Here is a 56,950-nt window from a genome sequence, read left to right on the forward strand (position 1 = left end):
GTCATGCTCCTCGGTGATCGGAGCCTCCTCCGGTCGCCGGGGGGCACGACCTGGCGCACCCCGAGCGTGTCGGCCGTCAGACGTGGCCTTGGTCGGTGATCCGCCACGGATCGTCGGGGGACGACCGTACGAGGAGGTATCCCCAGTCGTTCGCGCCTTCAGGCATGGACCCGTCGCTCCCGAACGCCCGCCAGTCGAGTGTGAAGGTGACGTCCACCCAGGCGACCTGGTCCCCGGGGTCGTGGCCCGAGTCTGCCGGAGACTCCAGGGAGTGGTCCTGGATCTCGATGCTGTCCAACGGGGCGACGTCGCCGCACCACGACGGCTCACCACCGTCGGCCGTCTCGGTCGCCCACAGCGCGGCTGCGGTGTCGCAGTCCCTAGCGTCGAGCGCGTCGAGGAACGCGGCGACGACCTGCTCGGGTGTGGCGTCGTCGGGCGGCACGGCGACGTCGGCGGTCTGGCGGCCGGCGAACGCGTAGGTCGCGGCGGCGACGAGGACGAGCGCGATGACGCCGGAAAGGACCACCGCAGTTCGGCGGATGCGAGGCACGACGCATTCTTGCGCAGTCCCGTCGCTCCCGGATGTGGATCACGGCGGGTGGAGGGGAGGCGGCGGTCGGGGTAGTCGTGAGAACTTGGCAGCGCCGGCCCTGGGGATCGGGTCCGACCGATCGACAGGGGAGTGCATGAGCGAGATCCGTGACATCGACGCGGTGGTCTTCGACGTCCTCGGGACGCTGGTCGACGAACCCAGCGGCCTCCGTACGGGGATCAGCGAGGCGGTGCCCGAGGCGGACGCGGCGGCCGTCGAGGAGCTGCTCGGTGTCTGGCAGGACCACGTGGAGCACGCGCAGCAGCGCATCACGGACGGCCTCCGCCCGTACGCGAGCACCGCGATCGTCGACGGTGAGGCAGCTCGACGTGTGGCCGACCGTGCCGGGCTCACCGACCCTTCGGCCATCGCGCGATTGGCGACAGCGAGTCAGCGCCTGCCCGCGTGGCCCGACTCCGTCGCCGGCCTCGACCGACTCTCCCGGCACCTCCCCGTGATCGGACTCTCCAACGCGAGCCGTACCGCGCTCCTGCGGCTCAACGCTCACGCGGGACTCCGGTGGCACCAGGCGCTGTCCGCCGAGGCGGTCGACGCGTACAAACCCGCCCGAGAGGTCTACCAGCTCGCCATCGACACCGCCGGATGTCCGCCGGAGCGCATCCTCATGGTGGCCGCGCACGCCTGGGATCTCAGGGGAGCGCAGGCGACCGGCATGCGTACGGCGTACGTCCGCCGCCCGGTCGGCGACCCGCCGTCCAGCGCGGATGTCTTCGACGGGCAGTTCGACGGGCTCGACGGTCTCATCGCCGCGCTCACGACGAGCGAGTGACACGGATTCACGCCGTCCAACCCGCCCCGTACCCTGGGAGGGCTATGACGAAGACGACTGTGCCGAAGACGTACGAAGTGCGCACCTACGGCTGCCAGATGAACGTGCACGACTCCGAGCGCCTGTCGGGCCTGCTCGAGGACGCCGGCTATGTCGCCGCACCGGCCAAGACCGAGAAGCCCGCCGACGTGGTCGTGTTCAACACGTGCGCCGTCCGCGAGAACGCCGACAACCGCCTGTACGGCACGCTCGGCCACATCGCCAGCATCAAGCGCGAGAATCCCGGCATGCAGATCGCCGTCGGCGGCTGCCTCGCCCAGAAGGACCGCGACACGATCACCAAGCGCGCCCCGTACGTCGACGTCGTCTTCGGCACCCACAACATCGGCTCCCTGCCAGCCCTGCTCGACCGCGCGCGGGTGCAGGAGGAGAGCCAGGTCGAGATCCTCGAGTCGCTCGAGGTGTTCCCGTCGACCCTCCCGACCAAGCGCGAGTCGGCGTTCGCCGCCTGGGTCTCCATCAGCGTCGGCTGCAACAACACCTGCACGTTCTGCATCGTCCCGAGCCTGCGCGGCAAGGAGAAGGACCGCCGCCCCGGCGAGATCCTCGCCGAGATCGAGGCGCTGGTCGCCGAGGGCGTCGTCGAGGTCACGCTGCTCGGCCAGAACGTCAACTCGTACGGCGTCGAGTTCGGCGACAAGTACGCGTTCGGCAAGCTCCTAAGGGCGTGCGGGGAGATCGAGGGGCTGGAGCGGGTCCGGTTCACCTCGCCGCACCCGGCCGCGTTCTCCGACGACGTCATCGCCGCCATGGCCGAGACGCCGAACGTGATGCCCCAGCTGCACATGCCGCTGCAGTCCGGGTCCGATCGCGTGCTGAAGGCGATGCGCCGGTCGTACCGCAAGGACCGCTACCTCGGCATCATCGACCGCGTCCGCGTCGCGATGCCTGACGCCGCGATCACGACCGACATCATCATCGGCTTCCCCGGCGAGACCGAGGAGGACTTCCTCGAGACGATGGACGTCGTACGCCAGGCGCGCTTCACGTCGGCGTACACCTTCCAGTACTCACCCCGCCCCGGCACGCCTGCGGCCACGTACGACGAGCAGCTGCCGAAGGCGGTCGTCCAGGACCGGTACGACCGCCTGGTCGCGCTCGTCAACCAGATCGCGTGGGACGAGAACCAGGCCCTCGTCGGCTCCACGGTCGAGCTCCTCGTCGCCGACGGCCGCGGTGGCAAGAAGGACGAGGCCACGCACCGCCTCACCGGACGTGCGCGCGACAACCGCCTCGTGCACTTCGCGCGCCCTGAGGGCATCGACGTCCGCCCCGGCGACATGGTCACGACCGTGGTCACCACGGCCGCGCCGCACCACCTGATGGCCGACGGCCAGCCGCTCGCGGTCCGGCGTACGCGCGCGGGCGACGCGTGGGAGGTACGCAACGCCGCGCCCGCGCCGGTCGGGGTGGGGCTCGGCATGCCGAGCGTCGGAGCGCCGGCGCCGCTCCCGGTCACCGACGGGCCCGCCTGCGCCTGCTGAGGGGGTGCTACGTGGGGCTGATCATCCCGTGCTGGGCTGCCCAGACGACGGCCTCGGTGCGGCCACGGACGCCGAGTGCCTGGTAGATCGCCGCGCAGTGATGCATCGTCGTCTTCTCGGCGATGAACAGCCGCGCCGAGATCTCCTTGTTGGAGAGCCCGGTCGCGAGGAGCAGCAGCACCTCCATCTGCCGCTCGGTGAGAGGGTCGGCTGAGTGGAGTCGGTGCTGAGGAGCCTTCCGCTCCCGTCCGGGTGCAGCGAGCGCGGAGAGCGCGATCTGGACTGCGTTCTCGAGCATGAGGTGCGAGCCGGCTGCCGTGGCGGCACCTGCCTCGGGGCCAAGCTCGGCGCGGCAGCGTTCCATCGTCGAGGCGTGCCGTTCAGCGCGCTCCCGCGAGGAGTTCGCGATGACGACGCTGCGGAACGGCTCGACGGCCGCGTCGAGCATGAGCGCAAGCTCTGGTTCCCCGGCGGCCGCAGCAACTTCAGAGGCGGCGACCAACGCGTACCCGACGAGCGTGGGCGTGCCTGAGCCACGAACCAGCGTGAGCGCCTCGATCAGGGACTCCCGGGCGGAGTCGAGCTCCCCGGCATCGAGCGCCTCGAGTGCGATGATCGGCGGCAGTGCCAGCTCGTACCAGGGCAGCTCGATCTCCCGTGCGAGCACGAGGTCCTCCGCGGTCGAGCGCAGGCCCACCCCGAGCTCTGGGTGGCTCAGCGCCATCGGGCGCAGGATCGCTCCGCCCGCGACGAGGGCCGCACCGTAGCCCGTACGTTTCGCGCGGGCGTACGCGCTAGTGGCCAGAGCGATCGCCTGCTCGTCATCGCCGGCGAGCCGGTTGCCGGCAGCGGCGAGGAGCTCGAAGCGCGCGATCCAGTGGTCGTTGCCCGTCCGCATCGCCAGCGGGAGCCCCTCCGACACGGCCCGCATGACGCCGGGGAAGTCGCCGGTGAGCGGGCTGGTCAGCGCTCGCGAGCTGTGCGCCTCCAGGACCGCGTTGTCGTCGGTCACCGCACGGCCGGAGTCCTCCGCCTCGTCGAGGAGTGCCTTGATGCGGGGGGCGACCGTCGGATCGCCGGCGTGGAAGAGCATGAGGGCATGGAGCGCCGTCAGCCGTGACCGGGCGCCGGTACGGAGATCGGCGGCCTCGCGCAGCACGTCGCCCAGCAGTCGTTGGTGAGAGTGGTGGTAGCCCGCGTGCGCCCACCGCAATGCCGCCGCAAGGGTGATGTCGACAGCATCGGCGACCGCGCCGAGCGCGAGTGCCGTGCGGGCACCCTGGACGAGAGTCTCGGTGGCCGCGCCGATCTCCTTGAGGGTTGCGGCCTCGTCGAGCGTGGTCGCTTCGACGACCTTGTCCCGTGCCCAACGACCGAGCCACGCGACGTAGGCCGCGACGGCTTCGTCGTGCTCGTCATGGGCGCGCAGCTCGGCGAGGGCGAAGGCGCGGATCGAGGACGGAAGGGCGTACCGGGCGGGAGCGGTGCCGCGGACCAGGTCGGCGAGGTGGTAGTCGACCAGTGCGGACAGCTCGTCGATCGCTGTCTCGCCGTCGGAGTCCGCGAGAGCCTCGACGTCCTCGATGGTCACGGTCGTCGGAGCCACGGAGATGCGTCGCAACAGCCGCTGCTGCGACGAGGTCAGGCGGTCGTAGGTCCACGCGATCGCGCTGTGCAGGCCGCGATGGCGTTCGGCGACGTCGACCCGGCGGCTCGCGAGGACGTCCAGCGGGCGGTCCTGGAAGAGGCGCAGCAGCTCGGCGGCGGGAAGCGCAGCACTGCGTGCCGCTGCCAGCTCGATCGCGAGCGGCAGACCCTCGAGGGCATCGCACAACGTCGCGACCGACTCGGGATCGTCCAGCGTGAACCTGCTGTCGATCGCGGCGGCACGCGCGGCGTACAGGTCCACGCAGGCGTCGGCGGGCAGCGGTCGCACGACCAGCACCTTCTCGGCATCCAACCGGGTCGAGGTCTGGCTGGTGGCGAGCACCGACAGCGCGGGGACGTGGTCGAGCAGGCGAGCGATGTCGGCCGTGGCAGGCAGCACGTGCTCCAGGTTGTCGAGCACTAGGAGCCCGCCCGTGTCGCCGATGCGCGCCACGATCGCCTCGGTGAGGTCCGTCCGGGGAAGCCCCACCACATCGAGGGCGACTGCTATCTCGAGGAGCACGCGCTCCGGCGCGACGACCTCGGCCAGGTGGACGACGGCGACGGTCCCGCCGGGATCCTCGGCGAGGGTGTCGGCGACTCGGTACGCGAGATGCGTCTTGCCGACCCCCGCGCGCCCGGTCAGCGTGACCAGCCGCGTGCCCGCACGCACGAGGGCGACGACGGCGTCGACGTCATCGTCGCGGCCGAAGCTGGTCGCCGCCTGCGGGTTGCGCGCCCGGTGCGCCTTCACACCCGAATCCAACCATCGCCGTCTGTCCGGCATAGGTGATTTGCCCGATGCACCTCCGTCGTGCGCAGACCTAGCGTGGCCGCAGGCAGCAGTCTGTCGAGGGAAACTGAGGTCGGGCCATGTCACGTCGACGCTTCTGCGGCTTGGCCGCAATCGGCCTTCTCGCGCCACTTCTGACGATCCCCCTGGCGACCACCCAGCCCGCGACCGCGGCGCCGCTTCCGCCCGGCGTGCAGGTGCCTGCGGACACGAACCCGGCGATCGCGGGGACCCAGGTCAAGGCGAGCATCCCCACGCAGCCCACCTTCCAGCTCACCGCCGGGAACAACAACTGGCGCGTCTCCAACTCCTCGCTCGGCACGGTGGCCTACGGCTACGGCCACGAGGAGCTCGCCGCGACGTCGACCCTGCAGACGACGGCACGCATGCCCGACTACTACGCCTCGTGGGCGTACGGAGAATCGACGCCGTCGCGCGTGCTCCTCGATTCGGCCGTCGTGGCGGCTGACCCGGCGCGTGGCCGCTCCGCGTCGTGGACGGTCTCCCGCTACTCGGACGGCTCGGTCGACGTGAAGAGCATCGGGCAGAGCCCACCGCTTCGCTTCACGCTGGGCCCCCGCAACGGAGTGACCTTCGTCGGCGGCGTGGTCACGACGGACGGCGGCGGGAACGCGCCGACGATCGCCCTGGTCACCGGCGCCGGCACAATCGTCAGGTTCCTGGGCCGGGCAGGGTCGTTGCAGGCGATCGCGGGCGCCCTCAACATCGGCAAGGCTGCGGTCGCCGCCGTGCCCCGCAGCTACAGCAACCCGGCGCGCAGCCCGATCTCCGTACGGGTTGCAGGCGCCGCGCCCGAGTATCACGTGAACGACCACTACGACGCCTTGAGGCCGAACACCCAGCTGATGGTGCTCGCCGCCGACGGCGACCTGGTTCCTTTCACCGTCGGAAGCACGGAGTCGACAAACGGATTCACAGGTGTAAGGCAGTTCCCCGCGCTGTCGACGTTGTCGGCGCAGACCCCGACGTTGAAAGTTTCCGGGCCGCCGCCGGCGAGCACGGCCCTGCTCGACTTCGACTGGAGCTGCGTCACGACCACCGACAGTGTGGACGCATCGGACAACCCCATGGGAACGTACGCCAGCGCTGCCGTGTCGCTCGGCTGCAAGCCCGGCATCCCCCGGACGGGTGTCGACCTGCTCTCGTTGGGACGGATCTCGGTCGCGGTCGCCGACCGCTCCGTGACGCCGGGCATCGTCAGGGTCTACACGGCCGGCGACTACGACGACGACGCCGACGGCAACGGGGTCTGGAACACCACGGCCGAGGTCCGCGCCGAGACTGGCTGCACGGCGGACGCGGGCTCAATCACCCCGGGCAGCTTCGACCTTCGCACCGTCTCGGGCGTGACGCACCTGGCGTGCGTCTTCAAGGAAGGCGTCAACTCGTCCGGCCTGAAGGTGGCGAACTACAGCTTCCCGACGAGCGGATCGGCGCAGCAGGGGAGCGGACCCAACTGGCCTGCACGGGCCTCGGGGATCACCACCGAGCAGCTGAACAACACCCTCGTCAACGTCGAGCCGGACACCAGCGACCCGGGCCCCGGTGTCCCCGTCCCCGACTCGGGGATGAAGCGGACGTACTACTACCCGGTGAACTACCAGGTGCCGTTCTCGCCGACGATCCAGCTGCAGTTCCCGTGCGCTGAGCTGCTCAGCCAGAAGCTCGGCGAAGGACAGGCGGTCGACGACTGCGACATCTCCACGGGCTACACCCCGGGCGCGAAGGACGGCGCCGGGAGGACTCAGATCGAGCCGCCGACGAACTGGATGAGCTACACGATCGCCGGATACGCGATGACGGGCGTGCGCAGGCAGCTGGTCGTGATGACCGCTCCGGCGACCGTGGCCCCGGCGGACCGGACGAAGCGCGCGACCGGCACACCGCCTGCCATCCCCGAGGACTACACGGTCGACAATCTCAGCACCTTCGCCCCCGTGTCGATCTACTACGCCGACGACCTCACTCGCCTCAGCACCGGCCAGGACGTCGACGTCGACACCTTCAGGCGCTACACGGCCGACACCAGTCAGCCGGTCTTCCTGTCCCAGGTTCCGCAGCCGTCGTCGTACGAGGTCGAGCTGACCGTCGACACCGAGAACTGGGAGCACAAGACCGATCCGACCGGCTTCCCGGTCGCGGTGCTGCAGGCACCGCCGCACGTCGGCGGCCTCGGTCAGGACACGCTCTTCACTCCGGCGATGCAGCTGAGGTACGAACAGGAGGAGGAGAAGTCGACGAGCGCCGCCTTCAGCCAGGGCTGGCACCAGAGCGTCTCGGTGGCTGCCGGCTCGAGCTTCACCGCGGTGAAGGTCAAGGGCTCCATCGAGCAGGAGACCCACGGCGAGTACGAGGCCGAGCGGGAGCTGGGCAAGTCGGTGGGCGTCAGCAAGTCGGTCGGCTTCGGCGGCGCCTTCGACGACACCACCGTCGTCCTGCGCGCGTTCGACGTCTACCGCTTCCCCGGCAGGGTCACCAAGGATCCGACCGGCCTCGCGCTCGGCGCGTCGGTGCCGTATGACGTGCTCCGTACGGATGCTGCAGGCAACGGCCTCGTGAAGCAGGTGAACAAGAAGCTCGGCGACCTCGCCGAGGAGCACCCGCAGATCTACGGCGAGCGAGGCATCTTCCGCAACTCCATCGATCGGATGCTCAACGGCTACGCGATCGGCGACCCGAGCACCTACTTCCAAGGCGGCACCGCGAGTCCCGCGAGCATCCTGCAGCGGAACGGGGGGCCGTGCAAGGGAGGCTATGAAGGCATCGGCCAACCTGACACCTACTTCAAGGCGCTCAACGTGGTCCGGCGGGAAAATCCGTTCCTCTCCGACCCGCCCGCGGCGCCGTCCGGGCCGAGCGTCCTGGTGAGCGAGCCGCTGTCCGTCGAGACGGGCGACGACCTCGCCACGACGATCGACCTCGGCAAGTCGATCGGCTCGAGCTCGTCACTGAGCACCTCGAGCTCGTTCGGGTTCGGCATCACCGTCGGCGCGAGCTTCGAGTTCGAGGCCGGCCTCGACATCGAGGTGGAGGCCAAGGCAGGCTTCGACCTCGGCTGGAGCACCGGCCGAGGCACGTCGACCAGCATGACTCAGGAGACCAGCTTCCAGGTCATCAACACCAACATCCCGTTCAAGGCGTCCGAGGTCGGCAGCTGGATCAGCAACGAGGGTTACAACTACCAGATGTTCGCCTGCAAGGCGCCGCTCGGCTCGTCGCCTGTCGGCAACGACGTCTGGCTGATGGGCTACCTCACCGACAGCTACTCCCCGACCGCGACCGGGGGGATCGCGGACCTGTCCGATGTGACGGCGGTGTCCCCGAGGAGCGGTGCTCCGGTCGCCTCGATCCCCGGTGGCGACACGTCGGGGTGGGAGAGCGGGGAGAGCCAGGGCACGGCCAGGATCTGCGACAACGCCGACCCGGATCAGATCCAGCTGAAGTGGTCGCAGGACGAAGGCACCGTGAAGCAGTACGCGGTTCAGGTCGAGGACATCACCTCCGGCCCGTACAACGGACGGAAACGGACCTACACGATGCCCGCCGGCTTCAGCTGGGCGACCCCGCAGGCATCCATCGCCGAAGCGAGCCGACCCTCGTGCGTGGCGATCCCTGCCTCCGAGCTGATCCATGGCCACAACTACCAGTGGAACGTCACCGTCGACGGGTTCGTCCTCAACAAGGTCAACCTGACCAACGCCGCCACCGGCAATCCCGAGTGGGCGAAGTTCAATGCCCGTGCCACGCCTGCGAACGCCCAGCTGACCTTGCGCACGCCGCGAGTCAACTCGGATGGTTCGCTACAGGTCGACATCATCGACCCCGAGGGTTTCGGCACCCTCCGGCACGACGTCACGGTCTTCGACGCAACCGGCGCGAAGCTGCTCGACACCGTGCTGGGCGGAGGGGCCTCGGTGCGCACCGCGCGGCTCGGAGTGGGGGAGTACGTCGTGCGCGTCCGGGCCCACAACGGCAGCCGCGACAGCCAGGGACGCCTGATCTACAGCCCGGAGGTCACGGCTCGGGTCCGCGTGCCGGGGTTCCAGATCACGGTGCCTCCGACGATGCTCCGACCGTCCAAGGCGGGTGCGCCTTTCACGGCCAGGCCAGGAATCGTCACTCCGCTCCCGTCCTCGACGAGCTACCAGTGGTTCCGTGACGGCAAGCCGATCGCGGGCGCCACGAGGTCGGCCTATCGACCAGTCGTCGCCGACTTCGGCCGCGCGCTCAGTGTGGGGGTGATCTACCGCCGCAGCGGCTACGTCACGAAGACGCTCATCACCAAGGGCGTGAAGGTCCCGCTGGGTTCGTTCACGATCGCGAAGAAGCCGCGGATTGCCGGTGCCGCGAAGGTCGGCAAGAAGCTGAAGGTGAAGCCAGCGGTGATCGTGCCACGGCCGTCGCGGGTCACCTACCAGTGGCTGCGCAACGGGAAGGCGATCAAGCGAGCCACAGCCGCGACGTACCAGGTGGCGAAGGCCGACCGGCGGAAGAAGATCAGCGTGCAGGTGACGTACCGCCGCTCGGGCTACCTGTCGAAGACCGTCACCACCAGGCCGGTCAAGGTGCGGAGGTGAGAGTACTCAGGGCCTGGGGTCTCCGGCGGGCGGTTCGCCGTCGAGCTTGTCGATGCCGTCCTTCGCAGCGTCGACACCCTTCTGGATGTGCGTGTCGTACTTGCCGCCGGTCTTGTCGCTGGCGATGTCGGCAGCCTTGTCGATGCCTCCGGCGATCTTGTCGCCGTGCTCGCGGGCAAGATCCTGCACCTTGTCCTTGTGCCCCTTGAACTTGTCGAACAGTCCCATGGTTCCCCCGTGCGTCGTCTGACGTGACGTGGCCAAACTATGCGGTCACGCGGACACGTGCGAGGTCAGCGTCATGATCGCGGGCACAGCGCCGCGCAGGTAGGCCTCGATGACGGCCTCCTCCTGCGGTACGGCGGGCTGCGGGAGGTCGCGCAGCGAGAACCAGCGCTGGTCGGCCGACTTCTCCGGCTCGACGATCCGCGGCTCCCCGTCCCAATCGCGCGCGATCCAGAAGAAGTCCACGCGCTGCTCGACCGCCGGCCCGCCCTCGACCCAGCGGTGGAGGGTCGTCAGGGGCTCGAGGGAGGCCGGGTCGATCGTCACCCCGACCTCCTCGGACGCCTCGCGGGCGGCGGCCGTACGCGCCGACTCGTCCGCGTCGACGTGTCCGGCGACGAGTGCCCAGTGACCGTCCCTGTAGCCCGTGTTCTGGCGCAGGTGCATCAGCACCTCTTCCTCACCGAGCGCGCCGCGGAGGAGCAGGACGTACGAGGCGGGGACGAGAGTGTGGCTCATGGCGAGCACTCTAGGACGGCGGGTTCGCCGCGCTAGTGCGCCGGGGTCAGGAGCCGGTACGCCCGGAACACCTCGTTCTCGATCGGCAGCACCTCGATGTCGGCGAAACCCGCCTCCTGCGCATATGCCCGCAGGACCTCGGGTCGCATCACCGTCCCCGTGGCACGGGTCGGCTGGTGCGACATGCCGTCGGGAAGGCACACCAGCACTGAGTAGCCGTACATCAGCTGCTCCACCGGGTCGCCCGACCCGGTGAACGTCTCCGGAACGCGCTCGTCGACCACGACGACCCACCCGTCGGGCTCGGCCATCGACCGCATCGTCGCGAGCACCGAGACCGGGTCGGGCATGTCGTGGACGCACTCGAAGGCCGTCACCAGGCCGTACCCGTGGGCGTCGTCCACCGTCGCGGCATCGACGCACCGGAACGTCGTACGGTCCGCGACGCCGTGGTCGGCGGCGTTCACGTGCGCCGCCGCGACCGAGTCGGGATCGAGGTCGAAGCCGTCGACGGTGCTGGCGGGGTAGCCGGACGCGATGCCGATCGACGACCACCCGTCGCCGCAGCCCACGTCCGCGACGCGTGTCCCCTCGGTCAGGCGTTCGTGCAGGGCAGGGACGGCGGGGAGCCACACCTCGGGGAGCGACGTCAGGAACAGGGCACGGTTGGCGTCGGCCTGGCCGCGCCGCATCCGAGGACCGTACGAGGCCCAGCCGACGCCACCGCCCGTGCGGTACGCGGTCTCCAGCGCGTCCAGCTGGGCCCCGGCCGCGGCCAGGACCTGCGTGAGCGGGGTGAGGTACGACTCGAGCGAGCGGTCGCAGAGCACGGCGCGCTGGGCGTCGTTCACGCCGTACTGGCGGCTTTCACCGCTGTCGGCCGGTCGGGCGACGTCGACGAGGCCCGCGACGGCCTGCTGCTCGAGCCACTCGCGGGCGTACCGTGCGTCGATCTCCGCGTGCCGCGACAGCTCCTCAGCGGTGAGCGGACCGTGCTCGGCCAGGGCGTCGTACAGGCCGAGCCGGTCGCCGAGCGCGATCGTGAGGCAGTCCATCGCGCCGAGGACGGACGAAAAGATCCGTTCCGCGAAGGCGTCGGTGCTGGTGTTCGTGAGGTCCTCCATGGCTCAGGGTCCGCCGCGGGAGGGTCGCGGTCAACGCACTTTGCTCAGGGCGCCGGGGGAGTAGTGGGGGGCTCGCCCGGCCCCGTGCCCTTGTCGAGCTTGTGGATCTGCTGCTTCGCGGCGGCGTGGGCCTTGTCGATCTTGTCGTCGTACTTGCCCTTGCTCAGCTCTTTCGCCTTGTCGCGGACCTTCTCGAGCGCGTCGTCGATCTTGTCGCCGTTCTCGGTGACGAGAACGCTCGCGCGCTCCTTCAGCTCGTGGGCCATGTCCTCGGTCGAGTCCTTGACCTTGTCAAAGACCTCGTCGAACTTCTTCGGGTCGAACGCGGCCATGCGACGCTCCTTCTGACCTCTTGGGTCGTTGTCCGCTGTGCTGGGTGTTCTCGAATCTACGTCAGAATGGACGCCGTGAACCAACCTGTCGTCGCCGTCGTCGGCCCCACCGCTGCCGGCAAGTCGGACCTGGCGGTGGCCCTCGCGCAACGGATCGGCGGGGAGATCGTCAACGTCGACGCCTACCAGATCTATCGCGGCATGGACGTGGGTACGGCGAAGCTGCCCGAGGACGAGCGCGGGGGAGTGCCGCATCACCTGCTGGATGTCCTCGACGTGTCCGACTCGGCGACGGTCGCGGAGTTCCAGGGGTGGGCCCGCGCGGCGATCGACGACATCCGCGGGCGCGACGCCGTACCCGTGCTGGTCGGCGGATCAGCACTGTACGTGCGGGCGGTCGTCGACGCGTTCGAGTTCCCCGGGACCGATCCCGAGGTCCGGTCGCGGCTCGAGGAGGAGCTGCGGACCCTGGGCCCGGAGGCGTTGCACCGGCGTCTCGCCGAGCAGGACCCGCAGGCGGCTGCGTCGATCCTGGTGTCGAACGGCCGCCGGATCGTGCGGGCGCTCGAGGTCGTCGAGATCACCGGCCGCCCGTTCGCGGCGTCGCTGCCGGCGCACACGGCGTTCTACGACGACGTACGGATGATCGGCGTCGACGTCCCGCGCGACGTGCTCGACGACCGGATCACGCGCAGGGTCGACCGCATGTGGGAGGCCGGGCTGGTGGACGAGGTGCGCGCACTCGGCAGCGGGCTCGCCACGAGCCGGACCGCGAGCCGTGCTCTCGGATACTCCCAGGTGCTCGCGTTCCTCGCCGGCACGATGTCGGAGGACGAGGCGAAGGACGCGACCGTGCGCGGCACGCGGAAGTTCGCGCGCCGACAGGACTCGTGGTTCCGGAAGGACCCGCGGATCGTGTGGTTGCCGTACGACGCGCCGGACCTGGTCGAGCAGGCCGTGGAGGTCTCGCTCACTCGAGGTTGCGGCGCAGGCGGGTGAGCGCGACGGCGTACCCGAGCCGGATCCCCGGTGCAGCCACGCGCCACAGCAGACCGGCTATCGGTCCGCCCGGGACGCGGACCCGCTCCTCCCAGCCGAAGACCGTACGCCCGCCGTCTGCCGGCGTGCACGTGAAGACGCCGGTGCCTGACACGACGCTGCCGGTGTGCGCGACCTCGCAGAGATGAGGTGGTTCGGATCGCACGACGTGCATGACGTCGTCGAATCCGATCGGCCCGATACCCGTCCGCGCGATCATCTCGTCGCCCACGACGCGTACGGAGGTTGCCGGGATCCACTCCCGCTGGCGCTCCCAGTCGGTGACGTAGTCCCACACGACGGCCGGCGGCGCACCGATCACGACCTCGCCGGTGACGACCCCGAGCTCGGGCGTCGCGACTGCTGGGCGGGAGGTCATCGCGGTCAGCGCTCCAACATCAGCGGAGCGTCTCGTCGGAGCGCCACCCGGCGTAGCCGAGCACGATCAGGCGCATCTGCCGGCGCGCCTCGGTCTCGATCTGCTCCAGCACCTCGGGCCGGTCGGGCGACTCGATGATCTGCTCGGCGGTGGAGACCATGATGTTGACGAACAGCCGTGACGCCGTCAGGACGTCCTCGCTGCGCCATGTCTCGAGGTGCGGGAAGGTCCGCAGGTCGACGGCGAGCTCGCTGACGTACAGGCGGAGCTCGTCGCGGATCCGGCGGCGGACGGCGGGCACACCACCGAATCGCTCGCGCGCGACGAACGCGAAGTGCGACCTGTGCGACCGCACCTGGATCGCGATGATCGCGGCGGATGCGGCGATCACGTCCTTGTACGTCCGGGGGTCCTGGCGAGCCTCGCGCAGCATGCCCCGCAGCGTGTCGAACGACTGGTCGACCAGCGCGAGCCCGAGCTCCTCCATGCTGGCGAAGTGGCGGTAGAACGCGGTCGGGACCACCCCGGCGCGGCGCGTCACCTGCCGGAGGCTGATGCCGGCGAACCCGTGCTCGTCGGTGAGCTCGAGCGCCGCATCCAGCAGAGCCTGGCGGGTGCGCTCCTTCTGCTCGTGGCGCGACAGGCCGTCGTCCGTTGCCGTGGGGTCGGCGGTCTCCGCCGTGTCGCGCTCGTGCACTCGCGCACCATACCGCTGGTGGCTCACGTCAGGACGACCTGACGGGCCGCGTGGAGAACGATCCGGTCGACCGTGTCGTCGTTCACGCCGACGTCGTCTGCCAGGAGGAGGAGGCGGAGGCCGACCGCCAGCGCGAGCACGAACGTGCTGACGTCGTCGATCGAGAGATCCGTCCTGAGCCGGCCGGCTCGCTTGAACCACCCGAGGACGATCCGCAGGTCGGTTCGTACGTCTCCGTACTCGCGGCCGAGAGTGGTCTGGTTCCACACGTCCTCGGCCGGTCCGAGCGCCGACGCGTGTCGCACCAGCCATGCCACGAGTGCGGCGCGGTCGGTCTCCTTCAATGGCACGATCGCGCGCACGAACGCGAGGAGCGCCTCCTCCGCGGGCGCGTCCGGTTCGATCGCTGAGACGTCGAGACGCCAGTCGTCGACCAGCGCGCGCGCCAGAGTCTCGTGGAGCTCGGCCTGGGTCGGGAAGTGGTGGCGCAGGGTGCCCACGGCGACCTCGGCCCGCGCGGCGACCGCGCGGACGGTGACAGCCTTCCAACCGCGCTCGTACGCGAGCTGGCGCGCCGCCTGAAGGATCGCGGGGCGGACTCCAGACATCGGTGCCTCCCGGGGCGGATTCTGGGAGACGGGTTCGTTCCCAGATCGTGGTACGGCGTACGCGTACAACGTACGGTTTTCCGGGACAAGGTCCCGAGCCTTCTCCACAGGGCCCGCTGGCCGCCCGCGTAGACTTGTGGAGTGACGAGCTTCGCGTGGCTGAAGGGCCACGGCACCGAGAACGACTTCGTGCTCCTCCCAGATCCGGACGGGACGGTGCACGGCGCGCTCGCCCCCGCCTTCGTGGCCGCGCTGTGCGACCGGCGCCGCGGGATCGGCGCCGACGGGGTGCTGCGGGTCGTGCGTTCGACGCATGACGGCCCCGCCGAGTGGTTCATGGACTACCGCAATGCTGACGGCTCGATCGCCGAGATGTGCGGCAACGGCGTACGCGTCTTCGCCCGCTACCTCGCCGATGAGGGGCTCGTGGACACGTCGAGCCCGGTCCCCGTGGCCACTCGTGACGGGATCAAGGTCGTGACGTACGTGCCTGCCTCGTCGGACGAGCCAGTCGAGACCATCGCGATAGACATGGGCGTCCCGGCACTGCTGGGGGAGTCCAAGGTCGTCGTCGAGGGCCGGTCGTACGCCGCTCGCCACGTCGACGTCGGCAACCCGCACGCGGTGGCGTTCGTGGACGACCTGGCCGATGCAGGCACGCTGCTGGTCGAGCCCCAGTACGACGCCGAGGTCTATCCGGCCGGTGTCAACATCGAGTTCGTCGAGCGCCGCGGGCCTCGGCACGTCGCTATGCGCGTCCACGAGCGCGGTGCGGGGGAGACACGCTCCTGCGGGACCGGATCCGTCGCGGTCGCCCTGGCGGCTGCGGAAGCCGACGGCGTCGACCCCTCCGAAGGCGACGTCACCTATCGCGTCGACGTGCTCGGCGGCACGCTCCACATCACCCGGCGCGCCGACGGCCACGCCGTCCTGGCAGGTCCTGCCGAGATAATTGCTCGCGGTGACATGACATGGCTGGGATGATCGACGGCACCGCCGACGTTGCAAGGATCAGATGACTGCGCACAACGAACCCACGTACGAGACCGACCCGTCCACCCTGGTCGACGAGGTCGACCCCTTCGCGCCGGTCGCCCCGCCGGTCGACGAGGTCGACTCCGCCCCGCCGGTCGACGAGGTCGACTCCGCCCCGCCGGTCGAGGCGCGAAGCGATCGAGACCTGACCGATCGAGACCTGACCGACCAGGACCGCGACGGCGACCAGCTGGACCTCGCCGAGCGCAACTCGCTCCGCCGTGTCGCGGGGCTGTCGACCGAGCTCGAGGACATCAGCGAGGTCGAGTACCGCCAGCTGCGCCTCGAGCGCGTCGTGCTCGTCGGCGTCTGGACCGAAGGGTCCGCGACCGACGCGGAGAACTCGCTCGCCGAGCTGAAGGCACTGGCCGAGACTGCCGGTTCCGAGGTGCTCGACGGCCTGATCCAGCGCCGGCAGCGCCCCGACCCCGCGACGTACATCGGCCGCGGCAAGGTCGAGGAGCTCGCCGAGATCGTCCAGGCGACCGGCGCCGACACCGTCATCTGCGACGGTGAGCTCGCTCCGAGCCAGCTCCGCAACCTGGAGGACCGCACCAAGGTCAAGGTCGTCGACCGTACGGCGCTGATCCTCGACATCTTCGCCCAGCACGCGAAGTCCCGCGAGGGTCGCGCCCAGGTCGAGCTGGCGCAGCTTCAGTACATGAAGCAGCGCCTGCGCGGATGGGGCGGCAACCTGTCGCGCCAGGCCGGCGGCCGGGTCGGTGGCGACGGCGGTGGCATCGGCTCGCGTGGTCCTGGTGAGACCAAGATCGAGACCGACCGGCGCCGGATCAACGACCGGATCGCCAAGCTGCGTCGTGAGCTCAAGGACATGCGGCGGACCCGCGAGACCAAGCGGGCGAACCGTCAGCGCAACCGGGTGCCCGCCGTCGTCATCGCCGGCTACACCAACGCAGGCAAGTCCAGCCTCCTCAACCGGCTCACGCGGGCCGGGGTCCTGGTCGAGGACGCGTTGTTCGCGACGCTGGATCCGACCACCCGGCGCACGGAGACCTCCGACGGCCGCGAATACACGCTGTCGGACACGGTCGGGTTCGTCCGTCACCTCCCGCACCAGCTGATCGAGGCGTTCCGCTCGACGCTGGAGGAGGTCGCCGACGCCGACCTGGTGCTCCACGTCGTCGACGGCTCGCACCCCGATCCTGAGGGGCAGATCAACGCGGTCCGCGAGGTCTTCGCGGACATCGACGCGCTGGGCGTTCCCGAGATCATCGTCGTCAACAAGGCCGACGCTGCTGATCCGCTGGTGCTGTCGCGGCTGCTCGCACGTGAGCCGCACGCCGTCGTCGTGTCCGCACGGACCGGCGAGGGGATCGACGAGCTGCTCGGTGCCGTCGAGGCCGACCTGCCCATGCCGGCGGTCAAGATCGACGTCGTCCTCCCGTACTCGCGGGGTGATCTGCTCAACCAGATCCACCTCCACGGCGAGATCGACACGCTCGAGCACACGCCGGACGGCACGCACGTGATCGCCCGCGTGCACGACGGCCTCGCCGGCGCCCTCGCGCAGTACGCCTGACGCCCGCCCCGCTGGTCGAGGCGCCCCTGCCCCGCTGGTCGAGGCGCGAAGCGATCGAGACCCAGGTCTCGATCCTCCGCTGGCGCTCCGGCCTCGACAAGCGACGTCTGGCGCTCGCGACGGCTGGCGCTCCCGACGTCTGGCGCTCAGGGCATACAAAAGACCGTGCGCCGGGCGCCGCGTCCCCTCCAGGAACGGCACCCGGCGCACGGCCGGCTTCGCAGGGAGCTGCCCCGACTCAGTCGCTCGGGATGCCCGACTCCGGCGGGGTGTTCGCCGAATCCGTGAACTCCTCGATCTCGGCGTCGCCGACGTCGGTCTTGAGGACCGGCGTCTTGTCAGCGGTGGTGCCGTCGGCCTGGAGCTGGACGACCTTCATGCCGCCGATGCCGGCGTGACGGTCCTCCGAGTAGCGGAACGGCACGTAGTTCGGGCCGGTGAAGTCTCCGCCGTCCTGCTCGAACGTGTCGACGATCGACTCGCGCGACATGTCCTCGCCGGACTTCATCATCGCCTCGACGATCGTGTAGGCCTCGGCCATGCCGTACACCTTGTAGTTGGTCAGCGGCGAGCCGTCTCCGTACTCGTCCCAGACCTTCTGCCACAGCTGGATCCACGGGTCGTCGGCTTCGGTCGACTGCGGCATGTACGCGGTGGTGTACAGGCCGGTGAGCGGGCTGCTGCCCTTGACCGCACCCTCGGAGAACTTCTCCAGCAGCGAGCCGACGAGCCCGGCGTCGGACCCGACGTTGGAGACCAGCCACTCGGGCTTGTAGTTCAGCTTCAGTGACACGAGCTGCGACAGCGCCGTGTAGGAGGGGACGTTGAAGCCGACGACGACGTCGGCGCCGGACTTCTGGAGCTCGGCGATCTGCGGGCCGATGTCGGTGTTGCCGGGGACGTACGTGACCTCGGCGACGATCTGGTCCTCGACGTACTGCTTGAGGCCCTTCGCGCCGTCCTCACCGAGCTCGTCGTCCTGGCCGAAGATGCCGACCTTGGCGTCGGGCATGTTCTCGGCGATGTACTGGCCGAGGATCTTGCCCTCCGACTCGTAGTCGGGCTGCCAGCCGAACGTCATCGGCAGCTCCTCGGGGTTGTCCCAGAGGATCGAGCCGGACGAGACCGTCAGGTCGGGGACGCCCTCGGAGTTGAGGAAGTTCGTCACGGCCTGGTGGGTCGGCGTGCCGAGGCCGCCGACGATCGCGAAGACCTCGTCCTTGAGGACGAGCTCGTTGACGACCTCGGTCGTCTTGGCCGGGTTGTAGCCGTCGTCCTTCGCGATGAACTCGATCTCGCGATCGTGGACGCCGCCGTTGGCGTTGACGAAGTCGTAGTACGCCTTGTGGCCGAGCGGGATCTCGCTGTAGCCGGGCGCTGCCACACCCGTCAGCGGGAAGTGGCCGCCGATCTTGATGGATTCGTCAGTGATGCCGGGATCGCTCCCGCCACCGCCGTCGCCGTCACCGCCGCCGCACGCGGCGACGACCAGAGCGGAGGCTGCCAGTGCGGCCCCGAGTGCGAGCCGGCGACTCCTGCGCGCCGGCGTGGGCTGATGAGCCATGGATCTCATCCCTTCTTGGTGGGTGTTGCGGTGAGTTGACGACGGGCGCGCCTACGGCGCCATGCCATCGAGAGGGTCCCCATCACGCCACCAGGTGCGAGCAGCATGACGAGGACGAGGACGATCCCGTAGATCAGCGGTGACATCTGCGCCGCCTGGGTGTCGGACAGTTTGGCGTCGGTCGAGAGGTCGGTCACCAACGGGGGAAGGAAGACCAGCACCGCGGAGCCGATGAAGGCGCCGGTGATGCTGCCGAGACCGCCGATGACCACGGCGGTCAGCAGCGAGAGGGACAGGACGAGCGTGAAGACGGTGGGCGCCGCGAGGCGGACGACCATCGCCATGACGGCGCCGGCGAGCCCGGCGTACGCGGCACTGATGACGAACGCCTGCACCCGCGTACGGCCGAGGTTGATGCCGGCGATCTCCGCGGCGACCTCCTGGTCGCGGACGGCACGCCAGTGGCGACCGATCTTGGAGCGACCGAGGTTGAGGGCGAAGAACAGGGCGATCACGAGGCAGAACAGCCCGAGGTACGCGACGTACTTCGACGACGTCGCGAACTCGCCCGACACCGCGTCGATGAACGAGACGAACCACTCCGGGGGACGCGGCGAGATGACGGTCAGCCCGGCCTCGCCGTTGAAGGTGCCCTTGAAGTAGAGCGCCACGCTGGGCAGCGCCACCGCGAACGCGAGGGTCGCGCCGGCGAGGTACGGGCCGTGGAGCCGGGCGGCGCCGATGCCGACGACGAACCCGACCAGCGAGGTCATGACGATCGCGGCCAGCGCGATCACCGGGAAGGGCAGCGGGCTGTCGGTGTCGAGCATGAGCGCGGTCGTGTACGCGCCGACCGCCATCAGGGCGCCGTGGCCGAGGGAGATCTGACCGTTCAGGCCGGTCAGGGCCGTGAGGCCGATCGCGGCGATCGTGAAGTAGGTCAGCGACGACAGCTGCGTGTTGGTGTACGCGTCGGTGGACTCGAGCAGGAGGACGCCGACGACGAGGACACCCAAGGACACCAGCAGGCTGCGTACGAGGTTGAGGCCGAGCAGTCGCTGCATCGCCGAAGGACCGGCCGGTGGGGCGGGTACGGCGGTGGTGATGTCGGTCGACATCAGACCCTCCTTGCCTGGGTGCTGGAGAAGAGACCGCCGGGCTTGAGCAGCAGCACGGCGATGAGGACGACGAAGGCGCCGATCGTGACCAGGCCCGGGGCGAGGTAGCCCGAGACCAGCGAGTTCACGATGCCGAGGATGAGTCCGCCGACGACCGCACCGATCGGGCTGTCGAGCCCGCCGATCACGGCGGCGATGAACCCGAAGGCGATGAGCGACTCCATGTAGCTCGGGTAGATGAACGACCCGGTCGCGACGAGGATGCCGGCGACCGAGCCGACCAGGCCGGCGAGCGCCCAGCCGAAGGTCAGCAGGTGCGAGACCCGCACGCCGAGGATCCGGGAGACCTCGCCGTCGAACGCCGCGGCACGCATCGTGAGGCCGAGCTGGGTCTTCTGGAAGAGCAGCGTGAGACCGACCACGACGACGCCGACGGTGCAGATGACGAAGATGCTCGTCGGCGTGAGCGCGAGGTTGAGGTCGCCGACCTGGAAGCCCTGCACCCCCACCGGCGACGAGAACGACTTGTAGTCGGAGCCGAACAGGATCGCCGCGAGCGCCTGGATGGCGACGTACAGACCGAGGGTCGCGATGACGATGTTGAGCTCCATGCCGCCCTCGAGGGGACGGATCACGACGCGCTCGAGGACCGCGCCGATGATGAAGCCCGCGGCGAGCGCGCCGAGGAAGGCCACCCAGTAGGGGAAGTCGTTGTTCATCAGGGTCAGCGCGATGTAGGTGGTGAACATGGCCTGCGAGCCCTGCGCGAAGTTGACGATGCGCGTCGAGCGGAAGATCAGCACCAGCGCCAGTGCGAAGGCCGCGATGACGATGCCTTGGGTGATCCCGTTGAGCAGGACGTTGATGAAGTGCTGCACGGTGTCCTCCTCAGAACCCGAGGTACGAGTGGCGCAGGGTGGCGTCGTTCTGGAGGACCTCGGCGGACTCGGTCACGACGACCTTGCCGAGGTTCAGGACGACACCTGTGTGCGCGATGGACAGGGCGCTGCGGGCGTTCTGCTCGACGAGGAGCACGGTGAGCCCGGAGTCGTTCACGAGCGCGCGGACCAGGTTGAAGATCTGCGCGACGATCCGGGGGGCCAGACCGAGCGACGGCTCGTCGAGGAGCAGCAGGGTCGGCCGGGCCAGGAGCGCCCGTGCGATCACCAGCATCTGCCGCTCGCCACCCGACAGGGTGTGTGCCTGCGCGTTGCGACGGTCGCCGAGCACTGGGAACAGCTGGTAGGCGTCGTCGAGCGTACGGACCGGGGCGGGCGTGTCGGTCGGACGCTTGGCCGCCCCGCGCATGCCGAGGCGGAGGTTCTCCTCGATGGTGAGCTCGGCGATCACGCCGCGCCCTTCCGGGACGTGCGCCATGCCGCGGTGGACCATCGACTCGGTCGGCTTGCCGGTGATGTCGGTCCCGTCGAGCGTGATCGTGCCGGCGGTCGGCTTCACGAGGCCCGAGACGGTCCGCAGGAGGGACGTCTTGCCGGCGCCGTTCGCACCGAGGACCGCCGTGATCTGACCGGTCTCGACGGCGACGTCGACGGAGTCGAGCGCCTTCACGGGGCCGTACGTCGTGGTGAGGTTCTTGATCTCGAGCACGCTCATGCCCCCTTCGTCGTGGTGCCGTGCGACTCGAGGACCGCGGTGTCGATCTCCTCGCCGGCGGACACCTCGGCGCCCAGGTAGGCCGCGATGACCTTCGGGTCGTCACGCACCTCGGCGGGTGTGCCCCGGGCGATGACCTGGCCGAAGTCGAGGACCGTGATCTGGTCGCAGATCCGCATGACCAGGTCCATGTGGTGCTCGACGATGAGCACGGACATGCGCGACGTCAGCTGCTGGACGAGGTCCCCCAGCTCGTCCATCTCGCCCTCGGACAGTCCGGCGGCGGGCTCGTCGAGCAGCAGCAGCCGCGGCTCCGAGACGAGAGCACGCGCGAGCGCGACCTTCTTCTGGTCGGGGTAGGGCAGCATCCCGGGGTAGCGGGGTGCGAGGTGTGCGGCGCCGAGGTCCGAGAGCGTCTGCATCGCTCGCTCTTGCAGGGCCTGCTCGTCGCGCCGGGCGCGGGGGAGCCCGAACGCGGCCGAGACGAAGCCGCTGGTCGATCGGACCCCGGCGCCCGTCATCACGTTCTCCAGGGCGCTCATGCCGGGGAAGAGCCCGACGCCCTGGAGAGTGCGTGCGATGCCGAGGCCGGCGAGGTCGTGGGCGTGGAGATTGTTGAGCTCGCGCTCGTCCCAGGTGAGGCTGCCGGCGTTGGGCTTGACGAAGCCGCAGCACACGTTGAACAGGGTCGTCTTGCCGGCGCCGTTGGGTCCGATGACGCCGTGGACCTGGCCGGGCTCGACGGCCAGGCTGACGTCGTCGAGGGCGACGAGGCCGCCGAATCGTACGGTGACGCCCTGCGCGAGGTAGCGGCTCGCAGGCCGTCCTGGGTCGTGCGGTCTTGGCTCGCCACCCGAGGGGGAGGGCTGAGGATCGGGCTCGATGGGAGGGGTCACGCGAGTCCTTCCGGATTGTCGTGTAGCCGGGCTGTGTGATCCCGGCCACATGGCAGCGTTGCCCGCCGAACGCTACCGATCTCTGGCAGGTAAGCAAGCGCTTAGTCGCTGAGGGCGTCGAATCGTTACCGGAGCGTGACGCGGGCGGAGGGGCAATTCCTTGTTTGCCGTCAGGACAGTTGCTAGCCGCGACTAAATGCGCGTACGGTGCCGCCGCGCGGAGGGTGCCCGACACCCTGTGGGTCGCAAGCACCGAGGGCGGCCGGCGGTCGCTAGGCTTCGGCGGTGACCTCGTCGATCTCGGACCAGCCTGACGTGAGCGCCGACGCCTCCCGGGTCGAGCGCGTACGCGCCGTGCTGCACGCCGCGGTCGGAGCGGTCGGCGGACTCGAACGCCCAGGTCAGGTGCAGATGGCGGAAGCGGTGTCGGAGGCATTCGCCACCGGCGAGCACCTCCTCGTCCAGGCGGGGACGGGCACCGGCAAGTCGCTCGGCTACCTCGTGCCGAGCCTGCTTCACGACCGACGCGTGGTCGTGGCGACAGCCACGCTCAACCTCCAGCACCAGCTCGTCGAGCGCGACATCCCGGCGTTGCTCGAGGGGGCCGTCACGGTGCTCGGCCGCAAGCCGCACGCCGCCGTCGTGAAGGGTCGGGGCAACTACGCCTGCCTGCACCGCATCCGCGAGGGTGCCCCCGACGAGCAGGGAGTGCTGATCGAGGCCCCGTCCGGCTCGCTCGGCGAAGAGGTCGTGACGCTCCGCGCGTGGGCGGAGGAGGAGTCCGACCGCGGTGGCATCGGCGACCGCGACTCCGCGCCCTCGCACACCGAGCGCGCCTGGCGGCAGGTGAGCGTCCACGCCCGGGAGTGCCTGGGGGCGACGCGCTGCCCGTACGCCGCCGAGTGCTTCGCCGAGGCGGCGAAGGACCACGCTGCCGACGCGGACCTGGTCGTCACGAACCACGCACTCCTCGCGATCGACGCGATCGACGGGGTCCCGATGCTCCCGGAGTACGACACCGTGGTCGTCGACGAGGCCCACGAGCTCGTTGCGCGGGTCACCCAGGCCTCGACCGCCGAGCTGGCGCCGCCGATGGTGGAGCGGGCGGCACGGCGTGCGCGCACCTTCGTCCGGGGGCGCGAGGCCGACGACCTCGAGGACGCCTCCGACGCGCTGCGCGATGCGCTCGAGGCGACCGGTCCCGGCCGGATCGGCTCCCCGTCCGACCAGCTCGCCGACGCGCTCTCGCTCGTCCGCGACGCCGCCCGCGACTGCCACTCGGCGATGCCGAAGGAGCCGAAGGAGTCCGGGGACGGCGACGCCGCACGGCAGCAGGCGAAGGCGATGGTCGACGACGTCCGCAAGGTGGCCGAGCGCATGGCTGCCGCGTCCGAGGCGGACGTGCTGTGGCTCGCCGAGCGCGACGGCTCGCGCGGCGGCAACGAGCTCCGGATCGCGCCGATCGACGTCGCCCTGACCCTCCGGGACAAGCTGTTCGGCGAGAACACGGTCGTCATGACGAGTGCCACGCTGAAGCTCGGCGGTGGGTTCGACCCGGTCGCGCGGACCGTCGGGCTGTGGGCGTCGGACAAGGTCGAGGGTTCCGACGCGGGTGCCGGCGCGGGTGCGAGCGGCGGCGGGGGCGCGCGCGACAGCGAGGCTGGACCGGACGCCGACGGCGACGGTGGTTTCGCCTGGCGGGCGATCGACGTCGGCTCGCCGTTCGACTACGCGAAGCAGGGCATGCTGTACGTCGCACGCCACCTGCCACCGCCGGGGCGCGACGGAATGAGCGACGCGACGACCACCGAGATCGTCGACCTCGTACGCGCGGCCGGCGGGCGCACCTTGGGGCTGTTCTCGTCGCGCCGCGGAGCCGAGGCGGCTACGGAGGCGGTCCGCGAGCGGATGCCGGAGCTCGAGGTGCTCTGTCAGGGCGACGCGCAGCTGCCGGAGCTGGCGCGCCGGTTCGTCGAGGATCCGCGGACGTGCCTGTTCGGGACGCTGAGCCTGTGGCAGGGCGTCGACCTGCCGGGGGACACGTGCCAGCTGGTGATCATCGACCGCATCCCGTTCCCGCGGCCTGACGACCCGTTGATGAGTGCCCGTCAGCGGCTGGTCGAGCGCAACGGCGGCAACGGCTTCATGCAGGTGGCGGCGACGCACGCCGCGCTGCTGCTCGCTCAGGGCGCGGGTCGGCTGATCCGTCGCGCCGACGACCGTGGGGTCGTCGCGGTGCTGGACTCGCGGTTGGCGACGGCGCGGTACGGCGGGTTCCTGGCGTCCTCGATGCCGCCGATGTGGCGCACGGTCGACCGCGCAGTCGCGCTGTCGGCACTTCAGCGGTTGGATGCCGCTGCGTCCTGACCGGCCGCCTGCTTCCCGTAGGCACCCGGGACGCGAGAGGGCGCGGGACCGAGGGGATCCCGCGCCCACGCACACGACGCGCGGGGTCAGACGCGCCGCATGACCGTGGTGACCTTGCCGAGGATCGTGGCATCGGTGCCGTCGATGGGCTCGTACGCCGGGTTGTGCGGCAGCAGCCAGATCTTGCCGTCCTTGCGCTGGAGGGTCTTGACCGTCGCCTCGCCGTCGATCAGGGCGGCGACGATCTCGCCGTTCTCGGCGGTCGGCTGCTGACGGATGACCACGTAGTCGCCGTCGCAGATCGCGGCCTCCACCATCGAGTCTCCGCGCACCTCGAGCATGAAGAGCGTGCCGTCGCCGACCAGCGTGCGGGGGAGCGGCATGACCTCCTCGACACGCTCCTCGGCGAGGATCGGCCCGCCGGCGGCGATGCGGCCGACCATCGGGACGTACGCGGGGGCAGGTCGTGCGTCACCCGCGCCGGTGTCGTCGAACCCGAAGTCGAGCGCGTCGCCGATCGAGCGGCGGGCGGCGAGCACGTCCGGAAGGAAGACCTCGATCGCGCGCGGACGGTTGGGATCGCGGCGCACGAAGCCGTTGCGCTCGAGGACCTTGAGCTGGTGGGCAACAGAGGAGACGCTGGCCAGACCGACCGCGGCGCCGATCTCGCGCATGCTCGGCGGATAGCCGCGCTGCTCGATCGACTCGCGGATGATCTCGAGGACTCGGCGCTGGCGCGGTGTCAGGCCACTCGCGTCCGGCGGTCCGTCGGGGAGCTCGGAAACCTCGGCTTTGGTCATGGGCCTGACATTAGACCTCGCGAGCGACACGATCAAACATATGTTCGATCCGCGTGTCGGACGCGACGCGTCGAAAGAATGTTCGAACGGGTCCTTCAAAAGTGTCAGCGGATGTGGTTATGTTCGTACGCATGTTCGATCGAACGCGTGTTCGGCTCAGGCTCCGGCTCCACGAGCTGATCGCAACCCTCGCTTCGGTCGGGCAGGCCCCACGAGTCCGAGACACGGAGGACACGATGAGCACCGTCCGCACCACGCTTGATGGCACGACCCTTGACCGCGCCGCGCACAACCGCACGGCTCACGACCGCAGGGCCCACGACCGCAGGGTGGTCGTGCTCGACACGCCGCTCATGCGCGCTGTCGAGCGACACCCTGCCGGGCGTGCACTCGTCGACGGACCCCGTACGGCGCCGCGACAGACCGCATCGCAGCGGCCCGCGGCGTCCCGCACGGCACCTGCGCGGCCCGCGGCGCGACCGACCTACCGGTTGACCCGACGCGGCCGGATCGCAGTCTTCGTCGCGGCGCTGCTGGCCGTGGGCGGGCTGACGGTCGGCCTCGGGACGCAGGTGATCGCGACCTCCGATGCCGGCGACCCGGTGCCGAGCCGTGCCGTCGAGGTGCAGCCCGGACAGACCGTGTGGGACCTTGCGCGCTCTGCGAACCCCGGCGGCGACATCCGCGAGACCGTGCACGACATCGCCGAGCTCAACGCGCTCGAGACCGCGGGTCAGGTGGCGGCGGGTTCGACGATCTACATCCCGCTCTACTGAGCCGGACGCCGTGCTCGGTTCCGCGTCGCCGAGCAGGCTGTCCAGAGGCGCGCTCGCCTCAGCGGCGTCGCCTCAGGGGGACGTCGCCCCACCCTCGACGATGCGTCGCATCCACGTGCCGACCGCCGCCATGTCGGAGAGGACGCCGTCCCGCACGGATGCGTCGGCCCCGTCGTCCCACTCGGCCACCACCGCGTACGCGAGAGTGCGAGCTGGTCCGGACACCAGCCCGACGTCGCCGCGCACGGTGGAGATGGTGCCCGTCTTGTTCCACAGGACGATGCCGCGGTCCGGTTCGGAGTGGGCGAGCGGGTCAAGGCCGAACGCGCTCGCGACCATCGACAGATCGGTGTTCGCGGCCAGCCATCCCGTGACCTGCTCACTGACGGCTTCCGACACGACCTCGCGGCGGTGCAGTCGGGCGCACAGGCCGGCGAGGTCGCCGGCGCATCCGACGGAGAGCGTCGGCGGGTGCGAGGGGCCGCGGTCGTCTCGGACGCGGTCGAGCAGCCGACTGCGTGACATCCCGATCCGCGTGGCAGTCTCCGTCACCGCGTCGATGCCGACCCTGCGCAGGAGCACGTTCGTCGCGAGGTTGTCGCTGAGGGCACCGACCAGCGCGCACACGTCGACGACAGGCAAGGCGTCCGTCGCCAGGAGGTGCCACAGTCCTGAGTCGGCGACCCAGTCCTCCTCGGTACGCAGCAGCGGCTCCGCCGCGTCCAGCGATCCGTCGGCGATCTGACGTGCGGCCTCCACGAGCAGCACGAGCTTGCCGATGCTCGCCGTCCGCAGCACGAGGTCGGGTTCGACGGATGCGAGCACGACGTCGGCGTCCACGTCACGCACCTCGATGGTCCAGCGCACGTCGTCGCGCAGCCGGGGGAGCGGCGCGGTCATGCGTCGGCGCCCGGCGACGTCGTACGGTCGGCGTGGCCGAGGTCCCGGTCGGGGTCGATCCGGTCGCGGACGCGGCGCTTGAGCTCGGCGGCGTCCGGGAACCCGCCGTCCGTCTTCCGGTCCCAGACGACCTCGTCGTCGACGGTGATCCGGAAGACTCCACCGGTCGTGGGCACCAGGGTGACCGCGCCGAGCTCGGTGCCGAACGTGCTCAGCAGCTCCTGGGCCATCCATCCGGCCCGCAGCAGCCACTGGCACATCGTGCAGTAGGTGATCTGGACGTGGGGGAGGGCGGGGGTCATCCGAAGGCCTTCCGGAGGCTCGACAGGAACGCTTCCACGTCGTCGGCCGTCGTGTCCCACGAGCACATCCAGCGGGACTCGACCAGGTCGGGGTGCACGCCCGGGCGCCAGTCGTAGAACCGGTGCTCGGCGCGTACGGCGTCGGCGACCGAGCGCGGCAGCGTCGGGAACACGACGTTGGCCTGCGTCGGGCGCTCGACGTGCAGCAGCGGCGCGCCGGAGTCGTGGACGCGGCCGTCGGCTGCGAGCTCCGCGGCGAGAGCGTCGACCCCGGAGCGCAGCTGCGCGGCGCGGGCGTTGGAGGCCGTCGCGTTGTGCAGCCAGAGGTCGTGCTCCGGGTCGAGGAGCGCGGCGAGCTGCGCGGAGACGTACCGCATCTTGGAGGCGAGCTGCATCGACGTCTTGCGCATGAACTCGAGCCCGGTGACCGCGTCGGGCGAGAGGACGACGACCGCTTCGCCGAGCAGGATGCCGTTCTTGGTGCCGCCGAACGAGACAGCATCGATGCCCAGCTCGGTCGTGAGGGCACCGAGTCCGACGCCGAGGTACGCCGCTGCGTTCGCGATGCGGGAGCCGTCGATGTGGACGCGCATACCGTACGCGTGCGCGGCATCGGCGATCTGGCGGATCTCGTCGAGCGAGTAGACCGTGCCGAGCTCGGTCGACTGCGTCAGCGACACCGCGAGCGCCTGAGCGCGGTGCGGGTCGCCGAGGTTCGCGGCGTACCGGTCGAGGGCGGCCGTCGTCAGCTTGCCGTCCGGTGCGTCGACCGGGAGCAGCTTGATGCCGGCGACTCGCTCAGGGGCGGCGTTCTCGTCGGTGTTCAGGTGGGCGACGTCACTGACGATCGCCGATCCCCAGCGGGGAAGCAGCGCGCCGAGGGAGACGACGTTGGCGCCGGTGCCGTTGAACACCGGGTACGCCTGGGCCTGGTCGCCGAAGTGGTGCCGTACGACCTCGCCGAGGTGCGCGGTCCAGCGGTCGTCGCCATACGAGACGGCATGCCCGGTGTTGGCCGCGGCCACGGCGTCGAGGATCGCCGGATGGGCGGGGGCGTAGTTGTCGGATGCGAATGCTGCCACGCCCGCCAGCCTATTCGGCGGGCGGGCGGACAGGCTGCGGCGGCAGCGGTCAGGCAGTGTCGTCAGGCTGCGACGTCACGAGTCGGCGAGCAGCTTGTCGAGGCGGACGAACCCCTCCTCCATGCCGCCCTCCATCCCGGACTGCACCATGCCGTCACGGTCCTCGACGGACGCGAACGCGCTGGTGACGTCGATGCGCGTCGTGCCGTTGCCGAGGTCGGTGAAGCGGAGCGTCTCCAGGGAGACGTGGCCGGGCACGCCCTCGTACTCGAAGGTGCGCGTGATGCCGTTCTCCACCGACGGGTCGCCGTGGTAGACGCCACGGAAGCCGTGCGTGTTGCCGTCGTCGTCGCGCTGGGTCCAGCGCCAGCGGCCGCCGTCGCGGACCTCGTTGATGGGGACCTCGGTCTTGTAGATGTCAGGACCGAGCCACTTCTTCTGCCACTCGTCGTCGACGTTGGCGTGGAAGAGCCGCTCGGGCGTGGTGGCGAAGGTGCGGCTGATCTCGATGGTGCTCGTGCCGGGTGTTGCGGTGACCTTGAGGTCGGACATGGTTCCCCCTCGGGAGCTCGGTGATCGGGTCAGGACGGGTCGGGTGGACCGGACGGGTCGATGTCTGCGAGCAGAGCGTCGAGCCGGGCGTAGCTGGCCTCCCAGTACGCGCGGTAGTCCGCGAGCCAGTCGGTGGCTTCCCTCAGGGCTCCGGCCTCGAGGTGGCTGAGCCGCATCGTGCCCTGCTGCGAGCGGGACACGAGCCCCGCGCGCTCGAGGACCTTGAGGTGTCGTGACACCGCCGGCTGCGACATCGCGAAGAGGCCGGTGAGCTCGTTGACGCTGGCGTCGCCCTGGGCCAGCCTGGCCAGGATCGCGCGCCTCGTCGGGTCCGCGAGGGCCCCGAACACGAGATCGAGCTCGTCGTCCGTCATCGTCCATAACCAATCTATTGTATAACGTGATGGTTCTAGAGTGCAGCGGATCTCCGGCGCTGTCAACCCCGCGTGGCGAACGCGCTCGTACGGCGTTCTCGTGCCAGACAAATCGGACAAGCCGTGACCCCCGGCGCGCGCACGGTTGAGTCCGAAGGGGGAGATTTCCATGAAGAGAACCATTCGCGCCGTAGGCACCGTTGCCGTGAGCGCACTTGTTGCCGGCGTCCTCGTCGGAGCGCCGCCGGCGTCCGCCGACGATGTCGATGTGGCACCTGCACGCAAGATCACGGGTGCAACCACGAGTCCGTTCGGCCTCGCGAAAGACGCTGCCGGTCGCATCTACGTATCGAACTTCAGTCAGAACAATGTCGTCGTCTATGCAGCGGGGGCCAACGGCGCCGCTGCACCCACCCGCACGATGAACAGCGGGGTCAACAGTCCTCGTGGTGTGGACGTGGACTCGAACGGGTTCACGTACGTAGCCAACGGCAACGGTCTGGTCTCGGTGTTCGCACCGACCGCCGACCTCGGCGATCCGCCGGTGAAGACCTTCGGGACGGGCGCGGGTGCCGCACTCGGCCTCGACGTCGGTCCGACGGGAAGCATCTTCGTCCGGAAGTCGACGACGGTGAACGTCTACTCTCCGGCCGCGGCAGGCAACCCTGCCCCGACCACCCGCCAGATCACGGGCCTGCCGAACGGCAACGGGGTCCATGTCGCGCAGAACGGTACGACCTGGGCTGACGCCGGCGCGGCACTGCGGGCGTACGCACCGAACGCCAACGGGGCTGCGATCCCGCTGAGGACGATCTCCGGCGCCAAGACCGGGCTCACCGCTCCGGTCGTCGGCCTGGGGACGGACGCCGCGGGCCGCATCTACGCGACGAACTTCAACGTCGTCAGCACCGCGGTCGTGTTCGCTGCCGACGCGCAGGACAACGTCGCTCCGCTGAAGGTGCTGGGTGGTCCGGCGTCCCAGCTGAACGACCCGTCCCACATCGCCGTGTCCGGCAGTGGCCGCCTGACGGTGGCGAACTTCGGGGCCCAGTCGGTCCTGGAGTTCGCGACGCTGTTCGTCAAGGCGCCCAGCAAGCCGCGGGCGCTGAAGGTGAAGGGCAAGAAGCGGGCGAAGAAGCGCACCATCACCTGGAAGGCGCCGGCTGACAACGGCGGCGCGCAGATCACGGGCTACCGGCTGGTGATCAAGAAGGGCAGCAAGGTCCTGGTCAAGAAGAACTTCGGTCCTGGGAAGCGGTCGTTCAAGGTCAAGCGCGCCAAGCTGCGCAACGGCAAGAACGTCGTCTTCATCAAGGCGAAGAACAGCCAGGGGTTCGGCAAGAACGCGAAGAAGGCGTTCCGGGTCCGCAAGTAAGGGCGTACGGCTCGGGTCGTACGAGATCGGTCGGGGTCGGCTCTCGGGAGCCGGCCCCGACTCGTGCGCTGACCGTGCAAAGTACGCCCGTTGCAGCACTGGGCTACGGCACCGTGGACGGCAGGGGGTACTGCCATGAACCGAACGATCCACGCGATCGGCCTGCTCGCCTCCGCTGCGCTCGTCGGGGGCACGCTCGTTGCCGCGACGCCTGCGTCCGCGGACAACGTCAACGTCGCACCGGTCCGGCGAGTGACTGGGCTCTCGACACCCGAAGGCATCGCGCGTGACGCCGCGGGCAACGTGTACGTCGCAGACCTGTCCTCGAACAGCGTGAAGGTCTACGCGCCGAACGCGAACGGCGCTGCCGCACCACTGCGTACCCTCGTCGGCACGCCGGGGCTCGTGTCGCCGTACGGGCTGGACATCGACGCTAACGGGTACCTGTTCGTCGGGTGCTCTGACGGCACGGTCCGTGTGTTCGCACCCGGGGCGAAGGACGCCGATCCGCCGGTGCAGACGATCCCGACCGGCGCCGGCGACGTCCGCGGGATCGACGTGTCCGCGACCGACCAGCTGTACGTCCGCAAGCCGAGCGAGATCAAGGTCTACGGGCCGACGGGTGCGATCCAACGGACCGTCACCGGCGTTCCGTCGGGATATCCGATCGCCGTCGCGTCCGACGGTGTCACCTGGACGGGAGGCGCCGGACGTCTGCTGGCGTACGGGCCGCAGGCGAACGGGGCAGCCGCGCCGCTGCGCGACGTGCAGGGAAGCAACACGGGGATTCCGGCCGGAAACTATCCGGAGGGGCTGGCGTTCGACCGGCAGGGGCGCCTCTACGCGACGGTCTATCCGGCTGACGTGCTGCTGGTGTTCAGCGGGCAGGTCAACGGCAACGTCGCTCCGCTGCGGACCCTCTCGGGGGTCGCGGCCCAGCTCACCGGTCCCACGGGCATCACGGTCGGACGGGACAATCGCATCTTCGTCTCGCTCGCACAGGGGTCGGACGCGTGGGCCGAGTACAGGGCGCTGTTCGCACCGCCTGCGCCGCCGAAGCCGGCGGTGAAGGTGCCGGGCAAGCCGCGGGCGCTGAAGGTCGCGGGTGCGCGGGCGGCGAAGAAGCGGACGATCCGTTGGCGGGTGCCGGCGAGCAACGGCGGCGTGAAGATCACCGGGTATCGGCTGGTGATCAAGAAGGGCAGCCGGACGCTGCTGGTGAAGAACCTCGCGGCCGGGAAGCGGTCGTACAAGGTCAAGCGCGCCAAGCTGCGCAACGGCAAGCACGTCGTCCTCGTCAAGGCGAAGAACAGCAAGGGGTACGGGAAGAACGCGAAGAAGGCGTTCAGAGTTCGCAAGTAGGCCGAGCCTTCGCGCCGAACACAGCGTGGTGCAAAAAGAGGTGCAATGCACCCATCGAGGGAGAAACATGGCCGGGATGACGAACAGAGCACTGAACAGGACCAGGACCATGCGCCATCTCGCCGGCGCCATCGCCGTCACCTGTACCGCTCTGGTCGGAGGGGCGCTCGTCGCCGTGCCGGCCGCTGCGGCTGGTGCGGCAGACCCGGTCGAGGTGCGACCTGAACGCACCGTGCGGCCTGCTGGGGTCCAGAATCCGCAGCACATCCATCTCACCTCGTCGGGGCGCCTGTTCGTCCTCCACGACAAGCGCGCCCAGGTTCTGGTGTACGGCGCCAATGCCCGTCGTACGTCTCGACCGATCTACCGCATCGCGGGCCGTCGCACGGGGCTCGCACGCCCCACCGGCATCGCCCGCGACGCAGACGGTCGCCTGTACGTCGGCAGCGGTTCACGCGTCCTCGTGTTCGGCAAGAAAGCGCGCGGCAACGTGCGACCGATCCGTGTCCTCCGCCTCGGCATGAAGCTCGGGACAGCAGCGATGCCCGGCACGGTCAGAGTGCACGGCAACAAGCTGCTGGTCGTCGGAACCGACGGGGTGAAGGTGTTCCGCCGGACCGCGAAGGGCGCAGCGACCCCACTGCAGCATCTCCGGGGCGACAAGACCGGCCTCCAGCATGCCGTGGACGTCAACCTGAATGTCGACGGCCGGATCTGGGCCGCGTTCCCCGACGGGGAGCGCGCGAGGGTGTTCGCACCGGGGGCTACCGGGAACGCCACGCCTGAGCTGTCGCCACCGGCGTTCGACCCGCAGAAGATCGCCTTCGACCGTGCTGGCCGTGTGTATCTCGCCGCGTACGACGGGGAGGTCCGAGTGCTGCCAGCCGACGCCCGCGCGTATCTCGCCCCCCTGTTCCTGCTCGGCTACCGATGGGGCGCCACCCCCGGCGGCCTCTCGGTGAGCAGCACCGGCAAGGTGGCGGCGGGCGACCTCCGCAGTGTGCGCATCTATCCGAGGCTCCTGCCCGTGACACGGCCGTGGGCGGTGCGGTCTGCATCCGTGTCCGGGGCCTCGACAGCTGCGCGGCGTGTGGTCCGGTGGCGGGCGCCTGCAGCCGATGGCGGCGCCGCGGTCACCAGGTTCCAGATCGTCGTCAAGCGCGGTGACCGTGTGGTGCGTGTCGTCCGGCTGAAGGCGGGCCGCAGGTCGTACGCACTGACGCGGCGCGGCCTACCGGCGGGCACGGTGACCATCCTCGTCAAGGCGCGCAACCGCAAGGGGTACGGTCCCGCAGTGTCCGTGCCGATCACTGTCGTGAAGTAGGAACCCCGCACTGAAGGTGCCGGGCGAGCTGGACGCTGCTGGTGAAGAATCTCGCGGCCGGCAAGCGGTCGTACAAGGTCAAGCGTGCCAAGGTGCGCAAGCAAGGGGTACGGCGCCGCCAACAAGAAGGCGTTCAGGGTGCGGAAGCCCTAGGCTCCCGTTCGTGGACACCGATTCGCGCAAGCGCCGTACGCCGCGGCAGGACCGGTACGGGTTGCTGCTCGTCCTGCTCTCCGTCGTGCTCCTGCTCGTGCCGATCGACGTCACTGCGCTACGTCCGCTCGTGACCGCACTGCTCGGCGCTGTGCTGCTCTTCGCGCAGCGGACGTCGGGAGCACGGCGCAGCGTGATCGGCGTCTCGGCCGTCCTCGTCGCGATCTCGGTCGTGACGTCCGCCGCCGCGCAGGTGGCGGAAGCGGATGCGGCCGCCCTCGTCTACTCGGGCATCGTCATCGTGCTGTGCCTCGCGACGATCGCGACGATCGGGGCGCACCTGATCCGGGACCCGGCGCTCGACGTGCACATCGTGCTCGGGGTGATCGCTGTCTTCGTGCTGCTGGGGATCGCGTTCGCCGGGGCGTACTCGATGCTCGGTGTGTGGGGCAACGGATTCTTCGCCGAGGCGGACGGGAGCCACGACGCCGTCGACTACTTCTACTTCAGCTTCATCACCATCACGACGACCGGCTACGGAGACCTCACGCCTGCGGGTGACGTGGGCAAGATGGTCGCGGCGTTCGAGGCGCTGATCGGCCAGGTGTATCTCGTGACGGTGGTCTCGCTCGCGGTCTCGGGCGTGACGCGTCGGCGTACGAAGGGCGACTGACCGCTATCCGGTGAGGACGGGTACGGCTTCGTGGGTGGTGAGCGTCTCGCTGAGGCCGTCGGTGGTGATCGTCTCGTCGAGGGTCTGGGCGGGGCCGTCGTCGACGGAGTAGGTGATGGTGAAGGTGACGTCGACGCTCGGGTGGTGGGTCTTGCCGGCACGGGTGTAGCGGTGGGTGATGTCCAACGCGGGGTAGGGGCGGCCGGGGCCGGACGTGGTCTGCCTGGTGCCGTCGCCGTGGCGCCAGGTGTAGCGGGTCGCCTCCGCGGTGATGTGGACGCTCTGGCCGAGGATCGTGACCGTGCGGTCGAACGTGGGGCGAGTCGTCGAGAAGACTGTGTCGAGGTTCACCAGCGTGCGGCCGGCGGGCTGGAGGCTGAGCGTCGCCTTCGGTAGCGGGAGGCGCCGCACCTCCCGTAGGACGTCCCCGGCCGTCACGGTCGGGACCGACGCCTCGGGGTCGCCGCCACGACACTCTGAGCGCACGACGGTCCATGTGCCTCCCGGCGGCCGCGAGTACAACATCCACATCGCCTCGCCAGGCGGGCAGTTGTAGGTCCGGTTGCACGTCGTGTCCGTCCCTGTCTCCTGCGTGCACATTGGCCGCCAGGCGTATTCAGTGGACGAGCTGGTTGGAGCGTCGCCAGACGACGGAGGTGCATTACCGGGAATGTCTTCTTGGCCGTGGGTATAGACCGAGTCACTACCGTCGTCTTCGTTCACGTCGATATCGGGCGCAGTGAGAAACACGGCAACGGTAAGTGCGAGTGCAGTGATCACGATCGCTCGCTGTCCTGGTTCGATAGCAGCAGAACCCTCCAGCCATCGCCCGCAGATCGCACGCGAATGAGGTGCTTGCGCCGTTGGGCCTTAACGACGTAGAAGGGGCCGTCGGATACCTTGCGGTAGCGATAGCGTGGGCTATCCACGTCAACAAGGACCGCGAAATAGTCGCGCTCGGCCACGGACGCGGTGACGGTCGGGCTCCACGGTAGGTCTTCGTAGTAGCCGCCGGCCTGATGGATTGCTGAGTAGTTCTCTGCGAGTTCCGCGCAGCCTCGGCATTCCGGATCGGTGACGTCCGTCAAGACTGAAACATCGCCGGTCACGGCCGAGTAGCGCTGGGCGGCGTACCAGTACTCGACGAAGGCTGCGGCGCCCTCCGCACCCCAGTCGGATGCCTCGGGTGGGATCGTCGGGGGAGCGAGCGTGGGCGTGGGCGACGGCGATGCGCTCGGCGTACCGGTGGTTGTCGGTTCTCCATCGGCGGGATCGCCCCCAGAGCACGCGGCGACGGCGAGCAGGACCAGTCCGGCGAGGGCCGCCCGGGCGTACGTCATGGCGAGAAACGTAGTGCCACTGCGGTTCACGACGGAAGGGTCGGGAGCGGGGTTGTGGATAGGGCGGCGCCACGGACTCTGGTACGGCGTACGCGTACGCCGTACCACGATCCCCGACGCTGTCCCCGACTCCTGGTTGACTCTCCTCATGGCGCACCCGGTGATGTACAGCGACGACGACCCCGGCCTGGCGGAGCTTCGCGCGATCTGCCTCGCGTTCCCCGGAGCGGAAGAGCGCGTCTCGCACGGGCGCCCGACGTTTCGGTGCGGCAAGATCTTCGCCGCGTTCGGGGGTTCCGAGAAGCTGAGCCCCGGCGACCACCGGCGTGTCGGTAGCGCCTTGATCGTCAAGATCGACGAGTCGGAGATGCAGGCGATCGACGATGATCCGCGGTTCTTCGTGCCGGCGTACTACGGACCGTTCGGGTGGCGCGCCCTCGACCTTGCGGACGCCGGTGTGGACTGGGACGAGGTCGGCGAGCTGGTCGACGCCTCGTACCGGCTGATCGCACCCAAGCGCCGCCTCGCCGAGCTCGAGGCCCGGCCCTAGCCGTCGCTGGTCGAGGCGCGAAGCGATCGAGACCAACCCTCACCACCTACGCTTCTGAGGTGACCACCGACGACGTCATCTCGCGCCTTGCGACGACCGATCCCGCCGCGTTCACGACGACCGACGTCGTGGTGTGGGCGTTCGCCGTCGCCGCCGCGGTCGCGATGGTGGTCGACCCGCAGTGGCGCCGTACGAGCGTGGTCGTGACCGTCGCGCACGAGCTCGGGCACGCACTTGGCGGAGTGTTCGCGGGGCGAAAGCTGACGGCGCTGCGCGTGCGGCTCGACGCGTCCGGCGTCACCCACACGCGCGGCAAGTCGAGCGGGTTCGGGATGGTGGTGTGCGCGTGGGCGGGATACCCGGCACCGGCGGTCGCGGGACTGATCGCGGTGCTCGTCGCCGTACAGGGCTGGGCGGCGCCAGCGCTGTTCGTCCTCGCGATCGTGTTTGCGGTGTGCCTGCTGTGGGCGCGCTCCGCGTTCACCGTGCTCGTGCTGCTCGCGTGCGTCGCCGCGTCGGCCGCGTTGTGGTGGTGGGGGAGCGAGGTGGTTCAGAGCGGTACGGCGGTCGGCGTCGGCGCGTTCCTCGTGCTCGGCGGGTTCCGGGCGGTCATCGACACGTGGCGCAGCCGCCAGTGGCATCGAAGCCGCGGCGAGTCCGACGCGGTCGCGCTCGAGACCCTGACGCGTGTGCCGGCGTCGGTGTGGCTCGGGTCGTTCTGGCTCGCGACAGCCGCGTGCGCCGGGGGAGCGGTGTGGATGCTCTGGGCGACCGCGGTGCGCGCGCTGGCTTAGTGGCTACAACGTGCCCTCGAAGCTGGTGGCATTGACGAGGGTGAAGGGCGAATGCCAGGAGACGAACCCCGTACGGACCGTTGCATCGTCGGCCTCGTCGAGGACCGGCTGCGCATCATCCATGCCAGGTACGTCGACACCGTAGAAGTGAGCGCGCTGAGCGACGATGCCAAGGCCGCCGTTGCCCAGCAAGCTAAGGTCGATCGCCCATCTGTGCCCGGACGTGTGGGGCCGCGACCCCATAACCGGCCACACCGTTGGTACAGAACTTGGCTCACCCGAGTTCCACTCGAAGTTCTCAACACCGACGGCGACGAGAACGGCGGTGTTTCCTTCGCGCAATTGCAGCCCGCCCTTGAAATCGAACAGAGCGCCGATGGTCTTTCGCATCGCGTCGAACCGGACGTCAAGCAGCTGGCCCTCAACGAGTGCGTCCTCTAGAACGAGAGGGTCCATCTCGGGATTGGGCGCGAGCGACGGCGGGCGCACGTCGGGTCGTACGAGATTCTCGAGCGCGGAGGTGACGGAGATTCCTACTGCAAAGGGATGTGCCACAGCGGGTCCTTCTTCGAGATCGTTTCGCCGGTGATGGGATTGACGGCTTGCTTGCCACGCATGTAGACGACATAGCCGTTTGGGTAGGTGTGCTTTCCGCTAGCAGTTGGATCCATGATGCGGATCTCGTCGACACCCTTGTCGAGCTCGGGAGTGCCGGGTGGGATCTTGTAGCGCATCCCCTTGCCGTTCTCAGCCAGTTCTCCGACCACGCCCTTCGGCACGCCGGGCAGCTTGACGTTGCCGACCTTGACGACTTCCGGAGGATTCTTGCGCAGATGGTCGGCTCGGCGCGCTGCGGCTTCGGCGGCGCTCTTCGTGTCCTTGGCGTCGTCCAGCTCGTCGAGGGCCTTCAGCGCCTTCTTGATCTTCAGCGCTTTGAGCGGTCCGACGAGGGCGGCGAGCTCGAGCACGCACTCGGGGATGTTGGCGTCATCGCCGATGCAGACTCGTGGATCGCCAAGAAGCAGCGTCAGCGCGGTGACCGCTGGATCGTCACCGCCGCGCGTGGGCCGCGGCGCGGCAGGCGGCGCGTATTGCGACGGCACCGGCCCGAGGGATCCGAGCGCCCTCCACCCGTCCGCGGACGGCCCCTGATCGAGCAGCGACGCGAGCTTGCGGGCGGTGCCGTCCAGCGCCGCCTCGAGATGCGCGTGCTTCGCGTGCAGCCGCGCGACCGTCGCGGCGCGCGCAGACGCCAGTGCGGCGTCGTACGCCGGATAGGCGGCGGGATCGGCAGCCTCACCCGACCGCGGCTCGGGCACCCCGAACCCTCGCGCCGTCGCGATCGCGAACTCCTCGTTGAGCACCGCGCAGCCACCGTCGTACAGGGCGACGGCGAGCGCCCACGCGTGCAGCACCGACGACGCGAAGGTGCCGGCCTCGTGGAGCCCGTCGCCGATCGCTGCGGGCGGTGACGCGAGTGCGTCGATGAGCTCGGGCAGGCTGCCAGCAGTGACGGTACGCGCGCGGCGTACCCCTGCCGCTGCCTCGCGAGCCACCTCTCGCACCTCGCCGGAACGAGCAGTCAGCGTCTCGGCTGACCGTACGACGTCCTCCGGCCGCGCCGGGTAGTCCGTGAACAGAACCGTCATCCCACCTCCTCGTCACAGCGAAGGTAGTGGCGCGAACGGCCCCGCCGCTGCCGCCGATCAGCCGCCTGTGGACAACTCCCAAACACCGCTCGAGCAGGGCACCGACAGACGCATCTCCGCAGGTCAGAGCACAAATTCGGTATGCGCAGAACGGGTGTAAATGGGATGGATCGGGGCATTCTGGACGTTGTACTGAAGACACCTGAAGGAGGTGCGCCATGGCCCAATCCCGTTCTCACATCGGCCCTCGCCTGCGACACACCGGCACCGAGCCGAAGACTGCGCTCAGTGCGTACGGATTGCGGCTGGCGCTGGCACTCGGCGGGCTCGTCGTCTTCGCGGCGATCGCACTCTGGGTCCTCCTGACGCCAGGCATGACCGCGGCGGCGTCCGTGCTCGGGGTGGTCGCCGCAGCCATCGCGCTGCTTGCTGCGGTCGACGTCGTGATGATCGTCCGCGGGATGCGGCACGAGCATCCCGTAGATCCCCGCCACCGCAGCTGATCAGTGATGGTCGAGGCGACGCCCCCCGCGCTGGTCGAGGCGACGTCCCCCCGCTGGTCGAGGCGACGTCCCCCGCTGGTCGAGGCGACGAAGTCGATCGAGACCCCCGACACGCCGTGTCGCGGCCCGAAAACAGCCTCTGACCTGCGACGACAGAAATGTCAGTCCGAGAGGTGAAGATAAGTTGCATGGCTTGGGGCAGGCGCGTACGGTTGCCACTACATCTAGTACTTACACGGATGTAGTTATCCACATCTAGTCCACACGGGGCGTGGGCGAACCCACAGGAATCACCGGGTTCTCCACATTCAGTCCACAGGGTTTCGACTCGCAAGCTCGCTCAACCAGCGAAACTCGCTCAACCAGCGGAGGAGGGGAAACGGATGCACTGCCCGTACTGCCGGCACACCGACACCCGGGTCCTCGACAGCCGCGTCGCCGACGACGGGGGAGCGATCCGCCGGCGCCGGAGCTGCACCGAGTGCAACAAGCGCTTCACGACCGTCGAGCAGATCCAGCTCACGGTCTGCAAGCGCTCTGGCGCGACGGAGCCGTTCTCGCGGGACAAGGCCGTGAGTGGCGTCCGCAAGGCATGCAAGGGACGCCCGGTGGACGAGGACGATCTCGCGCGACTCGGCCAGCAGGTTGAGCACGCGCTGCGGGCGGCCGGGGGAGCGGAGGTGAGCTCGCACGAGGTGGGGCTCGCCGTCCTCGAGCCGCTGAAGGCGCTGGACAAGGTCGCGTACCTGCGATTCGCCAGCGTCTACAAGAACTTCACCGACGTGGCGGACTTCGCCGACGAGATCGCAGTGCTCATGGCGGCTGACGCCGACTGCGAGCTCGTCAAGGAGATCGACCGCGCCTAGCACGACACGACAGCGGGTTTCGACTCGCTTCGCTCGCTCAACCAGCGGGGGAAGCTCGCTCAACCAGCGAGCAGGTTTTTTCGGGGAACGACACGGGGAGAAGGGGCACAGCAGATGACGGAGACGGTCAGCGGACCGAGCGGGGCTGCGCGGGGGCGCAAGACGACGAAGCGCGCCGGTGGCAAGGGCCTGACGATCGATCGGGTCTACACCACCGAGGGTGTGCACCCGTATGACGGCGTGACGTGGGAGCGTCGCGATGTCGTGCAGACCAACTGGAAGACCGGTGCCACGGTCTTCGAGCAGCGCGGGGTGGAGTTCCCCGACTTCTGGAGCGTCAACGCGTCGACGATCGTCACCACGAAGTACTTCCGTGGCGCCGTCGGCACCGACCAGCGTGAGCAGTCGCTCAAGCAGCTCCTCGACCGCGTCGTCCTGACGTACGTGAAGGCCGGCAAGGACAACGGCTACTTCGCGACCGACGCCGACGCCGAGCTCTTCGAGCACGAGCTCACCTACATGCTTCTCCACCAGGTCTTCAGCTTCAACAGCCCGGTCTGGTTCAACGTCGGCACGTCGAGCCCGCAGCAGGTCAGCGCCTGTTTCATCCTCGCGGTCGACGACTCGATGGACTCGATCCTCAACTGGTACAAGGAAGAGGGTCTGATCTTCAAGGGCGGCTCGGGCGCCGGCCTCAACCTGTCCCGCATCCGCTCGAGCAAGGAGCTGCTGCACTCCTCGGGCGGTACGGCGTCGGGTCCCGTGTCGTTCATGCGCGGCGCCGACGCGTCCGCGGGGACGATCAAGTCGGGCGGCGCGACGCGTCGCGCGGCCAAGATGGTCGTGCTCGACGTCGACCACCCCGACATCGAGGAGTTCGTGCAGACGAAGGCACGCGAGGAGGACAAGATCCGCGTCCTCCGTGACGCCGGCTTCGACATGGACCTCGGCGGGCACGACATCTCGTCCGTCCAGTACCAGAACGCCAACAACTCGGTCCGCGTGACCGACGAGTTCATGCAGGCGGTCGAGGAGGGGGCTGCGTTCGGGCTGCGTGCTCGTACGACGGGCGAGGTCATCGAGACCATCGACGCCAAGAAGCTCTTCAAGGACATCGCGCAGGCCGCGTGGGAGTGTGCGGACCCGGGCATCCAGTACGACTCGACGATCAACGACTGGCACACCACGCCGGAGACGGGTCGCATCACGGCCTCGAACCCGTGCTCGGAGTACATGCACCTCGACAACTCGTCGTGCAACCTGGCTTCGCTCAACCTGCTGAAGTTCCTCCAGGACGACGGCTCGTTCGACGTCGAGCGCTTCGTGAAGTCCGTCGAGCTGATCATCACCGCGATGGACATCTCGATCACGTTCGCCGACTTCCCGACCGAGGCGATCGGTGACACGACGCGCAAGTTCCGTCAGCTCGGCATCGGTTACGCCAACCTCGGCGCGCTGCTCATGGCGTCGGGTCTCGCGTACGACTCCGACGGCGGCCGCGCGCTCGCTGCCGCGATCACCTCGCTGATGACGGGCACCTCGTACCGTCGCTCGGCGGAGCTCGCAGGCATCGTCGGCCCGTACGAGGGCTTCCAGCAGAACGCCGAGCCGCACGCTCGCGTGATGCGCAAGCACCAGGCCGCCAACGACGCGGTCCGCACGATGCACGCGATGGACATCGCCGTGCACCGTGAGGCCACGAAGCAGTGGGCCAAGGGCATCGAGATCGGTACGAAGCAGGGCTGGCGCAACGCGCAGGCGTCGGTGCTGGCTCCGACCGGCACGATCGGCTTCATGATGGACTGCGACACGACCGGCATCGAGCCGGACTTCTCGCTGGTCAAGTTCAAGAAGCTCGTCGGCGGCGGATCGATGCAGATCGTCAACCAGACGATCCCGGTCGCGCTGAAGAAGCTCGGCTACACCAACGAGACGATCGAGGCGATCGTCGAGTACATCGCAGAGCACGGTCACGTCATCGACGCGCCGGGCCTCAAGACCGAGCACTACGAGGTCTTCGACTGCGCGATGGGGGAGCGGTCCATCAAGCCGATGGGCCACGTCCGGATGATGGCCGCGGCTCAGCCGTTCCTGTCGGGCGCGATCTCGAAGACGGTCAACATGCCGGAGACGGCGACCGTCGAGGAGATCGGCGACATCTACTTCCAGGGTTGGAAGCTCGGCCTGAAGGCGCTCGCGGTCTACCGCGACAACTGCAAGGTCGGCCAGCCCCTGAGCACCGGCAAGGGCGAGAACAAGGGCGTCGACTCGAATGTTGCTGGTCGAGGCGACGAAGTCGATCGAGACCCGGTCGAAACCGTCAAGACCGTCATCGTCGAGAAGCCCATCCGCAAGCGTCTCCCCAAGACGCGCCCGTCGCTGACGACGTCGTTCACGGTCGGCGGTGCCGAGGGCTACATGACCTCGGGCTCCTACCCGGACGACGGCCTCGGCGAGGTGTTCCTCAAGCTCGGCAAGCAGGGCTCGACGCTCGCCGGCGTGATGGACGCGTTCTCGATCGCGGTGTCGATCGGACTCCAGTACGGCGTGCCGCTCGAGACCTACGTCCAGAAGTTCACCAACCTCAAGTTCGAGCCGGCCGGTCTGACCGACGACCCGGATGTGCGGATGGCGCAGTCGATCATGGACTACATCTTCCGCAGGCTCGCGCTGGACTACCTCCCGTTCGAGGTGCGCTCGCAGATGGGCATCCACTCGGCCGACGAGCGCCAGCGCCAGCTCGACACCGGGAGTTACGCGCCGGTCGAGGAGGAAGTCTCGGAGTCGGAGAGCCTGAAGTCGAGCCAGCCGCCGGTTGAGCGAGCGGAGCGAGTCGAAACCAACGCCGTCGCCGAGCTCGAGCGCGAGGCCCAAGTAGACGCCGCCGACGCGGAGATCGTCGCCGAGGCCGCACGACCGGCACCGAAGCAGGCGCACACCAGCGCGGAGCTGTTGCAGGTCATCTCCGGGACCGAGGTCGACGCACCGCTGTGCTTCACCTGCGGGACGAAGATGCGGCCGGCTGGCTCGTGCCACGTGTGCGAAGGCTGCGGAGCGACGAGCGGTTGCAGCTGATACTGACTGACTGAGTGGGGCGGTCCCGATTGGGACCGCCCCTTCTCACGTTCTGGCGCTGGGCTGGTCCGACAACCCACGTCCGCCAACAAGAGCGCCGGTGAGTCGTCTTCCAGAGGGATTGTCGGATAACATGGCGGCCGCGTCGAGTGCCGGTGGCAGGCAGTGCCAAGCATCGAGGCGTCAGACCGAAGGAGCACGACGATGATGGCGTCGTATCCTTCGCCCTCTCATGACTGAGGGCGACAAGACCAGGATCATCGCCTGGAGCAACGAACTCAGAGTTGTACACGAGCGGCTCCGAGAAGCACTTCACGTGACGCTGGACGCCGCGATATCGGGCGACGCGACAGTGGCAGCCACACGCGACCTCCTGCTCTTTGCCACGGCTTCTGCACGGCACTGACTGACCACCACGAGGGTGAGGACCAGCAGGTGTTCCCCGCCATCGCTGCCACCCACCCAGAGCTGGCGCCGACACTGCTGAAGTTGGAACAGGACCATGGGATGATCGCCCACCTCCTCGCGATGCTGCAGGTTGCTGCCGAGAAGGGCCTGCCTCCGAACACGCTCGAAAGTCATCTGGACGTGATCGCCGCGATCATGGAGTCCCACTTCCGGTACGAGGAACGCGAGCTCCTCGCCGTCCTCGACACCGTGCGCTGAGAGATCCCGTCGAACGACCGGGAAAGAAGGTGCTTGGACTGCCCAATACGGGTCTGTCAGAAATTCTGTGTAAGTGGCTCGGCGTGTCGAGCCAGAGACCAGTTACACCGTTCATCTGACAGACCCCCACCAGGGTCCTCCCAAATGTGTCCCGCGTTTGCCTGAGCAGCCATGCTAGGCGGCACGCACTCCGAGGCCGGGGGCTTTCGGCGGGTTCGCGGCCTTCGTCGGAAGGAGAACTGCGAGATCGCCCGCGCGAACCGCGGAAGTCCGCCACAATTCTGAGGTGGCTCAATATCAACCCGCTGCTTCCAAGGCCGTCGCGACAGCGCGCATGTACCGCATCGCTAACGAGCCGGTCGAGCCGCTCGGTCCAGGGAGTAAAGAGAAGCGCTCAGCGCTCGAAGCTCTAGGCCGTGCGGTTGGCGCAGATGTCGCCTCCATACGAGGGAAGGTCGAAACGGGGCGCGCCCTCGCTAGCCATCTCGGTGTGGCGTGGGACGAGCGCGCGTACTCAGCCGGTGACACGATCACGTTGGTCGGTTTGAACCGGCTCCTGGAGGGGGCGGTACGCCGCTTGTCGCCAACGCGTGGGCCTCGGATGGTGGAGGTTCTGATGCAAGCCCCTCCCGCGCCTCGGTCGGTGGACGTCGAAGGAGAAGCGATGAGTGAGGATCAGGACGAGCAGCAGCGAGAGGACCTGCAGCGCAGCGTCGCGAAGGCCATCGCCGAGCTCAGTTCGACTGAGCGGACGGAGACGCCCCAGGGGGTCGCCGTCACGACGCCGGACATTGAGGCCGCCGACGTCCGTTTTGACGACGGCTCGTGGCGCGGGTCGGTAGGGGCTGTGCAGGGTTGGTTGCAACTCCCAGGCGACCTCGACCCGTCGAGTCCAGAGAAATTCGACGCCTCGCTCGCGGATGCGCTCGGCACCCCCTCGCGAGCGACCGAGGCCGACTTGCTTGCCGCGTTAGCCGAGCGCCTTGACCGCGCCACGGAGTTGAGAGAGCGGTTCCTCGACACGATGGAGGGGGTTTCTGAGGGCGATGCGACCCTCGAGACCGCCACGCGCGCATGGGTGACCGCGTGGGACGAGTCGGTCGAGGAGTCCGAGGAGTACGAGTCCGCGAGCACCGGTCCGATCCGCGCGGAGGCCGACACATGGCCGATCCAGCAGTTCGGTCAGTTCGCCGCCGACGGAGAGATCGACCTGGCTCCGTCCTACCAGCGTGCGGATGTCTGGCCGACGACGGACGCGCAGATGCTCATCGAGTCGGTCCTTAGAGGGATTCCGCTGCCGTCGATCATCATTCTCCAGCGCCTCGAGAACGGCCGGGTCATCTACGAGGTCGTCGACGGCAAGCAGCGGCTCACCTCCATCCTGCGCTTTATCGGCGCGCACCCGATCGCGCTCGAGACGATCGAGAAGAAGAAGGACGAGTGGGGCGAGCCGTATTTGCGCACGATCTTCACCGAGGACTATCCGGCCTTCAAGAAGCTATGGCGCAAGTACGAGATGGAGAACCTCACGGCCCAGACTGAACGCAAGAACTATTTCCCCTTTCCTCTCCGCAAGGGTGACGTCAAGGCACTGAGCGGCGAGCTCGAGCCGCTTCGTGGGAAGTACTACTCGGAGATCCGCAGCAAGACCATCACGGTGGTCGGAGACCCGCGTCCCGTGAAGTTCGTCTTCGAGCAAGCGGCGACTTACAAGATCCCGGTCATCACCTATAAGGACGCGACCGACGAGCAAATACATGAGGTGTTCAGCCTGTACAACAAGCAGGGCAAGCACCTGAACGCCGAAGAGATCCGCAACGCGCTCTATCACCACCTCGACCTCATGCGGGCGCTTCTCGTCACCGCCGGCGACGCCGACGACGTCGAGGTCGTCGCGCCGTTCCTCGCTGCGTACGACGACGAGTGGTCGTCGACCGGAGAGACCCTCACCAAGTCGTACGGGTTCGGAAAGGCGGGCTACAAGCGCACGAAGCTCCTCTCGTGGATCGCATCCGTCCTCCTCTTCGACGGCGGCCGGCCCGAGAGCCGGTCGACGGCGGGCTGGATCGACTCGTTCCTGAGGCGAGTCTCGGAGGACCGGCACGACGTGCTGAGAGATGACGAGACCGTCGCGGCGGCGATGATCCTCTTGCGTCGCGGCCTCGACGCGCACGCCGGCCTCGATCCCGATGTGTGGGTGCCCTTCCGGAACGCGACCGGCCAGAAGTGGCAAGAGCTCCAGCTCGTGGCGAGCCTCATCGCCTTCTGCGCCGCCTACCTGATTCTCGACGACGAGCTCGAAGAGGTTGCAGAGGACGCTTCGGAAACGATCCGTGAACGCTCCGCAGGGTGGAGGAGGCCGGAGAAGACGCAGTCGAGGGAGCAGTGGAGATTCATCGCCATGGTGGTGGAGAACCTGCTGGAGATTCTCGGCGTCGACGGCGTCGAGGCAGACCGGGCGCTGCGCGAACGCTTCGGTAGTTCGGGGCTCGGGACGCTCTTGGGGCTGAACACCGTCGATGTCTGAGCCTGGTGCCGCTCGCTTCGGGACGACTGCTGTCGAGCGCGCGTCCACGGGCGACCGGGTGACGTGGTGGGACGCCTACAACCAGAGTCTCCGAGCGTCAGGTCTCGGTGAGGAGAGCAGGCGCGCCGTCGCCGACGACGCCGACTTCATCGTCGACACGGGCATCTTCGGTGCGGGGTCGCCCGGCGACGACGGTTGGCCCGAGAGCCGCGAGCGTGTCGGTCTCGTTATGGGTGCGGTCCAGTCCGGCAAGACAGCGTCGATGATGGCGGTCGCTGCCAAGGCCATGGACGCTGGGGTCGACGCCGTCGTAGTGCTCGCAGGGACTCGTTCGGCGCTCTGGCTGCAGACCTTCGAACGGCTGGTCTCCCAGCTCGATGCGCTGCCCGATGGCAGCAAGCGACGAGTTCTCGTTCCGTCACGGCGGTCGATGGATTCGGACGCGGGGATCGACCTGTCGATGGTCTACGGCGTGAGCCGGCAGCAGGCGCGTCGCGCCGTCGCGAAGTCGAGGCCTTTCATCGCGGTCGTGATGAAGAATGTCGCGCACCTGCAACGCGCTGCGCAGATGCTGCACGAGACCGTCTATCCCGCCGCCGCACGTCGTACCCGACCCTTTCACCTGCTCGTCATCGATGACGAGGCAGACGACTCGTCGGTGATGGACACCGGCACGGAGGATGTCGAGCACGTCCTCGAGCAGCGCCAGGTGCCCCGTCGGATCGTAGACCTGTGGGAAGCGAGGCGGCGACCCGGTGAGACGGCGAGCCCTCACCTGTACGCGACGTACATCGCCTACACGGCCACGCCCCAGGCGAACTTTCTGCAGAACCCCGACAACCCGCTCGCACCACGCGACTTCGTCGTCGGTCTGCGCACGCCGGGTGCCGAAGGGAGTGTTGAGGTCCGCAGCCCTTCGTACCGGGTGAGCGACGGGCTCGACGGGTGGTACACCGGCGGAGACATCTTCTACCGGAGGTTCGCGGCGGCAAGGCTCTGTGTGACGGTCGACGACCTCCCGCCAGACGCAGCGACGACAGAGGCCATCCGTGCGTTCCTCGTCGCGAGCGCCGTTCGCCTCATGCGCGAGCCCGACCGCAAGGGCCCACGCACGAGCCGTACCGTCCGGGGGGTGTCCAGCCGAGAGGTCACCGACGCCGTCGCAAGGCCAGCCTCGATGCTCATCCACCCAGGGGCTGGGAAGGACGAGCACTTCGAGGTAGCCGACGAAGTACTCGCCTGGTCGCGGGGCGGGACGGAACCGCCCGACGACGGTGCCCGGACCCTGGGCAGCGTCGGCATCGCCGCCGACATGGATCTGTCGCCGGAGCGATGGCTCCGGTGGCTTCGGTCGTACGGCGAGTCGTCGGAGTTCGTCGCCGCGGCGGCCGACCCGTACCTGCTGCGCAGGATCCCCGAGGACGGCGAGTGGGACGAGGTCCGACGGCTCATCCTCGAAGAGATCGTCCCCGGCACGACCGTGGCAGTCATCAACAGCGACGAGCGTGCCGACGACCGCCCCAACTTCTCGCCGATCCGATCTGACGACGGGTGGGTGGCCCCGCCCAACCTGTCGACGATCTTCGTCTCGGGAAACGTCATGTCACGCGGCCTGACGCTCGAGGGGTTGCTGACGACGCTGTTCAGCCGGTCCAGCGATCAGCCGCTCGCCGACACCCAGATGCAGATGCAGCGGTGGTTCGGGTACCGCGGCCCGTACATCGACTTGTGCAGGGTCTTCGTCTCCCAAGAGCAGCTGGCGCTGTTCGCGCAGTACGACGAGAACGACGAGGCACTTCGGACCCAGATCCTTGAGGCGATGGCGTCCGATCCCGATCGCGCCCCGGACGTCACGGTCCTCCAGGGCCACTCGTTCAGGGCGACGGGAAAGATTGCGGGCGCGAAGGCGGTCCAGCTGTGGCCCGGGCCGCGCCCCTTCGTACGGCACATGAACCCGGTCGGCGGGGACCGGGCGAACCTGGAGCTCGTCGGCGCGCTGCGCGCGGAGCCTATGCACAAGGTAGACGCGTCGAAGGTGCCCCGCGGATTCCTTCTCGAGCGGACGTTAGACCTCGCCGCCGCCGCAGATCTGCTGGACCGACTGCGCTACGCCGACCACGCGAGAGTGAGTGATGACGAACGACGCTGGGCAACGGCAGAGAGTCACGCAAAAATGTCGTCCGGCGACTTTCTGAGCCCTCTCTATCGGGCGCCTGACAGCGACGACATCGCAGATATCGATCCTTCTCCGTACGACATCGCTGCGTACCTGAGGCTTTGGGCGGCAGCGCTCGACCGCCGAGTTCCTGGGATGATGTCGACGGACGATCCCCCCGTCTCCTGGCGGTTGCTCGACCTCGACCGTCGCGCGGAACAGCAGCCGCGGTTCCGGATCGGCATCCGCACGGGAACAGGGGAGCCGTTGACGGGCGGACCACTCGCGGGACTCAGGCCGATGCGGCGGGAACTTCTCGCAGGCACCAACGACCTTGTCGCGACGTGGGGTTCGAGGAACCGTACGGGTGGTGTCATCCGGGGCGACGAGCTCTTCGACTACGAGATGCTCGGCGAGCCGTCCCACCTGACCACGGCCGAGGCCCGGGCGCCGGGCAGCGACGGACTGATCCTGTTCCACGTCATCGATCGCGGAGGTGGCCAGGCGACGATCGCCGTGGGTGTCGCCATTCCCGTCGGCGGTCCCGACCACGTGCAGGCACGGAGAAGCACCGATGAGTGACACCAGCGCGGAGTTCGCGCCACCGGCATCGTTCGAGTGGCTGCGCGACGAGATCGCCGATCTCGAGCGGAGCCGTGACGCCGCGAGCCGGGAGCTGCTCTGGGCCGACGAGGGCCACCGCCTCGCCGTCTCACGTGACCCGCGCGGGGCTGTCGAGCTGTTCCTCCCGGGGCCGCCTCTCGAGCCTGTGCTCCCGCAGGTGAGCGCGAAGCTCGACCACGACGCCTGGACGACCAAGGGCGGCGAGCCGCTCGCGGCTTCGCGCATCGTCCTGCCCGATGCCCCACACTTCGACGCCGTCGCTGCGTTCCTCGCCGCCGAGCTGCTCGAGCGCGGACTCGTCGACGATCGGGAGGGGGCCTTTCGGGCCACGGAGCCAATCATCGCGCTCGCGATCTCCCGCGCCGAGATCCAGAACCAGGTGCTCCTCGGGCTTGTCGGGGAGCTCGTCGCGCTCCTCGCGCTCGTCCGCGCGGCACCGTCCGCCGCCGCGGCCGAGATCGTCGGCGGGTGGGCCGGCAGCTTCCGGTCGAACCGTGACCTCCAGGTTCGGACGGTCGGGGTCGAGGTCAAGACCACGACCGGCGCGGCGTCCCACCACCACATCCAGAGCCCGTTGCAAGTGACGCTCGGCCACGCCCGCGACGGCCAGCCGGAGACGGCGCTCTACCTCCTGAGCTTGGGCATCCGATGGCAGCCGTCGGGTAGCGGCGCAGGCATGACGCTGCCCGAGCTCGTCGAGGACCTGCTGGCTCGCCTGCCCTCGGAGGACGGTGAGGATCTTCTGGCCCGGATCAAGCAGTACGGGGGCGACGCCGCCACCGGCTACGACCACGCCCGTGACCGCCTGCGGAGCAGGTATCGCCATCCGTTCCGCCTGACGTTCGAGCGCCTCTACGACGTCGTCGGCGACGATCTCAGGCTGCCTCAAGTGAGCGACTTCGACAGCATGAGCGCCGTCGACGCCGCAACGGTCAGCTTCGAGGTCAACCTCCCGCCCCAAGTCAGGGGTGATCGGAATCCGGTGGTCGGGTTGCCGGATATCTCACGTACGGTGCTCGCCGAGTCAGCGGTCGGGGTGCGCCAGGCGTGAGAGCTGCGTCGCAGGCGGCGGGTCGTACCGGGATTGGTCTGACGCATCAAGTAGTGTCCTCGAACATGAGCTCGAACGACCCTGCCTTCACGTTCGTCGATCTCTTTGCCGGAATCGGGGGCTTCGCCGCTGCGCTGAAGGCATTCGGTGGCGCCTCGGTGTACTCGGTCGAGATCGACCGCGTCGCCGCCAAGGTCTACGAGCAGAACTGGGGCCACTCGCCTCTGGGGGACATCACTGTCGACGCGAACGACACCGCAATGAACGTGCCGGAGCATCACATCCTCACTGCGGGCTTCCCGTGCCAGCCCTTCTCGAAGTCCGGTGCGCAGCGTGGCATGGACGAGACACGCGGGACCCTGTTCTGGAACATCCTCAAGATCATCGAGGCTCACCACCCGCCGGTAGTCGTGCTCGAAAACGTCCGCAATCTCGCCGGGCCACGGCACCGGCACGAGTGGCAGGTCATCATCGAGCAGCTCCGTGCGCAGGGCTACCACGTCGCTGACGAGCCGGCGGTGTTCTCACCCCATCTGCTGCCGCGCCAGCGCGGTGGACGCCCGCACGTCCGTGAGCGCGTCTTCATCACCGCGACCCACGACCCGGACGGCTTAGGTGAGGTCGACCCGCTTCCGGCGGTGCGCAACGAGTCGCTCCGCGGGGGAGAGGAGTGGGACCTCGAGGTCGACCTCCCGCTCGAGCCAGACCATCAGGCCGAATGCTGCGAGCTCTCCGACGAGGAGATCCGCTGGATCGATGCCTGGGACGACTGGGTACGGATGATGTGGAGGCTGCGCCGGGAAGAGGCTGGGCGGACGAGCGAGCCGATGCGGCGTCTCCCCGGCTTTCCGGTCTGGTCGGACGCCTGGGTCCACGTTGATGCGCTCGAGATCCTCGACGGAACGCCAAGCTGGAAGGAGAACTTCCTGCGGAAGAACGCGGACCTCTACACCGCCCACGCGAGCGACTTCGACGCCTGGCGCGACCGTCACGGAGTTCGCGACTTCCCCGCGTCCCGGCGCAAGTTCGAGTGGCAGGCCCAGTCGGCGCAGACCCTGTGGGAGTGCGTGATGCAGATGCGGCCGTCGGGCATCCGGGCGAAGCGGGCGACGCATCTCCCGGCGTTGGTCGCGATCACGCAGACCTCGATCATCGGTCCGAGACGCAGGCGGCTGTCGCCTCGAGAGGCGGCACGCCTTCAGGGGCTCCCGGACAACTTCCTGTTCGACGGTCAGCGAGCGGCATCGACGTACCGCCAGCTGGGCAACGGCGTCAACGTCGGGGTGGTGTGGCACGTGCTGCGTGAGCATGTCAGGCGTGACGAGCCGATCCTGAAGCGGACCGCAGCTGGCCGACGGGTGATTGATGCCGTCCTCGCGCCAGAGGTCCTCGGTCCCGACCACGCGTTGGAGCGCGTGGTGGAGGAGTCCCAGAGGCGGGCCGGCTAGAGCGCACTGAGGGTCGCCAGCACGGTGTCGGCGGCGGACGCTGGCGGCTCGTGCTCCCAGAATCGGAGGACGGTCCAGCCTTTCTCTTCGAGGAGCCGTGTGGTGTCGGCATCGCGGCGCTGGTTGGCCCCTAGCTTGGTACTCCACCAGCCGCTGTTGCTCGTCGGTGACGTCCCGTGAATGGGGCAGTTGTGCCAGAAGCAGCCGTCGACGAACACAGCGAGTCGCATGCGGGTGAACGCGATGTCGATGCTCCGGCGACGGTTCCCCGGGACGGGAAACGCGACCCGGTAGCGGAGGCCGCGGGCGTGGAGCTCCCGCCGCAGCGAGAGCTCGGGCTTGGTGTCCTGCCGGAGCGCGCGCGACATTCGCGCGGACACCGCCGCGCTGCTGGCTCCTGGGTGCGCGGGAACGTGGAAGGGGTTCTCTTCGCCCATGCTGGCTCCCGTTCGGCGGAACAAGGCATTCGTTGCGGTCTCGTGAGGCCGAGCGATTGCCTCGGCTCCAGGCTGACAATCCTATGCAGCGTTGCGTTGCGTGTGCTGCGTGCCAGTTTCGCTATCCTCACCACCATCAGTCCGCAACGGCCCGACAGGCGCGTCGATGACAAGCCTCCACCCGTGCGGGAAGTGCTCATGCCTTCCTGGGGTTTGTCGTGCCGTTGTTTCGGGGTTCGGTGGCGCACTTGCGCGCCCAGATCGAGGGCGGCTCGCTGGTGCCGACGTTGGTCGAGCAGTACCGCCACCAGCTTGGTCGTTCCGCGCCGCCGGCAGAGGTTCGGTCCTGGGAGCGAAGTCTGGCGGTGCTCGCGACCGACCTCGCCGACGCCGGGCTCGATCAGGTCGAGGCGCTCGTCGAGTACCAGCTCCCGCTGACGAGCAAGCGCGCCGACGTAGTTCTCTGCGGGACACATCCACGCACCGGCGCGGCGTCGTACGTGATCGTCGAGCTCAAGCAGTGGACGCGTGCTCACCTGATCGAGGACGCGATCGACGTCGTCGAGCTCGACGGCTCAGGTGAGCGGCTTCACCCGGTCGAACAGGTCCGCCGCTACTGCACTCACCTCGGCGACTTCGCTGCGGTTCTCGCGAACAACGACGATCAGCTGGCTGGCGTGGCATACCTTCACAACGCCACCGACGCCGACATCGCCGAGCTCTGGGAGCTCCCGCAGACTGAGCACGGGCGGATGTACACCGGCCAGCGACGTGGTGCGTTTTTGGACTACCTCCGTACGCGGCTCTCGCCTGCGTCGGGCTCCGCCGCAGCCGACGACCTCCTGAGCTCCGCCGTACGACCGAGCAAGCAGCTGATGGCGCTCGCCGCCGAGGAGGTGCAGCGGCGTGAGCAGTTCGTCCTCCTCGACGAGCAGCAGGTCGCGTACTCGCTCGTGCTCCGCGCCGTCGAGCGAGCGTACGCGCGCAATACCAAGGAGGTGCTGGTCATCTCCGGAGGTCCCGGCTCCGGCAAGAGCGTGATCGCCCTTTCGCTCCTCGGTGAGCTGTCGCGACGGGGGATGACTGCGCTCCATGCGACTGGCTCGAGCGCGTTCACTCAGACGCTCCGCCGGGTCGCCGGCGCGCGGGCGCCGCGGGTGAAGGGGATGTTCAAGTACTTCAACCAGTTTGTCACCGCTCAGCGCAACGGGATCGACGTCTTGATCTGCGACGAGGCGCACCGACTTCGTGAGACCTCGGCGAACCGCTATACAAAGGCGACCGAGCGTACGGGCAAGCCTCAGGTCGAGGAGCTCATCGATGCTGCGCGGGTCCCCGTGTTCCTGCTGGACGAGCACCAGGTTGTCCGCCCCGGCGAGATCGGCACGGTCGACGACATCGAAGCGGCGGCTACGCGGCTCGGGCTGCAGACGAGGGTCGTCGATCTCGACGGCCAGTTTCGTTGCGGCGGGAGTCGGGCGTACGAGCACTGGGTTCTGCGGCTGCTCGGGCTCGAGCCCGGCGGTCCGGTCGAGTGGGAGGGCGACGAGGCATTCGCGCTCGACCTCGCAGAGGCGCCGAGTCCGATGGAGGAGCATCTTCGTTCTCTTCTCGCGGGTGGGTACGGAGCGCGAATGGCGGCTGGCTACTGCTGGCGGTGGAGCGATCCGATCAAGGGCGGCGGCCTCGAGCCCGATGTACAGATCGGCGACTGGCAGAAGCCGTGGAACAACAAGAAGCAGACGTCGCACGCAGGCGCGCCGGGGACGCCCTTCTGGGCGACCGATCCCGCCGGGTTCGACCAGGTTGGTTGCATCTACACCGCGCAGGGCTTCGAGTACGACTACTCCGGCGTGATCATGGGGCCCGACCTCGTGTGGCGAACCGATCGCTGGGTGGCGCAGCCCGATGCCAGCCACGACACGGCGGTCAAGCGTGGGTCGTACGGCGAGTTCGATCGGGCGATCCGCAACGCGTACAAGGTCCTGCTGACGCGCGGGATGCGGGGCACGATCGTGTACTCGTCCGATCCCGAGACGCAGGCGTTATTGGACTCACTCATCCCGGCACAGGCGTGAGAGGCTGGCGGTTATGTCAGACCTGACGGCGTTGCGGGATGCGATGCGCGAGTTCACGGCGGAGCGTGGCTGGGAGCGGTTTCATGATCCGAAGTCGCTGATCGTCGCGCTTGTCGGGGAGGTCGGGGAACTGTGCGAGCTGTTTCAGTGGCTGCCGTCTGGTGAAGCCGCCGCGCTCGCCGGCGAGGAGCCGTTGAGGACGCGGGCGGGAGAGGAGATGGCGGACGTGCTGCTCTATCTCGTACGACTTGCGGACGTGCTCGGGGTCGACCTTGCGGCTGCGGCCGAGCGGAAGATGCGGCTGAACGCGGAGAAGCATCGCGCGTAGTCAGCGCAGCCAGCTGCAGGCCTTGTTGTGCCTGCGGAGGAGCCCGGTGTCGGGTCCAAGCTGCTCGACCACCACAGCGATCTCGCGATTGTTGAGCTGGGCGTACTCGCCGCCGATCGCGGGGGCGACGCGGACCTGACGAGTCGGGAGGACTGTGAGTCGGTGGAGATCGAAGAGCGTGTGGACGTCCGACCGGAGCAGCAGGCCGTTGCGAGCGTCGTTGGTGTGTTGGCCGCGGTACGGGGTGATGTGGGCGGCCTCGAGCACGTCAGTGACCCGCGTGCCAGTGATGGCGCACGCTCCGCCGTACGCGTCGAGGAGCTGCCGGCGGAACGCGCTCTGGCCGCGGCGGGCGGCGATCGCGCGGGTCTGCCAGGCGCGTGTGTCGAGGTTGGCCGGGATGTCGAGCTCGGAGAGTGGCGGGGTGTCGTCGCCGTGCCCCTCACCGGTGAAGTAGACAATCAGGTCGCTGACTCCCATGTCGGTCTTCACGGTGATGAAGCCGTTGCTCGCTAGCGCGCCTGAGCCGATCGTGGACTGCATGTCGGTCCACCTCGTTACGACCGGCTCGTCCGGTTCGGACACGAGCTCCATGCCGAACTTGTACTCGTAGGGCTTCACGCGATGATCCGGCCAGGGAAGCTTGTCGGTGGACGAGACTGGTGAAGCATCGGTCGTCGCGCGTGCGTACGCGATGAGGCCGGTGCCGCCCGACATCCAGAAGAAGAGGTCGTCGCCCGCGCGAACCGGGCGTCGAGCCCGAGTTGCCCAGATGCCGTTGTCTCTACCGAGTCTCCAGTTCTCAGGGACTTTGCTGCCCACGGTGATGACGTGACCTGCCAAGGCGGCGATCCTCTCGAGATCGCTACGGGTGGAGGTTGCGCCGGAGGGAACCTGTCGGGCCGAAGCTCGTGCTGTGTGTGATGGGGAGCCTAATGCAGGCTGTCGGCAACGCTCGAATGTTGCCTAAAGGCAGGGATCACGTAGGGCCTTCGGCGTCCCAGACCCGCGCGTAGAAGTCAGAGACGAGCGACCAGATCCGCATTAGGCCATCCTCGACAGACGCTATCTCGTCGGCGTGCTCTCCGATGACGACGAACTCGTGCGGGATGAGGCGACCGGCGGTGTCTCGCCGACCCTCGGGATCTGGGAACCGCAGCGCCACGGAGGTGCCAACGCGGTGACAAAGCGCCGGTTCGTCGTTGTGGCCGGCAAATGCCCGGTCATATTCCGCGAGTGGATCGGCCAAACCACCGTCCAGGAGAAATCGAAACCCCCACGTGCGACCCCGAGTGGCCCAGAGGAGCCATCCGTTGCTGTCCTTGGCGAGATTCACTTGAGGCTCCGGATGAACAGCTTGTCCGTAACGGCCTGGTCGAGGTCCAACCTGAACTGGGTAAGCATTGCCGTGAGGTAGTCGCGCTTCTCACGCGCGGCTGAATTGATCTCACGCAATTGTGTCTCGCTCAGCTTGACCGCGGCGACTAGTGCAGGCAGAGCGACCTTGGCGAGCGGACCGACCTTCGGAACCTTGGCCACCAACTTGTCAACCTGCAGGAACCTCCCACCCAGGAGAGCGACAGCCAAGACCTCGGCTCCGTCGGCCAAGGAGTCGAGCACCCTCCGCGGGATCTCCATGCGCTCGCTCCACTGGACTCGCCGCTCGAGTGGAAGCACGGAAGCTACAGGAAGGATCAGATCGAGTCCCACCTGCTGAGTCACGTTAATCTCCACGGGCGCGGAGTCGGCGGGAGATAGCTCGAACTTGGCCGAGGATAAGAGCATGAAGTCCTCGCCAATAGACAGCGCGCCGGGGGTCTCAAGCACGCCCTGAATCGCCTCACGCAGCCTGTCGACGTCATCGTTCGCCTTGCGGATCACGAGGTCACGGAACGTCTGGACAGTCCAATCGGGGAGGAGGTCCGCTTTCGAGAGCGCCAAAATCCAGATGCGGGGGAATTCTGTAAGACGAGCTTCGTCGGCCAAAAGATCTTCCTTCAGCCGTAGTACGCCTTGCCGAAAGTTCGTGAGGAGCAACGTCAGGTACCGCTCCTCATGCCCCTCGTAGTCCAAGAGCTTCTGGCCATCGACCAAGAACAGGGCGACGTCGGAGCGCAACAGCGATCTAAAGGTGTCGATGCGTCGATTCGCCTCCTCATCGGT

The 56,950-nt window shown here is 68.6% G+C and carries 53 protein-coding genes (1 of these 53 only partly in view); 25 read left to right on the plus strand and 28 right to left on the minus strand.

All coding sequences use genetic code 11. The features are described 5' to 3' along the window. Window positions 1-76 precede the first annotated feature (76 nt). Window positions 77-553 (minus strand): hypothetical protein, encoded by a 477-nt coding sequence (locus GH747_RS17055; protein WP_149770816.1) that lies wholly within the window; start codon window positions 551-553, stop codon window positions 77-79. Window positions 554-689: 136 nt separating this feature from the next. Between GH747_RS17055 and GH747_RS17060 the strand changes: the two genes are divergently transcribed. Both GH747_RS17060 and miaB read left to right on the plus strand, forming a co-directional pair. Then, on the plus strand, window positions 690-1,385 hold the full coding sequence (locus GH747_RS17060; RefSeq protein WP_149770817.1) for a haloacid dehalogenase type II: 696 nt from the start codon (window positions 690-692) through the stop codon (window positions 1,383-1,385). A 44-nt stretch (window positions 1,386-1,429) separates the two neighbouring features. Beyond that, a complete protein-coding gene (gene miaB, locus GH747_RS17065) occupies window positions 1,430-2,929 on the plus strand; it encodes a tRNA (N6-isopentenyl adenosine(37)-C2)-methylthiotransferase MiaB (RefSeq protein WP_149770818.1) in 1,500 nt (499 codons plus the stop codon). A 7-nt stretch (window positions 2,930-2,936) separates the two neighbouring features. Here the strand turns inward: miaB and GH747_RS17070 are convergent, their stop codons facing one another. Further along, window positions 2,937-5,330 carry a LuxR C-terminal-related transcriptional regulator gene (locus tag GH747_RS17070; protein ID WP_163695718.1) on the minus strand — a complete coding sequence of 798 codons (2,394 nt, stop codon included), beginning with the start codon at window positions 5,328-5,330 and terminating at the stop codon, window positions 2,937-2,939. 119 nt (window positions 5,331-5,449) lie between these two features. Here GH747_RS17070 and GH747_RS17075 point away from each other — a divergent pair, with 119 nt between their 5' ends. Next, window positions 5,450-9,967 carry a hypothetical protein gene (locus tag GH747_RS17075; RefSeq protein WP_149770820.1) on the plus strand — a complete coding sequence of 1,506 codons (4,518 nt, stop codon included), beginning with the start codon at window positions 5,450-5,452 and terminating at the stop codon, window positions 9,965-9,967. A gap of 6 nt (window positions 9,968-9,973) precedes the next feature. Here GH747_RS17075 and GH747_RS17080 read toward each other — a convergent pair whose 3' ends face one another. Genes GH747_RS17080 through GH747_RS17095 form a run of 4 tightly spaced genes read right to left on the minus strand, consistent with a single transcriptional unit; the run spans window position 9,974 to window position 12,167 of the window. After that, complete coding sequence (locus GH747_RS17080; protein ID WP_149770821.1) at window positions 9,974-10,195, minus strand: antitoxin; 222 nt, start codon at window positions 10,193-10,195, stop codon at window positions 9,974-9,976. Between the two features lie 45 nt (window positions 10,196-10,240). Then, a complete protein-coding gene (locus tag GH747_RS17085; RefSeq protein WP_149770822.1) occupies window positions 10,241-10,711 on the minus strand; it encodes an NUDIX hydrolase in 471 nt (156 codons plus the stop codon). 32 nt (window positions 10,712-10,743) lie between these two features. Next, a complete protein-coding gene (locus GH747_RS17090; protein ID WP_149770823.1) occupies window positions 10,744-11,835 on the minus strand; it encodes a methyltransferase domain-containing protein in 1,092 nt (363 codons plus the stop codon). Window positions 11,836-11,879: 44 nt separating this feature from the next. Further along, window positions 11,880-12,167 carry an antitoxin gene (locus GH747_RS17095; protein WP_149770824.1) on the minus strand — a complete coding sequence of 96 codons (288 nt, stop codon included), beginning with the start codon at window positions 12,165-12,167 and terminating at the stop codon, window positions 11,880-11,882. Between the two features lie 75 nt (window positions 12,168-12,242). Here GH747_RS17095 and miaA point away from each other — a divergent pair, with 75 nt between their 5' ends. Further along, the gene (gene miaA / locus GH747_RS17100; RefSeq protein WP_377036079.1) at window positions 12,243-13,166 is read left to right on the plus strand and encodes a tRNA (adenosine(37)-N6)-dimethylallyltransferase MiaA; all 924 of its coding nucleotides are present in this window, start codon (window positions 12,243-12,245) and stop codon (window positions 13,164-13,166) included. Here the strand turns inward: miaA and GH747_RS17105 are convergent. The 3 genes from GH747_RS17105 to GH747_RS17115 are packed head-to-tail and all read right to left on the minus strand — an operon-like array spanning window position 13,138 to window position 14,889. Continuing rightward, window positions 13,138-13,584: an SRPBCC family protein gene (locus GH747_RS17105; RefSeq protein WP_149770826.1), complete on the minus strand. Its 447-nt coding sequence runs from the start codon at window positions 13,582-13,584 to the stop codon at window positions 13,138-13,140. The genes miaA and GH747_RS17105 overlap by 29 nt on opposite strands. A 19-nt stretch (window positions 13,585-13,603) precedes the next feature. Then, a complete protein-coding gene (locus GH747_RS17110; protein WP_194842928.1) occupies window positions 13,604-14,281 on the minus strand; it encodes a TetR family transcriptional regulator in 678 nt (225 codons plus the stop codon). A 23-nt stretch (window positions 14,282-14,304) separates the two neighbouring features. Beyond that, entirely contained in the window at window positions 14,305-14,889 is a 585-nt protein-coding gene (locus tag GH747_RS17115) for a TetR/AcrR family transcriptional regulator (RefSeq protein WP_149770828.1), read from the minus strand. A gap of 141 nt (window positions 14,890-15,030) precedes the next feature. Between GH747_RS17115 and dapF the strand changes: the two genes are divergently transcribed. Then, a complete protein-coding gene (gene dapF, locus GH747_RS17120; protein ID WP_149770829.1) occupies window positions 15,031-15,873 on the plus strand; it encodes a diaminopimelate epimerase in 843 nt (280 codons plus the stop codon). 31 nt (window positions 15,874-15,904) lie between these two features. Continuing rightward, the gene (hflX, locus tag GH747_RS17125) at window positions 15,905-17,464 is read left to right on the plus strand and encodes a GTPase HflX (protein ID WP_228552965.1); all 1,560 of its coding nucleotides are present in this window, start codon (window positions 15,905-15,907) and stop codon (window positions 17,462-17,464) included. 238 nt (window positions 17,465-17,702) lie between these two features. Here hflX and GH747_RS17130 read toward each other — a convergent pair whose 3' ends face one another. From GH747_RS17130 to GH747_RS17150, 5 genes are read right to left on the minus strand one after another with little or no spacing between them, the layout of a single operon-like run. Beyond that, window positions 17,703-19,028 carry an ABC transporter substrate-binding protein gene (locus tag GH747_RS17130; protein ID WP_149770830.1) on the minus strand — a complete coding sequence of 442 codons (1,326 nt, stop codon included), beginning with the start codon at window positions 19,026-19,028 and terminating at the stop codon, window positions 17,703-17,705. Window positions 19,029-19,033: 5 nt separating this feature from the next. Next, window positions 19,034-20,146 carry a branched-chain amino acid ABC transporter permease gene (locus GH747_RS17135; protein ID WP_194842926.1) on the minus strand — a complete coding sequence of 371 codons (1,113 nt, stop codon included), beginning with the start codon at window positions 20,144-20,146 and terminating at the stop codon, window positions 19,034-19,036. Then, window positions 20,146-21,024 carry a branched-chain amino acid ABC transporter permease gene (locus tag GH747_RS17140; protein WP_149770831.1) on the minus strand — a complete coding sequence of 293 codons (879 nt, stop codon included), beginning with the start codon at window positions 21,022-21,024 and terminating at the stop codon, window positions 20,146-20,148. Before GH747_RS17140 ends, GH747_RS17135 begins: the two co-directional genes overlap by 1 nt. Before the next feature lie 10 nt (window positions 21,025-21,034). Then, the gene (locus GH747_RS17145; protein WP_149770832.1) at window positions 21,035-21,760 is read right to left on the minus strand and encodes an ABC transporter ATP-binding protein; all 726 of its coding nucleotides are present in this window, start codon (window positions 21,758-21,760) and stop codon (window positions 21,035-21,037) included. Beyond that, window positions 21,757-22,656, minus strand: a complete 900-nt coding sequence (locus GH747_RS17150; RefSeq protein WP_228552966.1) for an ABC transporter ATP-binding protein — start codon at window positions 22,654-22,656, stop codon at window positions 21,757-21,759. Before GH747_RS17150 ends, GH747_RS17145 begins: the two co-directional genes overlap by 4 nt. Before the next feature lie 285 nt (window positions 22,657-22,941). Between GH747_RS17150 and GH747_RS17155 the strand changes: the two genes are divergently transcribed. Further along, window positions 22,942-25,023 (plus strand): ATP-dependent DNA helicase, encoded by a 2,082-nt coding sequence (locus tag GH747_RS17155; protein WP_228552967.1) that lies wholly within the window; start codon window positions 22,942-22,944, stop codon window positions 25,021-25,023. An 86-nt stretch (window positions 25,024-25,109) separates the two neighbouring features. Here the strand turns inward: GH747_RS17155 and lexA are convergent, their stop codons facing one another. Next, complete coding sequence (gene lexA / locus GH747_RS17160) at window positions 25,110-25,823, minus strand: transcriptional repressor LexA (RefSeq protein WP_149770834.1); 714 nt, start codon at window positions 25,821-25,823, stop codon at window positions 25,110-25,112. Between the two features lie 236 nt (window positions 25,824-26,059). Between lexA and GH747_RS17165 the strand changes: the two genes are divergently transcribed. Then, the gene (locus GH747_RS17165; RefSeq protein WP_163695721.1) at window positions 26,060-26,599 is read left to right on the plus strand and encodes a LysM peptidoglycan-binding domain-containing protein; all 540 of its coding nucleotides are present in this window, start codon (window positions 26,060-26,062) and stop codon (window positions 26,597-26,599) included. A gap of 72 nt (window positions 26,600-26,671) precedes the next feature. On the opposite strand, the gene GH747_RS17170 is transcribed toward GH747_RS17165, so the two are convergent. From GH747_RS17170 to GH747_RS17190, 5 genes are all read right to left on the minus strand, one after another. Beyond that, the gene (locus GH747_RS17170) at window positions 26,672-27,499 is read right to left on the minus strand and encodes a serine hydrolase (protein ID WP_149770836.1); all 828 of its coding nucleotides are present in this window, start codon (window positions 27,497-27,499) and stop codon (window positions 26,672-26,674) included. After that, a complete protein-coding gene (locus GH747_RS17175; protein WP_149770837.1) occupies window positions 27,496-27,801 on the minus strand; it encodes an Rdx family protein in 306 nt (101 codons plus the stop codon). The genes GH747_RS17170 and GH747_RS17175 overlap by 4 nt, the downstream gene beginning before the upstream one ends. Further along, window positions 27,798-28,883: a threonine aldolase family protein gene (locus GH747_RS17180; RefSeq protein ID WP_205602994.1), complete on the minus strand. Its 1,086-nt coding sequence runs from the start codon at window positions 28,881-28,883 to the stop codon at window positions 27,798-27,800. Before GH747_RS17180 ends, GH747_RS17175 begins: the two co-directional genes overlap by 4 nt. A gap of 75 nt (window positions 28,884-28,958) precedes the next feature. Continuing rightward, entirely contained in the window at window positions 28,959-29,435 is a 477-nt protein-coding gene (locus GH747_RS17185) for an SRPBCC domain-containing protein (RefSeq protein ID WP_149770839.1), read from the minus strand. Between the two features lie 29 nt (window positions 29,436-29,464). Next, complete coding sequence (locus GH747_RS17190) at window positions 29,465-29,809, minus strand: ArsR/SmtB family transcription factor (protein WP_149770840.1); 345 nt, start codon at window positions 29,807-29,809, stop codon at window positions 29,465-29,467. A 169-nt stretch (window positions 29,810-29,978) separates the two neighbouring features. Between GH747_RS17190 and GH747_RS17195 the strand changes: the two genes are divergently transcribed. From GH747_RS17195 to GH747_RS17210, 4 genes are all read left to right on the plus strand, one after another. Further along, the gene (locus GH747_RS17195) at window positions 29,979-31,184 is read left to right on the plus strand and encodes a hypothetical protein (protein WP_149770841.1); all 1,206 of its coding nucleotides are present in this window, start codon (window positions 29,979-29,981) and stop codon (window positions 31,182-31,184) included. A 135-nt stretch (window positions 31,185-31,319) separates the two neighbouring features. Continuing rightward, window positions 31,320-32,546 (plus strand): NHL repeat-containing protein, encoded by a 1,227-nt coding sequence (locus GH747_RS17200; protein WP_149770842.1) that lies wholly within the window; start codon window positions 31,320-31,322, stop codon window positions 32,544-32,546. Between the two features lie 109 nt (window positions 32,547-32,655). Beyond that, window positions 32,656-33,870: an NHL repeat-containing protein gene (locus GH747_RS17205; RefSeq protein ID WP_149770843.1), complete on the plus strand. Its 1,215-nt coding sequence runs from the start codon at window positions 32,656-32,658 to the stop codon at window positions 33,868-33,870. A 163-nt stretch (window positions 33,871-34,033) separates the two neighbouring features. Then, window positions 34,034-34,696 carry a potassium channel family protein gene (locus GH747_RS17210; protein ID WP_149770844.1) on the plus strand — a complete coding sequence of 221 codons (663 nt, stop codon included), beginning with the start codon at window positions 34,034-34,036 and terminating at the stop codon, window positions 34,694-34,696. Between the two features lie 3 nt (window positions 34,697-34,699). Here GH747_RS17210 and GH747_RS17215 read toward each other — a convergent pair whose 3' ends face one another. Then, complete coding sequence (locus tag GH747_RS17215) at window positions 34,700-35,182, minus strand: PKD domain-containing protein (protein WP_163695724.1); 483 nt, start codon at window positions 35,180-35,182, stop codon at window positions 34,700-34,702. A 290-nt stretch (window positions 35,183-35,472) separates the two neighbouring features. Continuing rightward, on the minus strand, window positions 35,473-36,036 hold the full coding sequence (locus GH747_RS17220) for a DUF6318 family protein (protein ID WP_149770846.1): 564 nt from the start codon (window positions 36,034-36,036) through the stop codon (window positions 35,473-35,475). On the opposite strand from GH747_RS17220, the gene GH747_RS17225 reads away from it, so the two are divergent. Further along, window positions 36,035-36,586, plus strand: coding sequence for an MmcQ/YjbR family DNA-binding protein (locus tag GH747_RS17225; RefSeq protein ID WP_228552968.1), 552 nt, complete (start codon window positions 36,035-36,037; stop codon window positions 36,584-36,586). The genes GH747_RS17220 and GH747_RS17225 overlap by 2 nt on opposite strands. 59 nt (window positions 36,587-36,645) lie before the next feature. Further along, a complete protein-coding gene (locus tag GH747_RS17230; protein WP_149770847.1) occupies window positions 36,646-37,380 on the plus strand; it encodes a M50 family metallopeptidase in 735 nt (244 codons plus the stop codon). 3 nt (window positions 37,381-37,383) lie between these two features. Here the strand turns inward: GH747_RS17230 and GH747_RS17235 are convergent, their stop codons facing one another. Next, window positions 37,384-37,935 carry a hypothetical protein gene (locus GH747_RS17235; protein ID WP_149770848.1) on the minus strand — a complete coding sequence of 184 codons (552 nt, stop codon included), beginning with the start codon at window positions 37,933-37,935 and terminating at the stop codon, window positions 37,384-37,386. After that, entirely contained in the window at window positions 37,914-39,029 is a 1,116-nt protein-coding gene (locus GH747_RS17240) for a hypothetical protein (RefSeq protein WP_149770849.1), read from the minus strand. Before GH747_RS17240 ends, GH747_RS17235 begins: the two co-directional genes overlap by 22 nt. A 218-nt stretch (window positions 39,030-39,247) precedes the next feature. Between GH747_RS17240 and GH747_RS17245 the strand changes: the two genes are divergently transcribed. From GH747_RS17245 to GH747_RS17280, 9 genes are all read left to right on the plus strand, one after another. Then, window positions 39,248-39,532, plus strand: a complete 285-nt coding sequence (locus GH747_RS17245; protein WP_149770850.1) for a DUF6343 family protein — start codon at window positions 39,248-39,250, stop codon at window positions 39,530-39,532. A gap of 383 nt (window positions 39,533-39,915) precedes the next feature. Further along, window positions 39,916-40,398, plus strand: a complete 483-nt coding sequence (gene nrdR, locus GH747_RS17250) for a transcriptional regulator NrdR (protein ID WP_149770851.1) — start codon at window positions 39,916-39,918, stop codon at window positions 40,396-40,398. Window positions 40,399-40,512: 114 nt separating this feature from the next. After that, the gene (locus GH747_RS17255) at window positions 40,513-43,473 is read left to right on the plus strand and encodes a vitamin B12-dependent ribonucleotide reductase (protein ID WP_149770852.1); all 2,961 of its coding nucleotides are present in this window, start codon (window positions 40,513-40,515) and stop codon (window positions 43,471-43,473) included. A gap of 232 nt (window positions 43,474-43,705) precedes the next feature. Then, window positions 43,706-43,879: a hypothetical protein gene (locus GH747_RS22330; protein ID WP_228552969.1), complete on the plus strand. Its 174-nt coding sequence runs from the start codon at window positions 43,706-43,708 to the stop codon at window positions 43,877-43,879. Between the two features lie 29 nt (window positions 43,880-43,908). Next, complete coding sequence (locus GH747_RS22335; protein ID WP_240466204.1) at window positions 43,909-44,139, plus strand: hemerythrin domain-containing protein; 231 nt, start codon at window positions 43,909-43,911, stop codon at window positions 44,137-44,139. 664 nt (window positions 44,140-44,803) lie between these two features. After that, window positions 44,804-46,666, plus strand: a complete 1,863-nt coding sequence (locus tag GH747_RS17265; protein ID WP_163695727.1) for a DUF262 domain-containing protein — start codon at window positions 44,804-44,806, stop codon at window positions 46,664-46,666. Beyond that, the gene (locus tag GH747_RS17270; RefSeq protein ID WP_149770854.1) at window positions 46,659-49,403 is read left to right on the plus strand and encodes a Z1 domain-containing protein; all 2,745 of its coding nucleotides are present in this window, start codon (window positions 46,659-46,661) and stop codon (window positions 49,401-49,403) included. Before GH747_RS17265 ends, GH747_RS17270 begins: the two co-directional genes overlap by 8 nt. Further along, on the plus strand, window positions 49,396-50,496 hold the full coding sequence (locus tag GH747_RS17275; protein WP_149770855.1) for a PD-(D/E)XK motif protein: 1,101 nt from the start codon (window positions 49,396-49,398) through the stop codon (window positions 50,494-50,496). The genes GH747_RS17270 and GH747_RS17275 overlap by 8 nt, the downstream gene beginning before the upstream one ends. 65 nt (window positions 50,497-50,561) lie before the next feature. Continuing rightward, the gene (locus GH747_RS17280; RefSeq protein ID WP_149770856.1) at window positions 50,562-51,944 is read left to right on the plus strand and encodes a DNA cytosine methyltransferase; all 1,383 of its coding nucleotides are present in this window, start codon (window positions 50,562-50,564) and stop codon (window positions 51,942-51,944) included. Here the strand turns inward: GH747_RS17280 and GH747_RS17285 are convergent. Then, on the minus strand, window positions 51,941-52,324 hold the full coding sequence (locus GH747_RS17285) for a very short patch repair endonuclease (RefSeq protein WP_228552970.1): 384 nt from the start codon (window positions 52,322-52,324) through the stop codon (window positions 51,941-51,943). The two genes, GH747_RS17280 and GH747_RS17285, sit on opposite strands and share 4 nt — an antisense overlap. Before the next feature lie 296 nt (window positions 52,325-52,620). Here GH747_RS17285 and GH747_RS17290 point away from each other — a divergent pair, with 296 nt between their 5' ends. Further along, window positions 52,621-54,459 carry a DUF2075 domain-containing protein gene (locus GH747_RS17290; protein WP_149770857.1) on the plus strand — a complete coding sequence of 613 codons (1,839 nt, stop codon included), beginning with the start codon at window positions 52,621-52,623 and terminating at the stop codon, window positions 54,457-54,459. Window positions 54,460-54,472: 13 nt separating this feature from the next. Beyond that, on the plus strand, window positions 54,473-54,787 hold the full coding sequence (locus GH747_RS17295; protein ID WP_228552972.1) for a nucleotide pyrophosphohydrolase: 315 nt from the start codon (window positions 54,473-54,475) through the stop codon (window positions 54,785-54,787). Here the strand turns inward: GH747_RS17295 and GH747_RS17300 are convergent, their stop codons facing one another. The 3 genes from GH747_RS17300 to GH747_RS17310 all read right to left on the minus strand — a co-directional run. Next, complete coding sequence (locus tag GH747_RS17300; RefSeq protein WP_205602997.1) at window positions 54,788-55,408, minus strand: HNH endonuclease; 621 nt, start codon at window positions 55,406-55,408, stop codon at window positions 54,788-54,790. A gap of 358 nt (window positions 55,409-55,766) precedes the next feature. Continuing rightward, entirely contained in the window at window positions 55,767-56,123 is a 357-nt protein-coding gene (locus GH747_RS17305) for a hypothetical protein (RefSeq protein ID WP_149770858.1), read from the minus strand. Continuing rightward, on the minus strand, window positions 56,120-56,950 hold the 3' portion of the coding sequence (locus tag GH747_RS17310) for a TRAFAC clade GTPase domain-containing protein (protein ID WP_149770859.1). Its footprint extends 357 nt past the window's final position; only the last 831 of its 1,188 coding nucleotides appear in the window; the start codon falls outside the window, past its right edge; it ends in the stop codon at window positions 56,120-56,122. Before GH747_RS17310 ends, GH747_RS17305 begins: the two co-directional genes overlap by 4 nt.

The sequence above is a fragment of the Mumia xiangluensis genome (assembly GCF_010994095.1).
Classification (GTDB): Bacteria; Actinomycetota; Actinomycetes; order Propionibacteriales; family Nocardioidaceae; genus Mumia; species Mumia xiangluensis.

What these genes read in the sequence shown, in the direction of transcription:
- GH747_RS17060 (WP_149770817.1), top strand. Translation starts at nt 690, where the DNA reads ATGAGCGAGATCCGTGACATCGACGCGGTGGTCTTCGACGTCCTCGGG.
- miaB (WP_149770818.1), top strand. Translation starts at nt 1,430, where the DNA reads ATGACGAAGACGACTGTGCCGAAGACGTACGAAGTGCGCACCTACGGC.
- GH747_RS17075 (WP_149770820.1), top strand. Translation starts at nt 5,450, where the DNA reads ATGTCACGTCGACGCTTCTGCGGCTTGGCCGCAATCGGCCTTCTCGCG.
- GH747_RS17080 (WP_149770821.1), bottom strand. Translation starts at nt 10,195, where the DNA reads ATGGGACTGTTCGACAAGTTCAAGGGGCACAAGGACAAGGTGCAGGAT.
- GH747_RS17085 (WP_149770822.1), bottom strand. Translation starts at nt 10,711, where the DNA reads ATGAGCCACACTCTCGTCCCCGCCTCGTACGTCCTGCTCCTCCGCGGC.
- GH747_RS17090 (WP_149770823.1), bottom strand. Translation starts at nt 11,835, where the DNA reads ATGGAGGACCTCACGAACACCAGCACCGACGCCTTCGCGGAACGGATC.
- GH747_RS17095 (WP_149770824.1), bottom strand. Translation starts at nt 12,167, where the DNA reads ATGGCCGCGTTCGACCCGAAGAAGTTCGACGAGGTCTTTGACAAGGTC.
- GH747_RS17105 (WP_149770826.1), bottom strand. Translation starts at nt 13,584, where the DNA reads ATGACCTCCCGCCCAGCAGTCGCGACGCCCGAGCTCGGGGTCGTCACC.
- GH747_RS17115 (WP_149770828.1), bottom strand. Translation starts at nt 14,889, where the DNA reads ATGTCTGGAGTCCGCCCCGCGATCCTTCAGGCGGCGCGCCAGCTCGCG.
- hflX (WP_228552965.1), top strand. Translation starts at nt 15,905, where the DNA reads ATGACTGCGCACAACGAACCCACGTACGAGACCGACCCGTCCACCCTG.
- GH747_RS17130 (WP_149770830.1), bottom strand. Translation starts at nt 19,028, where the DNA reads ATGGCTCATCAGCCCACGCCGGCGCGCAGGAGTCGCCGGCTCGCACTC.
- GH747_RS17135 (WP_194842926.1), bottom strand. Translation starts at nt 20,146, where the DNA reads ATGTCGACCGACATCACCACCGCCGTACCCGCCCCACCGGCCGGTCCT.
- GH747_RS17145 (WP_149770832.1), bottom strand. Translation starts at nt 21,760, where the DNA reads ATGAGCGTGCTCGAGATCAAGAACCTCACCACGACGTACGGCCCCGTG.
- lexA (WP_149770834.1), bottom strand. Translation starts at nt 25,823, where the DNA reads ATGACCAAAGCCGAGGTTTCCGAGCTCCCCGACGGACCGCCGGACGCG.
- GH747_RS17165 (WP_163695721.1), top strand. Translation starts at nt 26,060, where the DNA reads ATGAGCACCGTCCGCACCACGCTTGATGGCACGACCCTTGACCGCGCC.
- GH747_RS17170 (WP_149770836.1), bottom strand. Translation starts at nt 27,499, where the DNA reads ATGACCGCGCCGCTCCCCCGGCTGCGCGACGACGTGCGCTGGACCATC.
- GH747_RS17175 (WP_149770837.1), bottom strand. Translation starts at nt 27,801, where the DNA reads ATGACCCCCGCCCTCCCCCACGTCCAGATCACCTACTGCACGATGTGC.
- GH747_RS17185 (WP_149770839.1), bottom strand. Translation starts at nt 29,435, where the DNA reads ATGTCCGACCTCAAGGTCACCGCAACACCCGGCACGAGCACCATCGAG.
- GH747_RS17190 (WP_149770840.1), bottom strand. Translation starts at nt 29,809, where the DNA reads ATGACGGACGACGAGCTCGATCTCGTGTTCGGGGCCCTCGCGGACCCG.
- GH747_RS17195 (WP_149770841.1), top strand. Translation starts at nt 29,979, where the DNA reads ATGAAGAGAACCATTCGCGCCGTAGGCACCGTTGCCGTGAGCGCACTT.
- GH747_RS17200 (WP_149770842.1), top strand. Translation starts at nt 31,320, where the DNA reads ATGAACCGAACGATCCACGCGATCGGCCTGCTCGCCTCCGCTGCGCTC.
- GH747_RS17205 (WP_149770843.1), top strand. Translation starts at nt 32,656, where the DNA reads ATGCGCCATCTCGCCGGCGCCATCGCCGTCACCTGTACCGCTCTGGTC.
- GH747_RS17225 (WP_228552968.1), top strand. Translation starts at nt 36,035, where the DNA reads ATGGCGAGAAACGTAGTGCCACTGCGGTTCACGACGGAAGGGTCGGGA.
- GH747_RS17220 (WP_149770846.1), bottom strand. Translation starts at nt 36,036, where the DNA reads ATGACGTACGCCCGGGCGGCCCTCGCCGGACTGGTCCTGCTCGCCGTC.
- GH747_RS17240 (WP_149770849.1), bottom strand. Translation starts at nt 39,029, where the DNA reads ATGACGGTTCTGTTCACGGACTACCCGGCGCGGCCGGAGGACGTCGTA.
- GH747_RS17245 (WP_149770850.1), top strand. Translation starts at nt 39,248, where the DNA reads ATGGCCCAATCCCGTTCTCACATCGGCCCTCGCCTGCGACACACCGGC.
- nrdR (WP_149770851.1), top strand. Translation starts at nt 39,916, where the DNA reads ATGCACTGCCCGTACTGCCGGCACACCGACACCCGGGTCCTCGACAGC.
- GH747_RS17255 (WP_149770852.1), top strand. Translation starts at nt 40,513, where the DNA reads ATGACGGAGACGGTCAGCGGACCGAGCGGGGCTGCGCGGGGGCGCAAG.
- GH747_RS22330 (WP_228552969.1), top strand. Translation starts at nt 43,706, where the DNA reads ATGACTGAGGGCGACAAGACCAGGATCATCGCCTGGAGCAACGAACTC.
- GH747_RS17265 (WP_163695727.1), top strand. Translation starts at nt 44,804, where the DNA reads ATGAGTGAGGATCAGGACGAGCAGCAGCGAGAGGACCTGCAGCGCAGC.
- GH747_RS17270 (WP_149770854.1), top strand. Translation starts at nt 46,659, where the DNA reads ATGTCTGAGCCTGGTGCCGCTCGCTTCGGGACGACTGCTGTCGAGCGC.
- GH747_RS17275 (WP_149770855.1), top strand. Translation starts at nt 49,396, where the DNA reads ATGAGTGACACCAGCGCGGAGTTCGCGCCACCGGCATCGTTCGAGTGG.
- GH747_RS17280 (WP_149770856.1), top strand. Translation starts at nt 50,562, where the DNA reads ATGAGCTCGAACGACCCTGCCTTCACGTTCGTCGATCTCTTTGCCGGA.
- GH747_RS17295 (WP_228552972.1), top strand. Translation starts at nt 54,473, where the DNA reads ATGTCAGACCTGACGGCGTTGCGGGATGCGATGCGCGAGTTCACGGCG.